Here is a 55,549-nt window from a genome sequence, read left to right as displayed (position 1 = left end):
CGTATGGGGCGCCCAGCCGCCGAAGACCGGGCGCCGGGTACTGCCCAGCTATGTCTACCCGCTGCGCAAGGCGCTCGACGCGGCGGGCGCCGGACCGGCGGCGTCGGTCATCCGCGGCGGCCGGGGCGGATACCGCTTCGTCGGCGACGAGGTGCGGCTCGATGTGGCGGAACTGGCCGAACGGCTCGGCGAGGTGCAGCGCGCGCGGGCGTCCGACGACCCGGCCACCGCGATGGCCTGCTCCGCCCAGGCGCTCGGCCTGTTCCGGGACGAGCCGCTGGCCGGGCTGCCGGGGCCGTTCGCGCAGGGCGAGCGGCGGCGGCTGGCGCAGCGCCGGCGCGCGCTGCGGCGGGAGAACCTCGAATGCCTGGTCCTGCTCGGCCGCTCCGCCGACGCCCTGGACGACCTGGCCGCGCTGTCCGCGTCCGATCCGTACGACGAGTCGCTGACCGCGCTGCGGATGCGCGCCCTGTACGGCAGCGGACGCCAGGTCGAGGCGCTGAGCGCCTATCAGGACATGCGCACGCGGCTGCGCGACGAACTCGGGGTCGATCCCGGCGAGGAACTCAGCCGGGCGCACCAGGCGGTGCTGCGCCGGGACGACGCACAGCTCCTCGGCGCGGCGGCGGGCCCGGCCGCGCCGCGCCGGACGCGCCGCGTGGTCAACGAACTGCCGGGCGGCACCGGCCGGCTCATCGGCCGGGAGCGCGAGCTGGCGCTGCTGACCGCGCCCGCGCCGTCCGCATCCGTGTCGGTCGTGGCGGTGGACGGGACCGCCGGCGTCGGCAAGACCGCGCTCGTCGTCCACGCGGCCGGTGCGCTGCGCGCCCACCACCCGGACGGCTGCCTCTTCGTGGACCTGCGGGCGCACAGCACCGGACGGCACCGGATCTCCCCGCAGCGCATGCTGCGCAGGCTGCTGCGCTCGCTCGGCGCCGCCGACAGCGAGGTGCCCGACGACCTCGACGAGCTGACCGCGGCGTGGCGGGCCGCGACCAGCCCGCTGCGGCTGCTGCTGGTGCTGGACGATGTGCCCGGCGCGCGGCAGATCCGTCCGCTGCTGCCCGCCGGGCCGGGCAGCACGGTGCTGGTGGCCGGCCGGCAGCGGCTGGCCGGGCTGGACGCCGACCGGCGGGTCACCCTGGAGCCCCTGGAGACCGGTGAGGGACTGTCCCTGCTCAGGGACATCGTGGGGGAGCCGCGCGCGGACCGGGAGCCGGCGGCGATGCGTCAACTGGTGCGGCTGTGCGACGGATTGCCGCTGGCCCTGCGCATCGCCGGGGCGCGGCTGCAGACCCGTCCGGCCTGGACGCTGGCGTACCTCGTGGAGCGGATGGCGGGCGACGAGCACCGCCTGGGCGAGCTCACTGCCGGGGACCGCAGCGTGGAGGCGGCCTTCCGCCTGTCGTACGACCAGCTCACGCCGGAGCAGCGGCTCGCCTTCCGCACCCTGGGCCTGTCGCCGACCGTCGAGTTCGACGCGCTGACCCCGGCGGCCATGCTGGACCGCGCGCCCCGGGACGCCGAGCGGATCCTGGAGAGCCTGGTCGACGCGAGCTTGGTGCAGCAGCCCCGTCCGGGCCGCTACCGCCTGCACGACCTGGTACGGGTGCACGCACGGCGGCTCGCGGAGGCCGAGCCCGACGAAGCCGGCGCGGCGCGCACCGCCGCCCTCCGCCTCTACCTGGACGCGGCCCGGACCACCAGCGACTGGGGCCCGGGCGGCTTTCCCACCGGGCCGCGACCCGGCGGGGCGCCGTTCGCGGACTGGAAGGAGGCCGAGGGCTGGCTGGACGCGGTCGGCGCGGAGCTGGCCGATGTGGTCGGGCACGCCGCGGCGCTCGGCGAAGCCGACTACGCCTGCTGGATCGCCGAGGCCCTGAGCGACTACTTCATCCGCCGGGGCCGCAACCACGAGGGCCGGACGGCCCTGGAGAGCGCGCTCGCGCACGCGGACCGGGCCTCCGACCGGCGGATGGCCCCCGCACTGCGCAACTGCCTGGGCATCGCGGACATCTACCAGGGGCGCATTGCCCCGGCGCGGGCCCGGTTCGCCGAGGCGCTGGACCTCAGCCGCCGCCGGGCCGAACGGCGTGAAGAGGCCGTGGCCTTGGGCGGGTTGGGGGCCGCCGACCTGAATCTGGGCCGGGCCGATGAGGCGATTCCCCCGCTGACCGAGGCGGTGGAGCTGGCCGGGCGGCTCGACGACGACTGGCTGGCCGCCATGGGCCTCTCCCTCCTCGGGGCCGTCCACCACACCCGGCAGCGCTCGCAGGAGGCGCTCGACTGCTTCGCCGCCGCCCGCGCCCACGCCGAGTCCAACGGCCGGCCCCGCGTGATCGGGATGGCCCTGGCCAACGCCGCCGGGGTCCATCTCGACCTCGGTCGCTACGGTGCGGCCAAGGCCCTGTACCGTCACGCGGCCGAGCAGGCGCAGCGGGGCGGGGACGTCCTCCTGCACGCGATCGTCCTGACCCGACTGGGCACCGCGGAGCAGGGCGAGGGAAACCTGGGCGCCGCCACGGCCCTGCACCACCAGGCCCTCTCCCGGCACCGGACGCTGTCCCCGCTCACCGAACCCCAGTACGACCGGCTGGAGATGGACATCCGCTCCCGGCTGGGCCGCGCCTACTCCGCGGCCGGACGCCTCGCCGAGGCGCGCGAGCAGTTCCGGACGGCGCTCGCCGTGCCCGGCGCCGGCGAGTACCCCGCCGAGCGGGCGCAGGCGATCGCGGGGCTCGACGAGTGCGACGACCGCTGAACGCGCGCCGGGCCCGCCGCCCGGAGGCAGCGGTCCGGGTGGGCCTTGCTGTCGGGTGCCCGCCGGGCCGAAGATCCTTCGCTCCGAGGCGCCCGCGGCCGGAGCATTACCGGCGATTTTGAAGCCGGCCCCCAGGCAGTGACCATGTGCTATGGCCCGGCGACCTCGGGCACCGGCACGACGAGAGACGCGCGATCCATGCACCGCAGCCCTGCCGCTCAGGACCCCGAGACCGGCTCTGACCTGCACAATCAAGCCAAGCAGCCGTTTCGGATGAGCTTGCTGACAGCCACCTGCCTGGTGATGGGCAATATCATCGGCGGCGGCATCTTTCTGCTGCCGGCCTCGGTGGCCCCGTTCGGCACCGTCAGCCTGGTCGCCTTCGGCGTCCTGACGATCGGCGCCGTCGCGCTGGCCCTGGTCTTCGGCCGGCTCGCCGAGCGCCACCCGGACACCGGCGGCCCGTATGTCTATGCGCGCGAGGCGTTCGGCGATTTCGCCGGCTTCCTCTCCGCCTGGTCGTACTGGACCATGACCTGGGTCAGCAACGCGGCCCTCGCGGTCGCCGCCGTCGGCTATGTCCACGTCCTCTTCCCCGGCCGCGCCTCGGCCGGTACCGATCTCGTGGTGGCGCTGGGCGCGCTCTGGCTGCCCGCCCTCGCCAACCTCGCCGGCACCCGCTATGTGGGCGCCGTGCAGCTGGTCTCCACCGTCCTCAAGTTCGTCCCGCTGCTCTTCATCGCCGTCGTCGGACTGTTCTTCTTCGACTCCGACAACCTCGGCTCGTTCAACGCCGGCGGCGGCAGCGCGGTCGGCGGGATGTCGGCGGCCGCCGCGATCCTCCTCTACTCGTACGTCGGTGTGGAGTCCGCCGCGATGAGCGCCGGCGAGGTCCGCGACCCGGAGCGGAACGTGGGCCGGGCCACCGTCCTCGGCACCGTCGGTGCCGCCGTGGTGTACCTCCTGGGCACCCTCGCCGTCTTCGGCACCGTCGCGCACGACAAGCTGGTGAACTCCAAGGCGCCGTTCTCGGACGCGGTCGACGCGATGTTCGGCGGCCACTGGGGCGGCACGCTCATCGCCGGCGCGGCCGTCGTCTCGATCATCGGCGCGCTCAACGGCTGGACCCTGATGAGCGCCCAGTCCCCGTACGCCGCGGCCAAGGACGGCCTCTTCCCGGCCGCGTTCCTGACCAAGCGGCGCGGTGTACCGACCTTCGGCGTGCTGGCCGCGGCCGTCCTGGCCAGTGTTCTGACGGTGATCAACTACTTCATCGGCAGCGGCGGCGTCTTCGAGATCCTGGTCCTGATCACCACCTTCTCCGCCACCGTGCCCTACCTCCTCGCGGCCGGCGCACAGGTCTACTTCCTGCTCACCGGTCGCCGCGACAAGGTCCGCCCGGCCCGCTTCGCCCGGGACCTGACCCTCGCCCTCGTGGCCTTCGGCTTCACCTTCTGGCTCGTCGCCGGGGCCGGCTACGCCGCGATCTACCAGGGTGTGCTGTTCCTCTTCGCCGGCATCCTCGTCTATGCCTGGATGGCGGCCCGCCGTGCGGGACGCCGGGAGGACCAGGCGGGCGCCGCGGCGACCCCGCCCGCCCACCGGCCGCAGCACGACGCGGTCCCCGAGAAGGTCTCCTGACGGGATCGCCGGTCTGCCCGATCCGCTGTGGCGGCTCAGGCAGACGCCGAAGGCGCCCTGATGGACGAGGAGGAAGACCAGCGCCTTGCCGGGCGACAGCACCAGGAACAGCGCACACAGATAGAGCGTGATGTGCGCCAGCAGCAGCACCGCCTCCGTCCCCCATGCCGGCAGCGTGGGGGAGCGGAGCGCCCGGACGCTCGCCATCCGCAGCCGGAACCCCTCCAGCGCCAGCCGCGGAAGGGGCAGCCGCACCACCTGAGGGCGCCCGCCGAAACCCGGCGGGGTGCCGAGGCACCGGCTCGTCCACCAGCCGTAGGACATCCCGACGCCGAGGTTGCCGAACAGCCGCCCGCCGATCTCGTCCGGCCGCCGACCGCGGCGCCCCCGCCGAACCGGGCGCCCCCGCCGAACCGCCGTCTCACGGGTGACCAGCGCGACCCGCCCGGACGCCAGCGCCAGCAGCCCGGCCACCGCCGGCTGCCACCAGCTGTCGCCCAGCGTGAAGAACACCGCCCAGCCCCCGGCGAGCGCCGCACCCGCCAGTGACCGCCGCCCAAGCCCCGTCGTCATACCGGCGAGTCTTCCGCCCCGGCCCGCGGCCCGACAGCCGGTGCGCCCCCGGACCGAACGGGGGGTTACCGCCACCAAGGGGTGGGGCTGGCTGCACCCCGGCGCCGCCGGCCCGCGGCACGGCGCCCGTTCGCCGGGCCCGCCGCGCCCTTAGGACCTGTCCGATGGGCCCTGGTCGGGCCCGACCCATCGGACAGGCCCTAGTTCTTGCTGCTCTGCATCTCCCTGATCGTCGCGATCAGCTGCGACTTCCGCATGCGGGCCGTACCCCTGATGCCGAGCGCCGAGGCCACCTGCTGGAGTTCGGCCAGAACAAGGGAGTTGAGGTTGTCCGGCTGAACCGTCCGCTCCTCGGGGAGGCGTACGGTGGTCCGCTCGTTGAGGGTGCTCAATTGCATGCGGGGGGACGTCGCGGACCAGATCGCCTCGGCCGCCTGGCCCAGGACGTATTCGATCTCGCTCTGATTCATTTCGCCGATGTTCTCGCGGAGGGTCTTCAGCTTCTTGAGGGCGTAGCGCAGCGCGAAATCCTCGCGCTCCGTTTCCTTCCGCCCCTGCGCGATACGGTTCAGATCCACCGCGAGATGGCGTTGGATCCGCGCGATCTCCTCGACACTGGTCACCATCTCGGCCACGCTCCGCTCCACGGGACTGCCCATTTGCATGGACTGCACGTCGAGGGTGGTGGAGATCGGGCTCTCCGAATTGCCGCTGGTCAATGCCTGATTCAGATGGGTGACGATCTGCTGCCGGCAGTTGTCCGCACTGCGCAGATCGGTGTGGTCGAAGAGGATGACCCGCATCTGGGCGATGTCGAACGGCAGGTCGCAGGACTTGTCCGCGATCAGCGCCACCGGCAGCTTGGCGGTGTGCCGCACCGCCAGCTCGTAGAAGACATTGGGGTTGAGTCCCGTGAGATCGGCCACCGCCACCTTCGCCCGCAGAATATGGTCCAGGACCTGAAGATTGATCTGCCCGGGCTCGGCGATCTGATCTCCTCTGACCGCCGTGAGACCTATCTCCTGTGCGGCGCGCTGCACGATGAATTCAAGGATGCCGTCGGAGCGGTTGCGGATGTCCGAACCCTCTTCCCCGATGGGGGCGATGAAGAAGCATTCCTGATCAGGTTCCGGAAGGCTGGAAGCTGCCAAGCTGATCTCCGAAGTGCCGGGTGAAGCAGAGCTGATCGGCCGTCAGCGCCGATTATATGGTCTGCGTCTCACTCCGACGGCCGGACGGGGAAGCCGCGGCACCCGGCGGAAGCGTCCGCGCCGTGACAGGCTGAAGACATGAGGCAGTCGCCCTATCGCGCGAGGAGAACACCGTGAACGCTCGGCCCGCACCGCTCGGCGCCCAGGAGATCGAGGACCGCCTCGCGGAGCTGCCCGGCTGGTCCGTCGCGGACGATCTGCTGCGCCGGAGCTACGCCTTCCAGGGGCATCTGGCGGCCGCCGTGATGGTCGTCCATATCGCCCGGATCCAGCAGGAGTTGGACCACCACGCCGAGCTGACCCTGGGCTACGACCGGCTCGCCGTCGCGGTGAACACCCACAGCGCCGGCGGACGGATCACCCAGCTGGACTTCGACCTCGCCCGGCGGATCGAGGAGATCGCCCCGGCCCACGGCGCCCGCTGACCGGCGGCCGGCGGGTCAGTCGCCCGAGCGCGGCCTGATCACCCGGCCCGCGCGCGCCAGCTCCACGTTGAACTGGGCGCCGCACAGCAGCGACAGGTGGGAGAACCACAGCCAGATCAGGAACACCACCGGCCCGGCCAGCGAGCCGTAGAGCCGGTTGAAGGTGCCGACGTACGAGGCGTAGAGCGCGAAGCCCGCGGACGACACCAGCCACAGCAGCACCGCGACCACACCACCGGGCGCCGCCCGCCGCACCCCGCGCGAACTGGGCGGCCCGGAGCGGAACAGCACCATCGCCAGCACCGTGGCCAACACCAGCAGCAGCGGCCACTTCAGCAGGTTCCAGGTGGCCTCGCCCGCCTCCCCGAACCCCAGTGCCCGGCCCAGCGCGGTCGCGATCGGCCCGCTCACCAGCAGCGCCACCGCACTGCTGATCAGCAGCGCCATCAGCAGCAGCGCCGTCACCAGGATCCGCGGCGCCTTGCGCCACGGCGGCCGGTCGTCCTTCGTCCGGTGCATGGCGTGCAGCGCCCGGCGGAACACGGCCAGATAACTGCACGACGACCACAGGGCGCTGGCCAGGGCACCGCCCACCACCACCCACGCGGCGGTGCGCTGGTGCGCCATGCTGATCAGCGCCCGGCGGACGGTCGCACCCGATTCGGCCGGGGCGATCGCGCTGATCTGGTTGATGAGTTGCTCGGTGGCCGCCGGGTCGGCGAGCCCGATCAGCGACACCGTGACGATCAGCGACGGCAGCAGCGCCAGCACCGAGTAGTACGTCAGGCTCGCCGCCCAGTCCGTCAGATCGTCGTGCCAGACGGACAGCGGCGTACGGCGCAGCGCGGTACGGCACTGGGCCCAGGTGGGCCGGGCGGCCGGCGGCTTCGGCCCGGCCGCGCCGAGCGCGCGGTCCAGCAGCGTCCGGTTCATCCCCCGGCGCGTGCCGCTGTCGCCCATGTCGTCCGTCCTCTCGTCGTCATGTCGTGCATCATCCCCCGCGCCGGGACTGTCCGGGGACGGCCGGCGGCCACCGCCCGCCCGGGGCGGCGTCGCATCCGGCGGTGGGCACTCCTCACGGTCCCGGTTCGCACCGTTCCCCGTCAGCTCTCCCCGTCCACGTCCCCCGTATGGACCACCGGCCGCGGCCCGCCCGCTCACGCGAAGGGCAGCACCTGCCACGGCGAGGACGGGTCCTGCGTGAGCACGCGGTGGAGATGCGCCGCCTCGGCGTACTGCGGGCCGAACCAGCCGTGGTCGAACGCCAGCATCCGGCCCAGCAGATAGCCCGCGGCGAACTCCGCCCACGAGCCGTAGACCTCCCTGGCCCGCGCGCCGACCCGCTGCACCGCCTGCTCGGCCTGCGGCGGCGCGCACAGCCGGGCGCCCAGGCCCCAGCGGACGAGGTTGACGGCGTGCACGAGATCCAGCGCGAGCAGGGACACCACCCGGCCGTCGCCCGGCAGCAGCCCGTCCGCGCGGAACCGCTCCTCGTACCGGGTGACGAGTTCGGGGACCTCCGGCGCCCGGTCGGCGCTCTCGTTCTCCTTCTCCGGGTCCGCCGCCGCCCGCGCGCGCAGGGCCTGTTCGGTGTCGGCCGGTACGAACTGCCCGGCCAGGAGCTGGTCCAGGCGCTGCTGCCAGCCGGCGGGGTCGGTCACCGACCACTGGTCGTTCAGCGTCCCGGCGTCCGAAGCGTGGTCGAGGAAGGCGGTACCGAGTTCGTTCCACGGCACGCTGTGGTGCACCGCGAGCGGCGCGCCGCAGGCCAGACCCTGTGCCACCGGGCCGTGCAGCGGCCCCCCGAAGTGGGTGACCAGCAGACCGCCGGGCCGCACCCCGACCTGGGCGCGCAGCCGCAGCCAGCCGGCGCGCGCCTGGGGGACGGCGGCAAGATACGCCGCGCACGGCGTCCCCGGGTTGATCGCCAGCCGCCATCTGTCGTTCGGCCAGTCCTGCGCCAGCTCCTCCAGCGAGACCCGGTCGAAGAACTGCTGCGGCTGCCAGGGCGGCAGCATGCCGCGGGTCAGGACGGGAATGCACCTGCCACCCGTCACCGGGTCGTCGTAGACGGGCAGCGGGTCCTGCCCCGGCTGCGGCGCCGCCAAATACAGGTCCTCGCCGGCGACCGCGGCGACCTGGCCGTCCACGTCACCACGCGCCGTCGCTTCGCACAGCCGCCGCTCGGTATCCGTCGGCGGCACCCATCCCGGAGTAGCCACGGGCCAAGACCCTACGATCACCTCCCGGCCCGCCGAAATCCGGGGTTGCCGGGACGTCAGGGGAGATTGCACCGGAGTCACCGGTAACGGAGGCTCGTTGTCATGACCGACCACGACCGCACCGGACCCGGGCACCAGCACGCCCGCCACGACAGCGCGCAGATCGACTGGGCGGCGCTCGGCCCGATCCTCGAACGGGGCGCCGAACTGCACACACCGCTCCACCAGCAGATCGCGGCCTGGCTGCGGGAGCTGCTCACCGGCGTGGCCGGCACCGGCCCCGACGGGGTGCGCCGGGTGCTCGACGTCGGCAGTGGGCCGGGCGTCGTCAGCTGCCTGCTGGCCCAGGCATTCCCGGCGGCCGAGGTGGTCGCGGTGGACGCGGCCGAGGCGCTGCTGGAGCGGGCCCGCGCCCGGGCCGTCCGCCTCGGGCTCGGCGACCGGATCCACACCCATCGCGCCGAGGTCCCCGACGGGCTCGACGCCCTCGGCGGCGCCGACCTGATCTGGTCGAGCAAGGCCCTGCACCACGTCGGCGACCAGCGCGCCGCGGTCGCCGCGCTCGCCGGCCATCTGCGGCCCGGCGGACTGCTCGCCGTCTGCGAGGGCGGCCTCGCCCCGCGCTACCTTCCGCGCGACATCGGCATCGGCCGCCCGGGGCTGCAGCCCCGGCTCGACGCGGCCGGCGAGGAGTGGTTCACCGCGATGCGGACGGGGCTGCCCGACGCCACCGACGACATCGAGGACTGGCCCGCCTTCCTCGCCGACGCGGGCCTGCGCACCCCGCGCACCCGCAGTTTTCTGCTGGACCTCCCGGCCCCGCTCTCCGCCGAGGCCCGCGGATACCTCCAGACCCGGCTGACCCGCTCCGTCGACCTCTACGGCGACCGCCTCGACGCGGACGACCGCACCACCCTCGCCCGCCTTGCCGACCCCGACGACCCGGCCGGCGTCACCCGCCGCCCCGACGTCTTCCTGCTGTCCGCGCAGACCGTGCACACGGCCTGCGCGCGGTAGCCCGGAGCCGTTCGTTTCGCCGCTCGGCTCCCCGGCCGGGCAGTACGCCGGCCGGGGAGCCGAGGAGGACGGACGGGCCGGGAGTCAGGGGCCCGGCGCCGAAATCCCTACTCCATCGGCTTGGGGGTGATCACGGCGAAGGTGGCGCCCTGCGGATCGGTCACCACGGCCATCCGGCCGGCCATCATGTCGAAGGGCTCCTGGAGTGCCGCGCCGCCGGCCGCGGTCACCTTGCCGACGGTCTCGTCGGCGTCCGCCACCGAGAAGTACGCCAGCCAGTGCGAGGGCGTGTCGGGCGGCATCTGCTCGGACATCGGCTGCATACCGCCGACCGGGCGGTCGCCCACCTTGAGCGCGTAGTAGTTCTCGGCGCCTTCCCTCTCCATGGCGGTGCTCTCGATGCCGAAGGCGGCCTGGTAGAAGGCCGCGGCGGCGGAGCGGTCGGTGGTGTTGAGCTCGTTCCAGATCAGCGCGCCGTGCTCGTTGACGATGCCGGCGCCGGGGAAGTCCACCGCCTGCCAGACGCCGAACACCGCGCCCGTCGGGTCGGCGGCGATACACATCCGGCCGAGCGTCATCACGTCCATGACCGGCATCAGGATCGTGCCGCCGGCGCTGCTCACGGCCTGGGAGGTGGCGTCGGCGTCCGCCGCCGCCAGATAGGTGGTCCACACCGTGGGCGGCGGGGGCTGGCCGCCCATCGCCATCGCGGCCATGATGCCGGCCACCGGCTTGCCGTTCAGCTCGCACACGGCATAGCCGCCGGTCTCGGCGGGCCCGATCGCCCCGGTCCATCCGAAGACGCTGGCGTAGAAGTCGATGGCGGCTTGCTGGTCCGGGGCCGCGAGATCGACCCAGCAGGGGGTCCCGGGCTGATAGGCGGAGGTGACTTCGGGCATCGTGGCCTCCTCGGTGGGGGCGCCTGCCGCGTCCGTGCGGCGGGGAGGGGAGCAGGGCGGGGCGCCGCGCGTCGTGGGCCCCGCCTGCGCGCCGCGGGGACACGTGGCGCTTCCCTCCACACTTCCCGCCGTCCGCCGAGCCCGCCACTCGGGTAGGCGACGGCGCCGTCCGTAAGAGCGGACGGCGCCGTGGCGCGTGGCGGCCAGGGCCCGTGTCGAGGCCGTCAGGCCATGTCGAAGGTGGCCGGGTCCGGGCCGAGGCGGTTGCCGGTGTCCAGGCCGGCGAGGTCGGCCAGATCCGCGTCGTCCAGCGCGAAGTCGAAGACGTCGATGTTCTCGGCGATGCGCGAGGGGGTGACGGACTTCGGGATGACGATGTTGCCGAGCTGGATGTGCCAGCGCAGCACCACCTGGGCGGGGGTCTTGCCGTGCTTCGCGGCGAGCCGGGCGATCGTCGGGTCCTGAAGGAGGCCCCTGCCCTGGCCCAGCGGCGACCATGCCTCGGTCGCGATGCCGTGCCGGGCGTGGACGGCGCGGGACTCGGCCTGCTGGAACTGCGGGTGCAGCTCGATCTGGTTGACCGCGGGCACGATGGAGGTCTCGCCCAGCAGCCGCTCCAGATGGGCGGGCTGGAAGTTCGAGACGCCGATGGCCTTGGCGCGGCCGTCCGCGTAGATCTTCTCCAGGGCCTTGTACGTGTCGACGTACGCGTCCTGGGACGGCAGCGGCCAGTGGATCAGATAGAGGTCCACGTACTCCAGGCCGAGCTTGGCCAGGGAGGCGTCGAAGGCGCGGAGCGTGGAGTCGTAGCCCTGCTCGGAGTTCCACAGCTTGGTCGTCACGAACAGCTCGTCGCGGGGGAGGCCGGAGGCGGCGAGCGCCTTGCCGGTGCCCTCTTCGTTGCCGTAGACCGCGGCGGTGTCGATGCTGCGGTATCCGGCGTTCAGGGCGTGGCCGACGGTGGTGGCCGCCTCGTCGTCGGGGACCTGCCAGACACCGAAGCCGAGCTGGGGCATCGCGATGCCGTTGTTGAGCGTGATGGACGGAACCTTGCTCACGGGGGGATCGATCCTTAGGTATACGTTCGTGTTCCAGGTCGTTCAACGATCATCCGCCGCTGTGCATTCCCGCGCATGTCGGCGCCGAGTTCGCCGAGCGCGAAGGCGCCGGCGCAGAGCACCGTCAGTCCGGCGCACAGCTCCAGGGCGCCGGCCAGGCCGGGAAGCCCACCGGAGACGGCGGGCGCGCCGGGGGAGAGGCCGTCGGTCACCGCCTGCACCAGCCACATGCAGCCCCCGCAGGCGAACACCGCGCCGCCGCCGGTCCAGGCCGCCGCGAGCGGCCAGCGCACCCGCATCCCGGGCAGCAGGCGGGGGAAGACCAGCAGCAGCAGTCCGGCGGCGGCGAGCAGCGAGAGCAGGCCCTGCGACCAGTTCGCAGCCGAGCTGATCACGGTCCCCGCGGCCGCCTGGGCGGCGCCCATGCCCAGCGTCGAGCCCGCGCCCCACAGCACGTCGAGGCAGCCCAGCGCCGCCAGCAGGACCGCGGCCGGTGCGAGGAAGATCCGCTGTACGGTCCGGGTGCCGGTGTCCGCGAGGTCTCTCAGCCGGCCGCGCAGCAGACCGCCCCAGCGCTGGTGCGCGTACACCGCGAAGGCGCCGAGCAGGGTGACGCCCTCGACGAGGAAGCCGCCGTAGACCACGCCGAAGACCCAGGGGGCGAGGAAGTCTCCCGAGCCCAGCGGGTTGCGGGCGCCGGTGAGCAGGCCGGCGAGGGTGCCGCCCACGACGCCGGTCAGCAGCGGGACGAGCAGCCCGGAGGCCATCCACAGCGGCAGGAGCAGCAGCCACGCCGGGGTGCGCCGGCCGGCCGGGCGGGTCAGGGTGTGGGCCACCACCGCCGCGATCGCGTCGAGCAGGAACGTGAAGACGTTGGCCGCGACCCACGCGGCGCGGCCGATGCGGTGCGGATCGACGACACCGACGTCGAAGCCCAGCACCCACAGCAGCTTGAGGGTGAGGTACGGGGCGCAGGCCAGGACGGCTGTCCGGCCCAGGAGGGTGAGGCGGCGAGCGGGCATGCACCGGAGTCTGCCGAGCCCCGGCGCGGTCGGCGTCGGGCCCGCGGACGACCCGGCTCCGCCGTACGGCGGAGGTGCGGCAGGCGGTACGGACGGGGCGTGGCGGCCCGCCGCCCCGTCACGACCCGTACAGTGCGTCCACTTCCGCCGAGTACGCCGTCTCGATCGCCTTGCGCTTGAGCTTCAGCGACGGCGTCAGCAGTCCCTGTTCCTCGCTGAACTGGTTGGCCAGTATCCGGAACGTACGGATCGACTCGGCCTGTGAGACGAGGGTGTTGGCGGCGACGACGGCGCGCCGGATCTCGGTCTCCAGGTCCGGGTCGCGCACCAGATCCGTCGGCGGCATCTCCGGCTTGCCGCGCATGGCCAGCCAGTGCGCGACCGCCTCCGGGTCCAGCGTCACCAGCGCGGCGATGAACGGCCGGTCGTTGCCGACGACGATGCACTGGGCGACCAGCGGATGCGCCCGTACCCGCTCCTCCAGGCCCACCGGCGAGACCGTCTTGCCGCCGGAGGTGACCAGGACCTCCTTCTTCCGCCCGGTGATGGTCAGATAGCCGTCCTCGTCGAGGGCGCCCAGGTCACCGGTGGAGAACCAGCCGTCGTGCAGTACCGCGTCGGTGGCCTTGGGGTCGTTGTGGTAGCCCTGGAAGACCTGGCCGCCGTAGAGCCAGATCTCGCCGTCCTCCGCGATGTGCACGGTGGTGCCGGGGATGGGGGTGCCGACGGAGCCGAAGCGGGTCCGCTCGGGCGGGTTGGCGGTGGCGGCCGCGGTGCTCTCCGTCAGGCCGTAGCCCTCGAAGATCCGCACGCCGGCGCCGCAGAAGAACAGCCCCAGTCGGCGCTCCATCGCGGAACCGCCGGACATGGCGTACCGCATCCGGCCGCCCATCGCCGTACGGACCTTGCTGTAGACGAGCTTGTCGAAGAGCTGATGCTGCATCCGCAGCGCGGCGCTGGGGCCGGAGCCGGTGCCGAACGCCTTGTTCTCCTGCGCCTCGGCATAGCGCACGGCGATGTCGACGGCTTTGTCGAAGGGGCCTTCCTTGCCGTCCGTCTCCGCCTGCCGCCGGGCCGCGGCGAAGACCTTCTCGAAGATGTACGGCACCGCGAGGATGAAGGTGGGTCGGAAGGCCCGGAGGTCGGGCAGGAGCGCCCGGGCCGCCAATTCGGGCTGGTGGCCCAGCTTGACCCGGCCGCGGACCGCGGCGACCTGCACCATCCGCCCGAAGACGTGCGCCAGCGGCAGGAACAGCAGCGTCGCGGCCTCGTCGCCCGGCTTCGAGGTGAAGACGGTCTCGTAGCGCATGACGATGTTGTCGGCCTCGGCCATGAAGTTGGCGTGGGTGATGACACAGCCCTTGGGGCGGCCGGTCGTGCCCGAGGTGTAGATGATCGTCGCGATGGCGTCCGGGGTGACGGCCATCCGGTGCCGGTGCACCACGTCGTCCTCGATGTGCGCTCCGGCCGCGGTCAGCTCGGCCACCGGGTCGGCGTCCAGCTGCCACAGCTTGCGCAGCTGCGGGAGCCGGTCGATGACCGAGCCGACGGTCATCGCGTGGTCCTCGTGCTCGACCAGGCACGCCGAGACCCCCGCGTTGTGCAGCATCCAGAAGACCTGCTCGGCCGAGGACGTCGGATACAGCGGTACGGACTGCGCGCCGATCGACCACAGCGCGAAGTCGAACAGGGTCCACTCGTAGCGGGTACGGGACATGATCCCGACGCGGTCACCGAACCGGACGCCCTGCGCGAGCAGGCCCTTGGCCAGTGCGATGACCTCGTCGCGGAACTGTCCGGAGGTGACGTCCTGCCAGTTCCCCGCGTCGTCCTTACGCCCGAGAGCGATGTGTCCGGGGTCGGCCTCGGCGTGGTCGTAGACGGCATCCGCCAGCCCGCCGACCCGGGGCGCGGTCGCCAAAGGCGGGACGGTGAACTCGCGCAATGACCCAGCTCCTCGTGGTGTTGCTCACAAGGCCGCGACCGTACCCCACGGGGACGGCATCCGGCAGTGCCGTACCACGGCGTGAACCCGTCGCTACCGGAACTGGCCAAGCGAAGAAATCGGGCTACTTCGAAGAAAAATGGACATGATCCGGGTACTTCGACGCCGGACGATCACGACGCCGGGACCATATCTGCACCAAATCTCTGCACCTGACGCCTGGTCGTACGCTTGATCATCCGACCCGCCCGGAACGGGCCCGCGGCTACGGGAGCTGCAGTCGGTCACCGCCCGCGAGGATCGCGTCCGCCAGCGCCTCCGCCGGGCCCCGCGCCGCGCGATCGCGCTCGCCGTGCAGGAGGACGAAGTCGACCCCGCCCAGTTCCGGCAGTCCGGCACGTGGCGGGATCTGGACCAGACCAGGCGGGATCATGCCTCTGGTATGTGCTATAACACCCAGACCTGCCCGGGTTGCGGCGATCAGTCCGTTCAGGCTCCCGCTGGTGCAGGCGATCCGCCACTGCCGGCCCTGTCCCTCCAGCGCCTCCAGCGCACGGGCCCGGGTCACCGCCGGCGGCGGATAGACGACCAGGGGGACCGGACGCTCCGGATCCAGCCGCAGCCGCTCGGTGCCCACCCACACCAGCCGGTCGCGCCACACCAGGCGCCCGCGCGAGTCCTCCGGGCGCCGCTTGGCGAGGACGAGATCGAGCCGCCCGGCCGCCAGCAGCTCGTGCAGGATCCCCGACAGCTCGACGGTCAGCTCCAGATCGACCTCGGGGTGCTCCCGGCGGAACCCTTCGAGCACCTCCGGCATCCGGGTCAGCACGAAGTCCTCGGAGGCGCCGAAGCGGAGCCGGCCGCGCAGCCTGGTGCCCGCGAAGAAGCCGGCCGCCCGCTCGTTGGCCTCCAGGATCGTGCGGGCGAAGCCGAGCATCGCCTCGCCGTCCTCGGTCAGCTCCACACCGTGGGTGTCGCGGGCGAACAGCCGCCGGCCGGCCGCCTCCTCCAGCTTGCGTACGTGCTGGCTGACGGTCGACTGCCGCAGCCCGAGCCGGTGCGCGGCCTGCGTGAAGCTCAGCGTCTGTGCCACGGCCAGAAAGGTGCGCAGCTGCGCGGGCTCGAACATGGACCCTCCGGTGCTCATCATGTTCTGCGATGACAGTCACCACGGTAAGAGGGGTTCCCGATCGCCGCGGCGACCGGCACGCTGGAGCGGGCACCGTCCACGCCGCCGCCCGAGAGCCGCCTGACGACCGAAGAGAGACCATGCGCCGCCCCTCCCTCAAGCCGCCCTCCTGGCTGCCCGTGGACGGATACCTCCTCGCTCTGGTGGGCACCGTGGCACTGGCCGCGCTGCTGCCCGCCCGCGGAGCGGCCGCCGGCGTCGCCGACGGCGCCTCCACCGGAGCCGTCGCGCTGCTGTTCTTCCTCTACGGCGCCCGGCTCTCCACTCGCGAGGCGCTGGACGGTCTGCGCCACTGGCGGCTCCACCTCACCGTCCTGGCCGCCACCTTCGTGATCTTCCCGGTGCTCGGCCTGGCCGCCCGCGGCCTGGTCCCGTACGTCCTACCGCCGACCCTCTACACCGGGCTGCTGTTCCTGTGCCTGGTGCCCTCCACGGTCCAGTCCTCGATCGCCTTCACCTCGCTCGCCCGCGGCAATGTCGCGGCGGCGATCTGCGCCGGCTCGTTCTCCAGCCTCGCCGGCATCGTCGTCACACCGCTGCTGGCCGGCCTCGTGCTGCACGGGGACGGCGGCGGATTCTCCGCCGACTCGCTGCTGTCGATCGTCGGCCGGCTGCTGCTCCCGTTCGCCGCCGGGCAGGTGCTGCGCCGCTGGTGGAGCCGGAGGGGCCGGGTGCGGCGCGCCGGGCAGGGCGCCGACGGGCGACCGGACGGCGACTTCCTCGCCCGCCACAAGAAGGTCCTCGGCTATGTGGACCGCGGTTCGATACTCCTGGTGGTCTACGCCGCGTTCAGCGCCGGCGTGGTCCAGGGCAGCTGGCACCAGGTCTCCTGGCTGCGGCTGCTGTGCCTGCTGGGCGTGGAGGCCGTGCTGCTCGCGCTGATGCTGACCCTCACCTCGTACGGCGCGAAGCGGCTCGGCTTCCCCCGTGCGGACCGGATCGCCATCACCTTCGCCGGCTCCAAGAAGAGCCTGGCGGCGGGGCTCCCCATGGCCAGCGTCCTCTTCGGCGCCCAGGCGGGCCTGATGGTCCTTCCGCTGATGCTGTTCCACCAGATGCAGCTGATGGTGTGCGCGGTGCTGGCCAGGCGGTATGCGGCCGGTGCGGAGCAGGGGCAGGAGCCGGAGCCGCGGCGGGAGGCCGGTCCCGCCGCGGTCGCGGTCGCGTCCTACCGGCCCGGTCCGCGTACCCGGTCCAGCGACAGCCCCAGCACCAGCGGCGCGGGCACCGAGGCGTCGTCGGTGCGTACCGCGGACAGCTCGGCGTCGGTCAGCGCCCGCCGGTAGACCCGTACGGCGTCCAGCGCACCGGTGAACTGGGCGCGGGCGTCCGGCCGCTGACCGAGGTGGACGCCGAAGACCGACCCGCGGCTGACCGAGCCCGGGACGTCGGCCACGACGGCGGTCTCGGTGCCGTCCACGGTGAGCAGCAGCCGGCCGCCGGTGCGGCGCAGCGCCAGATGGTGCCAGTCGCCGTCGTTGTAGGCCGCCGCGGTCGCGGCCTGGGCGGTGGCGGGCGGCGAGGCGCCGTCGACGGCGGTGACGCGGGCCAGCAGCCGGCCGTTGCGGGGGTCGCCGGTCAGTGCGACCTGCGGGCTCCTGGTGCCCACGCCGCCCATCCACAGCAGCGGCTGCTCGCCGGTCCGGGCGTCGTAGCGGAACCACAGGCTGCAGGTGAAGTCGTGGGTGCCCAGGGGGAGGGAGCCGCGGAACGGCAGGCGGACGGCGTCGTCCTTGCCGTCGAAGGAGAGCGCCTGGCCGAACCGGCCGCCGGTGGCGGACGCACCGCCGAGGACGAGGGCCGGCCGGGCGCCCAGGGCGGCGTCGCGGGTGGTGGGGTCCGGGGCGCGGCGCGGGCCGAGCCAGTCCTCGGTGAAGCGGACGAAGCGGATCTCGTCCCGGGCGTCGACCGCGCCGCCCTCGTACATCAGGCCGGTGACCTCGGGCGAGATGGCGACCAGATCCGAGTAGCCGGACCAGTCGGTGGTGACCCGGGCGCCCCGGTCGACGCCCTCCCAGGTGCGGCCCTCGTCCCAGGAGGAGCGCAGGGTCATGGTCCGGCGCCGGTCGGGATCGGCGGGCGCGGCGAACAGGGTGCGGCCGCGGCCGTCCTTCGGATGCGGCAGGCGCAGCGCCGAGCCCTGCACCATGGGGGAGTAGAGGTCGGGCAGGGCGCGGAACGGGGCGGTGAAGGAGTCGCCGCCGTCACGGCTGACCGCGGCGTCGCGATGGCCCAGGTCGGTGCCGTCCTGTTCGCGGCCGTTGACGTAGATCGAGCCGTCGGAGCGCTCCAGGAGGGTCATCTCCGAGGGCTTCTGGCGGAACGTTCCGTCCGCCGCGATGGGCCAGCTGTCCAGCGCGCCGACCTTCCAGGTGGCGCCGCCGTCGTCGCTGTGGATCAGCGCGGCGTGGTTGGCGGTGACCCGGTTGTCCGCGTAGCTCTCGGAGTTGATGCCGAAGACCAGCCGGCCGCTGTGCCGCCCGCGGGTGAGCTGGATGCCGTGCACGGGGCCGGTGGCGTACCAGGAGTTCCACTGCGGGGGGCGGATGCCGGGGGTCAGGTCCCGGGGCGCGGACCAGGTCGCGCCGTCGTCGTCGCTGTACTGCAGGTGCGGGGTGCGGTCGCAGGGGACATCGCAGCTGCGGCCGTCGTCGCGGCCCTTGTTGTAGGTCTCGGCGAGGACGATCCGGCCGGTGCGGCGGTCGACGATGGGGGCGGGGTTGCCGTGGGTGTCTCCGCCGCCCTGGTTGACGACCTGGAGCGGGCCCCAGGTGCGGCCGCCGTCGGTGGAGCGCTTGAGGACCAGGTCGATGTCGCCGGAGTCGCCGCAGTCGTGCCGGCGGCCCTCGGCGAAGGCGAGCAGGGTGCCGCGCGCGGACCGCACGACGGCTGGTATCCGGAAGCAGAAGTAGCCCCGTTCCTGGGCGGCCTTGAACAGGATCTGCTGCTCGAACCCGCCCTCGGGCAACGGCACCGTGGCGGACGTGCCACCGCCCGACGCCTCGTCAGGAACGGCGTGGGCGGGAGCGGTCGGCAGCAGTGCGAGGGCCGAGGCCGCCAGTACGGCGAGCGTGGCGGTGACGCGGCGGTGCCGGGGTCTGCGGCGGGGGCTGGGGTGTGCGCGGAGAACTGACGTCATGGTCCGGCCTGCCCTTCGAGGGATCGGCGGTCGGGTCATCAGGACATCCCACGTCCTATGTGCATCCCTGACGGAAGCTACTGCCGCGTGCGGACCGCGACAAGGAGCCTGCATCGGTTCTCGGCGCCGCCGCCGGAATTCACTCACCCGGCCCGCAGGCACTGCGCCGGGTGCGCCGCGCGAGCCGGGTGTGCCGGGTGTGCCGCAGGGCCGGGGCGAACGGCACACCCGGTCCGCCCCCGCGGTGCGTCACGGCCGCAGCACCACCTTGCCGAGATTGGCCCTGGCCTCGATGATCTCGTGCGCCTTGGCGGCCTCGGCCAGCGGCAGTTCGGCGTGCACGGCGGCGCGCAGCCGGCCGGACCCCGCCAGCTCCCACAGCTGCGCCCGGTGCTGCTCGTACAGTTCCCGCTGGACGGTGGTGAACCGACGCATCGTCAGGCCGGTGACCGTCTTGGAGCCGGCCAGGAGCTCATACGCCGGGACCGTGCCGCCGCCGGAGTTGAAGAAGACCAGTCGGCCGCCCTCCGCCAGCGCGGCCAGCGCTCGCGGCAGCACCTCCCCGCCGACGCCGTCCAGGACGATGTCCACCGGCTCGCCCCAGGACTCATGGTCGTAGGTCACCACCTCGTCGGCCCCGAGTCCGTAGAGGAACTCCGCCTTGGCGGCCGAGCCGACCGCGGCGACCACCCGCGGCACCCCCTGGAGCTTGGCCAGCTGGACGGCGAGGTGCCCGGTGCCGCTGGCCGCGCCGGTGATCAGTACGGATTCGGTGCCCCGCGGTGCGGCGGTGCTCAGCGCGGCGAGCGCGACATGCCCGCTGCGCACCAGCGCCACCGCCTCCACGGCGCTCGCCCCCTCCGGTATCCGGCTTGCCAGGAAGGCGGGCGCGAGGGCGAGTTCGGTGTACGAGCCGGTGAGGGTGAGCGAGGTGACGCGGTCGCCCACGGCGAACCCGGTGACGTCCGGGCCGAGCGCGACGACCTCGCCGGCGATCTCCCCGCCGGGCGTGCTGGGGAGCGGATCGCCACCGCCCTTGCCGTCGCCGCGCAGCCGCCGTACGCACGGCAGCGTCACCCCGATCGCCTCGGTGCGCACCAGGAGTTCACCGGGGCCGGGCACCGGCGCCTCGGCCTCCTCGACGCACAGGACTTCCGGGCCGCCGTAGGTATGGAATCGGACTCGGCGCATGGGCCGCCACCTCCGTGAAGGGTCGGGTGGGCCGGTGGGCGCCGGCCGCGCTTCATTGGGTCACCCAACAATAAGCGAAGCCGTTGGGGAAGCCAATGAATTTTCGCGACTTTTCATAGGGCGACCCAATGGATTCTCGATACGCTGGCCCCATGGCCGACACCTCCTACGCCCCCAGCCGCATCCGCGCGCTCCCCAGCTGGCTCCTGGGCCGTGCCGCCGCCCGCGGCCACCGCCTGGTCGCCGAGGCCCTCGCCGCCGAGGGCATGCGGATGATGCATCACGCCGTGCTGTCGGCGGTCGACGAGCTCGGCCCGGTCTCCCAGGCGGAGCTCGGCCGAACCCTGGGCATCGACCCCAAGGACGTGGTCGCGATCGTCAACGACCTCCAGAAAGACGCACTGGTCACCCGCACCCCCGACCCCACGGACCGGCGCAAGAACGCCGTCGAGATCTCCGCCGACGGCAGGCGGCGGCTGCGCCGCACCCAGCGGCTCGGCGACGAGGCCAATGCGGAGCTGACCGCGGCACTCACCCCCGCCGAGCGCGAGCAGCTGATCGCGCTGCTGACCCGGATCGCGCTGCCGGGGGAGTGAGGTGCGGGTGGGGGAGGGGGCTGCCGCCATGGGCTCAGTGGCGGACCCGCCCCCGTCGCCCCGCCGCCCGCCGCCTCAGCCGGTGGCGGCCGTGGTGCCCAGGGCGAGGCGGTGCTCACCCGCGTACACGTTCATAGAGGAGCCGCGCAGAAACCCGACCAGGGTCAGCCCGGTCTCCTGGGCCAGGTCGACGGCGAGCGAGGACGGGGCCGAGACCGCGGCCAGCACGGGTATCCCCGCCATCACCGCCTTCTGCGCCAGCTCGAACGACGCCCGCCCGGAGACCATCAGCACGCACGAGGACAGCGGCAGCAGCCCCTGTTGCAGCGCCCGGCCCACGATCTTGTCCACCGCGTTGTGCCGCCCCACGTCCTCCCGTACGTCGAGCAGTTCCCCGTCGGTGGTGAACAGCGCCGCGGCATGCAGGCCCCCGGTCCGGTCGAACACCCGCTGGGCGGCCCGCAGTTGGTCGGGGAGGGCGGCGAGGGTGGCGGGCGCGAGGCGGGCCGGGGTGTCGGGGGAGGTGTCCAGCGGCCAGCGGGCGGTGGTGCGCACCGCCTCCAGGCTGGCCTTGCCGCACATCCCGCACGACGACGTCGTATAGACGTTGCGCTCCAGGCTGATGTCCGGGAGCGGCACCCCGTCCGCGAGCCGCACGTCGACGACGTTGTAGGTGTTGGCGCCGCCCTCGCCGGTCGCCCCCGCGCAGTAGACGATGTTCGCCAGCTCCTCGGCGCGGGCCAGGACGCCCTCGCTGACGAGGAAGCCCGCGGCCAGCGCGAAGTCGTCACCGGGCGTGCGCATCGTGATCGCCAGCGGCTTGCCGCCGAGCCGGATCTCCAGCGGCTCCTCGGCGACGAGGGTGTCCGGGCGGGTGCTCACGGCACCGTCGCGGATACGGATCACCTTGCGTCGTTCCGTGACACGTCCCATGGCTTGATCAGTCCCACTCGTTCCGGTGACCTTGGCGCCCTCATTGTCCTGCATGGGGCGGCCGCGCCGGCCGCCCGCGGCGCAGCGTCCCGCCGCCCGGCCGACCGGGCTCAACCAGCGTCGATCCCCCAGGGGGTTGGCCGCCACCGGAGCGCGCTGCATACGGCGGAGCCTCGGGCCGTCCTGATCGGCGGGCCCCGGATCGTCCTGCGCGCCGGGAGGCCCGCTCGGTAGACTGTAGACGATAGCCAATCGCTGATCCGCAGGGTCTGCGCGCGTCCACGGAGGGGGACCTCGATGCTGTCCAAAGGGCTGCCGCAGGGCGCCGTGCCGAAGCTCGAACGCCCCGGTCCACTGCGCGAGCGCGTCTATGAGGCGCTGCTGGAACTGATCACCACCCGTGCGCTGCGGCCCGGCCAGCATCTGGTCGAGAGCGAGCTCGCGGGGCACCTCGGCGTCTCCCGGCAGCCGGTCCGCGAGGCGCTCCAGCGGCTCAACACCGATGGCTGGGTGGACCTGCGGCCGGCGCAGGGGGCGTTCGTCCACGAGCCCACCGAGGAGGAGGCCGACCAGCTGCTGACGGTCCGTACGCTGCTGGAGGCGGAGGCCGCCCGGCTGGCCGCGGCCAACGCCGGCGCGGCGGGGATCGCGGAGCTGGAGGGGCTGTGCGCCCAGGGCGAGCGCGCGGTGGCGGACGACGCGGTGGACGACGCGGTGGCGGCCGATGCGGCCTTCCACGCCAAGGTGATGGAGCTGGCCGGCAACGCGGTCCTGGCGGAGCTCTCCGCGCAGGTCGGGCGCCGGGTGCGCTGGTACTACACGCCGGTCGCCCGGCAGCGCGGGAGTCAGTCGTGGAGCGAGCACCGCGAGCTGATCGCGGCGATCGCCGCCCGTGACGAGGAGCGTGCCACCACCCTCATGCGCGCCCACACCGAGCACACCCGCCGTACCTACCACGAGCGGGAGCGCGAGGCGGAGTAGCGACGGTGCGGTGGACCGGAGCAGGAACGGTCGGCGGATCGGGGCAGGGACCGTCCGGTGGACCGGGCAGGCCCCGTGGCTCCTCGGCCGCCACGCGTCCGATCCGCGAGACCAGCCCCGACCGCCGACCGCCGGCCGGGTAATCTTCCCTCGACCCGGACCGAAGCACCGGACGACGTCCGACCACGAATGGCGAGAGACACATGAGCGAAGGGACAGCACCGGCGGCCGGCGAAGCGGCCTCCGTCGCCGACGAGGCGGCCCGTGAGCGGCTGGGCTACCTGCGCAGCAGCATCGACAACCTCGACGCCGCCCTGGTCCATTTGCTCGCCGAGCGCTTCAAGTGCACTCAGCAGGTCGGCGAACTCAAGGCCCGGCACAGCCTGCCGCCCGCCGACCCGGCCCGCGAGGCCGCCCAGATCGAGCGCCTGCGCCGACTGGCCGAAGACGCCCGCCTGGACCCGGCATTCGCCGAGAAGTTCCTGAACTTCATCATCGATGAAGTGGTCCGCCACCATAAAGCGATCGCGAATCAGGGTGCCGCCAGGAACGGATCTCGCGAGGGCGCAGACGCAGGACCCGAGAGCTGATCATCCGGGAGATCCGGGAGATCGACTTTGCGGCGACCGCTTCTGAGTCGTCGTACCCAGCGCACACACATCCACGGCCGGCGCGCGGGCAGTGTCCTTGAGGCCGGCCCTCGACAACCAGCCCCATCGTGTGGCGCGTTGACCATGAAGTACGTTGCGTCACGAACGGCCCGCCCGTAGCCTTCCCATCGCCAACTCGCCGACCTGCGCGTTGGTGTTCAAGTTCTCACAGGGGGAAGGCACATGAAGCGTCGCAATAAGGTGCGGATGTCGATGGTGACGGGGGCGAGTGCCGCCGCCCTCGCGATCAGTCCGGTCGGAGCGGGGACCGCGCAGGCGGCGGGGCCGCGCGACGCGGTGGCCAGCTGTTTTACGCCTGGAGCAATGGGGATCATGGACCTGTACCGCGGGGCTACGCCGTACAGCTCCTTCTACGCCCATATGCAACTCAAGGACAATTACGCCGACGGGCGCCACGTGCGGATTCGTTTCCTCAGCAAGCGTGTCGGAGGCAGCGCGACGGTGAAGTGGCGGTGGCACTCATCGTTTGCAGGCGCGGGCTCGCTCGCGGTGTTCAGGACCAACGCGAAGGACAAGTACGGCATCGCGGCCGCTGGGATCGAGGTGGCGGAGTTCAAGGGCAACACCAAGCTCAAGTCCTGCACCGGTTGGGCCAGATAGGGCGCCGAGTGCGCTCGCACCCCCTACCCCCACCGCGAACAGCGGGAGCACTAGGGCCTGTCCGATGGGTCCTGGCCGGGCCCGCGACGCCTGGCACGGCACCTCGCGGCGTTGCCGAATCATCCCGATAGCTCCGCTATCGAGACGCTCCGGCGCCTTGCGATGCACCGCACCAGACGCCGCGGCCTTTCCGACCCCGACCCATCGGACAGGCCCTAACAGGAGCAAGAGGTTCAGTGCTCGCAGAGGGAGAATTCCCCAGGCCGATTTCCCGGTTCCTGCCCACCGTCCGGTAGTCCAGGTCGATCTGGACGACGGTGGCGTCCGGCGACAGCCGCCTGCCCGGGCCGGCGGTGACCACCGCGCAGCCGGGCTTGCCGGTGATACGGCCCGCATCGGACAGTCGCTGTCCAGTGGGGCGGCGGTGGTCGGGCCAAGCCACCGGAACGGGCCTGTTCGGACGGCGGGCGCGGATCGCCGCCAAGGCAAAACCGCCGGCCGCCGGGGCGGGTGGGCGCCGTCCGGCCGGGGAGCGGGGGCGGCCCACCCACCACTCGCCTCACCCAGGTGGCTGTGCCGCCCACGAAGAGTGACACTCGCCATACCTGACGCCGGACCGCCCACCGGTGCCGCCCCGCCCACTACCGTCCGGTAACGGCTTCTCAGGGAGCCGCCCGAGCGCCACCACCCTGCCCCTCCGGCCGTGCACCGAGAGCGGAGACACACGATGGCACCCACCCCCGACACCACCCCGACCCTGGCCCTCAAGCCCGGTACGTCCTGGCAGGACGCCTGGCAGCGGAGCCTGGCGGCCGCCCCCGAGGCGTTCCGCGACGATCAGGCCCTCAACCTCTGGGCCGCCGCCTGGCACCCGGACGGCGATCCGCTGCCCGCCACCAGCCCGATCGACGGCACCCCGATCGCCGGCCCGCCCCGCCTCGACGCCGACACCGCGCGGCAGGCCGTACGCGCCTCCCTCGACCAGCACCGCGCCTGGCGCCAGGTCCCGCTCGCCGAGCGCAGGGCCCGGATCTCCGCCACCCTCGACGCCCTGACCGAACACCGCGAACTGCTCGCGCTGCTCCTGGTCTGGGAGATCGGCAAGCCCTGGAAGCTCGCCCAGGCCGATGTCGACCGCGCCATCGACGGCGTCCGCTGGTACGTCGACGAGATCGACCGGATGCTGGTCGACCGCAGCCCGCTGCCCGGCCCGGTGAGCAACATCGCCAGCTGGAACTACCCCATGTCGGTGCTGATCCACGCGATGCTCGTCCAGGCGCTGGCGGGCAACGCCGTGATCGCCAAGACGCCCACCGACGGCGGCCTGGTCTGCCTCACCCTGGCCTGTGCGCTGGCCGCCAGGGAGGGCGTTCCGGCCACCCTCGTCAGCGGCAGCGGCGGCGAGCTCTCGCCCGCCCTCGTCCGCTCACCGGAGATCGGCTGTGTCTCCTTCGTCGGCGGCCGGGACACCGGCGCCGGCGTCGCCACCGCCGTCGCCGACCTGGGCAAACGCCATATCCTCGAACAGGAGGGCCTCAACACCTGGGGCATCTGGCACTACACCGACTGGCAGTCCCTCACTCCGCTGCTGCGCAAGACCTTCGACTACGCCAAGCAGCGCTGCACCGCCTACCCCCGCTTCGTCGTCCAGCGCGACGCCTTCGCCGACTTCCTCGCCGCCTACCTCCCGGCCGTACGCAGCGTCCGCTTCGGCCACCCCCTGGCCGTCGCCGATCCCGCCGACCCGCTCCCCGAACTCGACTTCGGCCCCCTGATCAACGCGGCCAAGGCCAAGGAACTCGCCGACCTCACGGCCGAGGCTCTCTCCCGGGGCGCCGTCCCCCTGCACCGGGGCACCCTCGCCGACGGCCACTTCCTCCCCGACCAGGACACCTCCGCCTACCTCCCGCCGACCACCCTCCTGGCCCCGCCGCCCTCCTCGCCCCTCCACCACGCCGAGCCCTTCGGTCCCGTCGACACCGTCGTCCTGGTCGACACCGAGGCCGAGCTGCTCGCCGCGATGAACGCCAGCAACGGCGCGCTGGTCGCGAGCCTCTCCTGCGACGACAAGGACACCTACGACCGCCTCGCGCCCCAGATCCGCGCCTTCAAGGTCGGCCACAACAAGCCCCGCTCCCGCGGCGATCGCGATGAGCTCTTCGGCGGCTTCGGCAACTCCTGGAGCGGCGCCTTCGTCGGCGGCGAACTGCTGGTCGGCGCGGTGACCGAGGGCCCGGCCGGTGAGCGGCTGCCGGGCAACTTCCCGGACTACCACCTGATGCCGTAGCGGGGCGGCGGGCTCCCGGGCTGCGGCACGTGGATCAGGTCGGCCCTAGCCGATGCCCTGCCGGTCGGGGTGCGAGGCGAACCGCCGGTCCGCCGCCTCCGGCACCGCCTGCTCCACCGCCTGGAGCAGCAGCTCGCGGTGGCGCACCAGGGGTTCCCGCCGCTCCTCCGGGGCGAGCAGCAGCAGATCGTCGATACCGGCCAGCAGCCTGCGCGTCACCTGCGGGCTGTGTACGGAGGCGGCCCGGACCTCGGTCAGCCCCAGATCCACCAGATCCGCCCACCCCGGAACCCGCTGCGTCAGTCGCACCGCGCCTCGGCGGTCGCGGTGGTGCACCGTCCCGAGCGGCCGGTCCACCACCGCCGCCAGGATCTGCACGACCCGGTCCAGGCACTGCACGGCGGTGGTCGGATCGTTCACCGCCGGCGACAGCGCGCGCAGCGCGATATCCGACAGCTGCCGCAGCCCCAGCCCGAGATCCTGGTGGAAGGTGCGCTCGACGCCGACCGAGACCGTGTACCGCAGCAGCGCCCGCCGCGGCGGCGTCCCGCCGTGCACCGCGAGCACCGGAGTCCCGGGCATCACGAAGTCCCCGATGCGCGGGATCAGCCGCAGTACGACGCCCTGCCGCCGCGCCACCCGCACCAGCCGCGCCACATGCACATCCCGCACCACCCCCGCCCGCCCCTCATGCGCCATCCACCCGGTCTCCGGTGCTCGCACCCCCTCCTCGTCCCCGCCGTCCTCGCTGCCCGGCGCCTGCCGCGCCAGCATCCGCAGCGTCTCCCGCGCGATACGGTCCACCACCGGCCCCACCTGCATCAGCCGCAGCGTGGACGACACATACGCGATGAACAGCAGCAGGCTCAGCCCCACCAGCGCCAGCGTCAGCAGGCTCTGTACGACCGGTACGGAGGTGACCTCCCGCGCACTGCTCTCGCTCTCGTAGGAGGTGAGCACCAGCAGCGAGAACAGGAACGTCGCCAGGAAGACGCTGAGCGTGATCTTGGTGATCCGGCTCCGGACGAAGATCCGCACCACCCGGGGGGTGAGCTGGCCGCTGGCCATCTGCACCGCGACCAGCGAGATGCTGAAGACCACGCCGATGAAGGTCATCATCGCCGCGCTGATCGTCGTCACGATCGTCTTGGCGTCCTCCGCGATCGACATCAGCTCCCGGACCGCGCCGTACGCCCGCTCGCGCTGCAGCAGCGCGACGATCTCCAGGTCGACGGCCGACGCCGCCCACCACAGCAGCACCGCACCGAGCAGTCCGGCCGTCGGAGCGAACCAGAAGGTGTCCCGCAGATGCTCCCGCAGCGGCGACAGCGCCCGTGGCCTGCGCGGCCCAGTGAGATGAGCGATGTGTCCGTCATTGCCCATAAGTGGAGGCTATGTCCCGCACGGATACGCAGGTGAAAGGCACTCCGAAACCTTGGTATTGTTGTCCATGTCGCCGCGGGGAGCGCCCCGTGAAGATCACACCTAGTCCGGGTGGCGGAATGGCAGACGCGCTAGCTTGAGGTGCTAGTGCCCTTTATCGGGCGTGGGGGTTCAAGTCCCCCCTCGGACACCAGCGAAAAACCCCTGTTGATCAGGGGTTTTCTTCGTTTTGAGGGTCGGTGTCGAGCCCCCCTCGGGGAATCTGGGCAACTTATCCGATTTGCCTGTTCCATTCCCCTTGTTCGGGAGTATCCTGAAGACCGGCCTACGGGGCGAGCGAGGGAGTTCGACCGGACTGGCCTCGGGGAAGGGAGCTCTGGCTCTCGCCGAGGACGAGAAGAAAGGTCGGGCTGAGAGGCTGAAAGGTCGTGAGACCGGACGGCGACCCCCAAGCACCTGATCCGGACAATGCCGGCGAAGGGAGCCCACCTCGTAGGTCTTTGCCGTGCCCTGGTCCGCGAGGCCGCCGGCCACGAGCCGGGCCGCGCTCAGCCGCCCCGGATCAGGTCCGCACACTTCTCCCCGATCATCATCGTCGTGATGCAGGGGTTCACGGTCGTCAGGAACGGCATCACCGAGCCGTCGGCCACACGCAGGCCGGTGACGCCCTTGACTCGCAGCTCCGGGTCGAGCGGGGCGGCGTCGTCGCCGGGAGCGCCCATCTGGACCGTGCAGGCCGGGTGGTAGACGGTGTTGTGGGTGTCGCGGATGTAGGCGAGCAGGTCGTCGTCGGAGTGGGCGGCGGGGCCGGGGGCGAGTTCGACGCCGGCCCAGCTCGTCATCGGGGCCTGGGCGGCGATCTCACGGGCGAGGCGGAGGCCGTGGGTCATGACCCGGATGTCGTGTTCGTGGGTGAAGTAGCGGGGGTCGACCTTGGGCTTGTCGCGGAAGTCGCGGGTGCGCAGGCGGACGGTGCCGCGGGAGCGGGCGCGGGTGACGTTCGGGGTGAGGCAGAAGGCGTTGGACGAGGTGGGGTAGCCGCGGCGGTAGGTGTTCATGTCGAAGGGCACGGAGCCGTAGTGGAACATCAGGTCGGGGCGGTCCAGGCCGGGTTCGGTGTCGGCGAAGATGCCGATCTCCCACCACTGGGTGGAGGAGGCGGTCATGGGCTGCTTGGCCTCCCACATGATCACGCCCTCGGGGTGGTCCTGGAGGTTCTCGCCCACGCCGGTCGAGTCGACGAGCGGTTCGATGCCGACCTCGCGCAGGTGCTCGGCGGGGCCGATGCCGGAGAGCATCAGCAGCTTGGGGGTGTCGATGGCGCCGCAGGAGACGACGACCTCGCGGCGGGCGTTGACGGTACGGCTGTGGAAGAGGTCGGGGGAGAGGTACTCCACACCGGTGCAGCGCCGGGAGGGCGTGAAGTTCAGCCGCTTGGCCTGGAACCCGGTGCGTACGTCGAGATTGCGGCGGCCGTCCATGACGGGGTGGAGGTAGGAGACGGACGCGGAGGAACGGGTGCCGTCCGGGCGGCAGTTGATCTGGAACCAGTTCGCGCCGCGGACGACGGTCTTGCCGGTGTTGAACGGGGTGGTGGGGATACCGGCCGCCGCACATGCCTCCAGGAGGGCCACCCCGCACGGGTCGCGCGGCGGAATCGTGCGCAGGGTGACCGGGCCGGAGCGGCCGTGGTGGTCGCCCGGGGCGTCATTGCTCTCCAGCCGCTGGTAGAGCGGGAAGCAGTCGGCCGCGCTCCAGCCCTGGCAACCCCTCGCGGCCCACTCGTCGAGGTCCTCGGCCGGAGCCCAGAAGGCGATACAGGAGTTGTGCGAGGAGCAGCCGCCGAGCACCTTGGCGCGGGCGTGCCGCATGAAGCTGTTGCCGTTCTCCTGCGGCTCGACGGGGTAGTCCCAGTCGTAACCGGACTCCAACAGGCTCATCCAGCGGTCCAGGCGCAGCACGTTGTCGTCGCCGACGTCGGACGGACCGGCCTCCAGCAGGCAGACCGTGACCGAGGGGTCCTCGCTCAGCCGCGCCGCCACGACGGCACCGGCCGTGCCGCCGCCGACCACGACATAGTCGAACTCTTCCACGGGGGTCTCTTGGGGCATCGCGCGGTCTCCCGTCAGGGGGTGGGGGTGGTGGGGGAGCCCGGGCCGCCCGGGCCGCCGTCGTCGGGGCCGACGGCGGCGTGCATGGCCAGGACGCCGGTCCGCTTGCGCTGGACGAACCAGTAGTAGGTGAAGCCGCCGATCGCCACGACGCCGATGAACAGGAAAGCGCCCCAGCGCAGATACCAGTGCTGCGGGCCGGTCGCGTTGTAGACGGCGGCGCGCGGCCAGGCGAGGTTGAGGGACATCCCGATGCCCCAGAGGACGGCGAGGATGTTGATCGGCACGCCGAACCTGCCCAGCGAGAACTTCCCCTCCAGCGGGGTCCACCTGCCGCGCAGCCGCTGGATCAGCATCGGCAGGGTGACCGAGAGATACGCCAGATAGATCATGATGATCGCGATGCTGGTGATCACCGAGAAGATCTGCGGCTGGTTGACGTTGAGCACCAGGATGCCGATGGCCACCAGGCCGATGACGACGGCGGGCAGCACCGGCGTCTGGAAGCGCGGACTGACCTTGGCGAGCAGCGAGGCGGCCGGCAGGTTGTTGTCCCGGGCCATCGCGAACGCCAGCCGGATGCCCGCGGTGTGCACCGCCAGCTCGCACACGGTGATCGCGATGACCACGCACCAGAGCACGACCTGCCCCACCGTCGAGCCGAGGGTGGCGAGGACGACGTACTGCAGTCCGTCCACGGACAGCTCCTCGGCGTGCAGGTCGGGCGCGGAGAGCAGGGCGAAGAGCAGGATCAGCCCGCCGATGAGGAAGGACGCGACCAGCGCGCGCAGGATCGCCCGCGGCGCGTTGCGGCCGGGGTCCTTGGACTCCTCGCCGAGCGACGAGGCCGTGTCGAAGCCGTACATGACATACGCGGAGGCCAGCGACGCGGTCAGAAACGCCCCGAAGTACCCGAGGGTCTCGCCCTCGCCCAGACCGAAGGTGTTGGTGATCGCTCCCGGGCCGCGGGTGATATGCGCGGCGAGCAGCACGATCAGGACGATGGCGGCGATCAGCTCGATGGCCACGCCGGCCGAGTTGATCCGCGCCATCAGCTTGACGCCGAAGGCGTTGACCAGGGTGGTGAAGGTGACGAGTACGGTTCCCAGCACCACCGCGTTGGCGGCCGCCGACTGCCCGGTGCCGTCGCCGATGAACTGGAACCACGACGAGATCTGCGGCAGCGTCACCTGATAGGCCAGGGCCACCGCCGCCAGCGAGACCATGGTCGCGGTCAACATCATCCAGCCGCCGAGCCAGCCGAAGTGCGGGCCGCCGAGCTTCTTGGCCCAGTTGTAGATCGAGCCGGCCACCGGATAGCGGGCGGCCAGCTCGCAGAAGCACAGCGCCACCATCAGCTGCCCGACGAAGACCATCGGCCAGGACCACCAGTACGCCGGGCCGCCGTGGGCGACACCGAAGTAGAACAGCTGGAAGGTGCCGGTGAGGATCGAGATATAGCTGATGCCGGCGGCGAAGGTGTGGAAGTTGCCCAGGGTGCGCTTGAGCTCGGGCTTGTAGCCGAGTTCGGCGAGCGAGGCGTCGTCGTGCGCATGGTCGTCGCCGGGCCGGGGGTGCACGGATCCGGGATCCGTCACTCGAACCACCTCTGCGGCCGCGGCGCGGTATTGCGCCAGATGTGCTTGGCCTCCTGGTACTCCGCCAGCCCGGCGGGCCCCAGCTCCCGCCCGACGCCCGACTGCTTCATCCCGCCCCACTCCGCCTGCGGCACGTACGGGTGGAAGTCGTTGATCCACACCGTTCCGGCGCGCATCCGGGCCGCCACCCGGTGGGCGCGCTCGCTGTCCTGCGTCCACACCGCCCCGGCCAGCCCGTAGACCGTGTCGTTGGCGAGCGAGACCGCCTCGTTCTCGTCGCGGAACCGCTCGACGGTCAGCACCGGCCCGAACGACTCGTCCCGTACGACGGACATGTCCGGGGTGCACTCGTCCAGGACGGTCGGCAGATAGTAGAAGCCGTTCGCCAGCGACGGGTCGTCGGGCGCCGAGCCGCCGCAGAGCAGCACGGCCCCCTCGTCGAGCCCGGCCGCCACATACGCCTCGACCTTCGCGCGGTGCGCGGCCGAGATCAGCGGCCCGGTGCGGGCATGCTCGTCGAACGGCCCGCCCAGCCGGATCCGCTGGGCACGGGAGACCAGCTCGTCGACGAACGCATCGTGCAGCTCGTCCTGGACCAGGAGCCGGGCGCCGGCCGAGCAGACCTGCCCGGAGTGCAGAAAGACCGCCGTCAGGGCGTAGTCGACCGCGGTGTCGAAGTCGGCGTCCGCGAAGACGATGTTCGGGTTCTTCCCGCCCAGTTCCAGGGCGATCTTCTTCACCGTGGGCGCGGCCGCGGCCATGATGCGCCGGCCGGTGGCCAGCCCACCGGTGAACGACACCATGTCCACCCGCGGGTCCTCGGTCAGCGGCGCGCCCGCCTCCGGGCCGGTGCCCAGCACGAGATTGCCGGCGCCGGCCGGCAGCCCGGCCTCGTCCAGCAGCCGCATCAGGTGGATGGCGGTGTGCGGGGTCAGCTCGCTGGGCTTGAGGATGAAGGTGTTGCCCGTGACGAGCGCGGGAGCGACCTTCCAGGCGGTCTGCAGCAGCGGATAGTTCCACGGGGTGATCAGCGCGCAGACGCCGACCGGCTCGTGCCGCACCGTGCTGTCGGTCTCCGCGATGCCGGTGTCCACCACCCGGTCGGTGCCGCCGGCCGCGCCCAGGTTCCCGAAGTAGCGGAAGCACTTGGCGATGTCGTCCATGTCGTAGGCGCTCTCGATCAGCCGCTTGCCGGTGTCCAGCGACTCCGCCCGGGCCAGCGCGTCCTTGTCGCGCTCCAGCAGCTCGGCGACGCGCAGCACCAGCCGGCCGCGCTCGGCCGTCGGGGTCCGCGGCCAGGGCCCGTCGTCGAAGGCCAGCCGGGCGGCGGTGACCGCGGCCGCCGCGTCCTTCGGCCCGGCCTCGTCGACGGTCGCGACCAGCGTGCCGTCCGCCGGGCAGCGGATCTCCCGCACCTGCCCGTCGGCCGCTGCGGTCCACTGACCGCCGATGAACAGCTCCGGCATGGGGGCCTCCGGTCTCCGGGCTCGTACGAGGCGGCGGCGAGCGGGCGGGCCGCCCTGGCCGACGGCTCACGGCCACCGGACCTCGGTGACGATCACTGCACCGAGCGTAAGGCGGGCACCGCGGGTCCGCACGGTACGAGGGGCCGGGGACGGGGGAGCGTCGCGCGGGGTGGGGCCAATGGGGTGACGGGAGGGGCGGGCGGGAGAATGGGGGCATGTCGGGGAAGTCGTCGAACGGGCCGGTGCCACAGGCGGGGGCGGGGCGCGCCCACGAGGCGGTGCCGTATCCGGTCGCCGATGCCGCCGCCTACCTCGCCGGCCGCTGGCGCGTCGAGCGCACCGTGTACGACCTGCGGGCCGGCGTCGAGGGCGCCTTCCGCGGGACCGCGGAGTTCCGGCCGGCCGGGGCCGGGGAGCCGACGGAGGGCGAGGAGCTGCTGCACGTCGAGGAGGGCCGGCTGATCTGGGACGGCACGGAGTACCCCGCGAGCCGCACCCTGCGCCTGCGCCCCCGCCCCGACGGCACCGCCGAGATCCGCTTCGCCGACGGCCGGCCCTTCCACGACCTCGACCTCAGGGGTGGACGGTGGACCGCCGTCCACCCCTGCTCCGCGGACCGCTACGCGGGGACCTTCACCACCGTCGCGGCGGACGAGTGGCTCTTGTCGTGGCGGGTCACCGGGCCGGCCAAGGACCAGCTGCTGCGCTCGGTCTACCGGCGGGCGTGAGGCACCCGCGGGCGTCAGGCATGCGCGGGCGTCAGGCGCTCGCCGGACCCGGTCCCCGGGCTCAGGCCGCCGGCTTCACCGCACGCAGCGCGTACAGCAGCGGGATGATCGGCTCCGAGGGCGGCAGCCGCCACCAGCCGTTCTCGGCCGGCACCATCGAGTCGAACCGCTTCCAGGGCAGCAGCTCGGTCTCCCGCACCAGTTGGACGGTCAGTCCCGCGCCCACCACGGCGGAGACGACCTCGCCGAGACCGTGCCGCCATTCGTAGCTGGTCGTCGCCCCCTGCACCGGCGGGCCGTCGGTGTAGGTGCTGGGCGAATCGCTCCGGATGGCGCCGCGGCCCGCCAAGTAGTCGTAATGGAGCGTGAGTTGCTGCCGCCGCGGATCCGGGCTGGGCGCCGGACCGAGGGCGTCCAGCAGCGGGTGGAACTCGACCAGGTACAGCGTCCCGCCGGGCCGGAGCAGTGCGCTGACGATCTCCGCCCAGGCCGTCAGATCCGGCAGGTAGCACAGCGCCCCCTTGCCGGTGTAGACCACGTCGAAGCGGCGGCCGCCCAGCGCCTCCACGGCCCGGTGCACATCGGCCTGGACGAACTCCACCCGCCGGCCCGCCGCGTCGGCGAGCCGCCGGGCCGCCTCGACCGCCGCGGCGGAGAAGTCGAGCCCCACGGTGTGCGCGGCGCCCCGCTCGGCGAACGCGGCGGTCTCGGTGCCCAGATGGCACTGCAGATGCAGCACCTCCCGCCCGGCCAGATCGCCGAGGTCCGGCCACTCGAACGGTGCGAACCAGTCCTCGGCGGTCCGGGAGCCGTCCAGCCCGTAGAACGCGCTCGCCACATGGACCGGTGTGCGGGCGTCCCAGTTCGCCTGATTGGCCCGGATCATCTCCGCGACGCCGGGGGACGCCTCCGGTAAGGCCGCCGGCTCACTCATCTCTTCTGTCATCCCTCCCTTGTACCGGCCGGGGGGCCGGGCGGCCAGAAGGGACGGCCGGTGCCGCGCCGCGCCGGCGGGTGAGGGCCGCCACCCGCCCCCGCGAGAGCGTCGCCAGCCGCGGCGCGTGCCCGGCCAGGGCGTCGTCCTCGGTGGCCACGACGCAGGCGAGCCGCCGCTCGCTCCACAGCCGGGCGAACACCGCGACGACGTCGGCCCTGGCGCCGGCCGGCAGCCCGGCCGTCGGCTGATCCGCCAGCAGCACCGACGGCCGCTTCACCAGCGCCCGCGCCAGCGCGACCAGCCGCTGCGAACCGGCGTCCAACTCATGGGTCAGCCATGTCCGTTGCGCGTCGGGCACCCCGACCTCCGCCAGCGCCCGATCGGCCAGCTCCCGGCGGTCGGCGGGGCGCAGCCCCAGCGGCACCAGGGCCCCGGCCACGCTCTGCCGGACGGTGAGCCCCGGCGGCAGGTCGCCTCCCGTGCCGAGGACGATGCCGATCGACTCGGCCCGGATCCGGGTCAGCCGGCACTCGGTGACCGTGGCCAGATCCGTACCGTTGAGCACGACGCTGCCGCGGGTGGGCCGCTCCAGCCCGGCCAGGATCCGCAGCAGCGTCGACTTGCCCGCGCCGACCGGCCCCCGTACGACGAGGCCGTCACCGTCCTCGACGAAGAGCCCCACACCGTCCAGCGCCCGCACCACCCCGCCGTCCGGGGCGCTGCGATAGCACTTGGTCACGCCGTCCAGGTGGTACACGGTGGCCTCTCCTCAAGGCCCCGGCCGGGTGCGCGGCAAGCCTTCGGCGACCGTACGAATCGGGTGTGACCGGTCGATAAGCGCCGGGTGAGAGGGCGATGAGAATCGGCGGGGCACCACCGGCCGGTGCCGGCGACCCGTCGCCGGGTGCTCCGCCGGGAACGGGCGATTATCCCGTAGCTCTTCTGCAACAACCGCCCCGGCGTGGGTATGTTGGACGCTGCGCCGCGTGGTCGTTCCGACACGGAACGCTGCGGCGGTGCCATGACCGGGGGCTGTCGGAGCGAGGGGAAAGCGTGGAATGAGCCAGGAGACACCACCGCAGTCGGCCGCCGTCGACGTCACCATCCCGAGCGTCGCGCGGATGTACGACTACTACCTGGGCGGCAAGGACAACTACGCCGTCGACCGCGAGGCGTGCGACGAGCTGAGCAAGGTGGTGCCGAGCACGCAGGTGCTGGCGATCAACAACCGGCGCTTTCTGCAACGGGCGGTCCGCTGGCTGGCGAGCGAACACGGTATCCGGCAGTTCATCGACCACGGATCGGGCCTGCCGACGCAGGACAACGTCCACCAGGTCGCGCAGCGGATCGATCCGCAGTCGCGGGTGGTGTACGTCGACAACGACCCGATCGTGCTGGCGCACGGCCGGGCGCTGCTGGAGGAGAACGCCCACACCGCCGTCATCCAGGCCGATATGCGCGATACGGACGGCATCTTCGGCAGCCCCGAGGTCGAGCGGTTGATCGACTTCGACCAGCCGGTCGCCGCGCTGTTCGTCTCCGTGCTGCACTGCATCCCGGACTCCGACGACCCGGCCGGTCTGATCAAGCGGGTCGCCGACCGGCTGGCGCCCGGCAGCTTCCTGGTGGTGTGTCAGCTGGTGAGCGAGGACGCCGCGACGCGCGACTTCGTCACCGAGTTCATGCGGGTCAGCACCCATGGGCAGTGGGGCCGGGTGCGCCAGGCGCATGAGCTGGCCGGGTTCCTGGAGGGCCTGGAGGTGCTGGAGCCCGGCCTGGTGGAGGTCTCCACCTGGAAGCCGGACGCGGACATCGGCCCCAAGCAGCTCACCCAGGAGTGGATCGAGTACGGGGGCATCGCCCGCAAGCCGTAGGTACGCGGCGGCAGTCGACGGCGGTGACGGGAGCGGCCTGGCCTTGGGGCGGCCGCCCTCGTCGCCGTACGGAACGGACCGGACCGGCCGTCGCGGCCGGTCAGCTCTCCTTGAGCAGCCGCTCCAGCATCGCCAGCGACTCGCGCGGTGACTCCGACTGGGCGCTGAGCCGGTCCATCACCGCGAGGTAGTGGTCGACGTCATCGCGCTTGTCCAGATAGAGCGCGCTGGTCAGCTGCTCCAGATAGACGATGTCCGGCAGATCCGGCTCCAGGAACCGCAGGATCGTGATCGGACCACCGGCCGCGGCCAGTCCGCCGAGGCTGAACGGCGCGATCTGCAGAGTGACATTGGGCAGCTCGGACAGCTTCAGCAGATGTCTCAGCTGTCCGGCCATCACCTCCGGCCCGCCCAACGGGCGACGCAGCGCCGCCTCGTCGAGCACCGCCCACACCCGCGGTGCGTCGGGGACCGTCAGCAGCTCCTGGCGGTGGACGCGCAGCTGCACCCGCCGCTCGATCTCCTCGGGCGTGGAGCGCGGGTGGCCCAGCTGCGCCACCGCACGGGCGTAGTCCGCCGTCTGCAACAGGCCCGGGACGAACTGGACCTCGTATGTGCGGATCACCGAAGCGGCCTCTTCGAGGCCGAGATGCGTCTCGAACCAGCCGGGCAGTACATCGCCGTACTGATGCCACCAGCCGGGGCTGCTGGTCCGGCCGGCCAGCTTGAGGAAGTCGGAGCGGACCGCCTCGTCCGTGACGTCATAGAGCGTCAGCAGATCGGCGACGTCCCGCTCCTTGCAGCTCACCCGTCCCAGTTCCAGGCGGCTGATCTTCGCGTGGGAACCGCGGATCGCCTCCCCGGCGGCCTCGCGGGTGATGCCGGCCGCCTCACGGAGCCGGCGCAGCTGGGTGCCCAGCACGATGCGCAGAACGGTCGGCCCGCCCCGCGGGTGTTCGAGGTACCGGCGCAGGGACGTATCACTGCTCGACTGCGCGGCGCACATGCTGACTCCCCTGAGTGGTCGGGCGAACGCCCAGTGTCCCATCGCCGCGAAACTTCGTACAGCTGCGGCTACTATCCGAACGTCATATGCGCCAATCTCAGCGGCATATGCCTCAGTCGCGCGCCACGAGATCGTCGAAGTCGCCGTCCTTGGCGCCCTGGACGAAGGCCGCGATCTCGTCGCGGGTGTAGATCAGCGCCGGTCCCGAGGCGAACCGGGAGTTGCGCACCGCCACCCCGCCGTCCGAAAGGACGGCCAGTTCAACGCAGTTGCCGCTGGGGTTGCTGCGGCGGCTCTTGCGCCAGACGGCGCCCTCGATGCCGGTCGCCCGCATGCCGTTGGTCACCGACTCCATAACAGCTGCTCCCTTGCTGGAGGAGAGTCCTCCGACCGATCCCGGGCCCGCGAACACGTTGGCGTGAACGAGCCCCTGTGCCGCCGTCCTTACCGATGTACTTGCAGATGCACTTGCATCAAGGGACGGTTGACGAGGATATTAGCCGTCCCGGGCAGTTCGGCCCAGACCCGAAATCCTCGCGGAGATGTTGATGACCGCACATCCGGCAGAGACCGTGCACGACGCCCTTCGGGAGGAACCGTGTGAGGACTCCTGGTGGATGCCCGGCCCCGACGACTTCGCGGCCTGCGCGCTCAGCAGCTCCGCGCACACCGTCGCGGAGGCCCGCAGTTTCACCCGGGTGACGCTCGGCAACTGGCAGCTGTGTTCCGGCGTCACCGAGGACGCGGCGCTGGTCGTGTCCGAACTCGTCAGCAACGCGCTGCGCCACGGCGTCCGGGCCGAGGAGGCCGGCGCCCCCGCCTCCCCGGCCGCTCCCGACGGCCGTGATGCCCTCGCCCGCTGCCGCCCCGCGTGGCTGGCGCTGACCCGGCAGGACGGTTCCGTGCTGTGCGCGGTCTCCGATGCCGGCACCGGCACGCCCGTCGTCCGCCCCCCGGACCCGATGGCCGAGTCCGGGCGCGGGCTGCACCTCGTCGACCGGCTCAGCGAGGCGTGGGGATGGACCCCGCCGGACCCCTCGGGCAAGACGGTGTGGGCGACGGTGTCGCTGCGCGGCTGAGGCCGTATGTGACGATTCCCGGGTCGCCGACACCCGAACGGGAGGCCCGAGGAGCCGATGGATCTGCTGTCCCTGCGCTACTTCCGGGTGGTCGCGCGCCGTGAGCACATCAGCCGGGCCGCCGAGGAACTACGGGTCGCCCAGCCCTCGGTGAGCCGTACGATCGCCCGTCTGGAGGCCGAGCTGGGGGTGCCGCTCTTCGACCGGCAGGGGCGGGCCATCCGCCTCAACCGCTACGGCGCCGCGTTCCTGACCCGGGTCGAGCGGGCGCTGGACGAACTCGACGACGCACGGCGGGAGCTCGCCGACGCCGCCGGGCTCGACGACGGCAGCGTCTCCGTCGCCGCCGAGACCCTGCTGCCGCTCACCGGGCTGCTCACCGGATTCCGCGCCGCCTACCCCGGGGTGTCCGTCCGCTGCTTCCAGTCCACACCAGAAGTGATGCGGCATCAACTCCGCTCGCGCGAAGTCGACTTCTGCGTCGCCTCGCAGCCGCTGACCGGGCCGGGGCTCGGCTCGGTGCGGTTGCTGCACGAAGAGGTGCTGCTCGCCGTGCCGGTCGACCATCCGCTGGCCGGGCGGGAGCGGATCGCGGTGGCCGACCTCGCCCGGGAGCCCTTCATCACCACCGGGCCGGGGCACTGGCAACGCGCCCTGCTGGAGCGGCTGTTCGCGGCGATCGGGCGGCGCCCGGTCATCTCCTGCGAGGGCGAGGAGCCCGGCGCCACCCACCACCTGGTCGCGGCCGGCCTCGGCGTCGGCCTGATGCCCTCGCTCGCCGTACCCGACCTGGCCCGGGTCCCGCTCGCCTGGCTGCGGCTGGACGCCCCCGACTGCGTACGGACCCTGAACCTGGTCCGCCGCGAGGACAGCTATCTCTCCACGGCCGCCGAGCGGTTCCGCGACATGGCGGTCGCCCACTTCGCGGCACGGTCGGCGCTGCGTCCGGACGCGGACGGGTAGGCCGGCCGGTCCGGCACGTCGCTCAGGGCCGGTCCGGCGCGTCGGGCTCGGATGACCGGCCCCGTTCGTCCGCGGGCCCGCCGCTGAACGGGCCCGCGCCGTAGGGATGCAGTGTGATCGCGATCTCGTGGGCCGACGGGCAGTCCTCCGCCATCTGGCCCATGTCCCGTGCGGACGCGGCCAGTTGGGCCCGTACGCCGTGCTGGCAGACCTTGGCCAGCCGGTCGGCCTCCACGGCCGACAGCCGCACGCCGGGACGCAACTGGACGTGGATGACCGGCCGGGACTCCAGCGCACCGTCCGCGGCCGGCGCGAGACGGAAGCCCTCGATCAGCTCGGCCAGCGGATTGTCGTCGTACAGCCCGTGTGTGACGTCCTGCGGATTGATGGTGGCCCCCATGGAAGATGCGGAAATCGTCCCGCCCCTGCAGTCATCGACATACTCGGGGGCGGGCGCGGGGGCGTCATGAGTGCGGCTACTCAGGTGCGCGGATGAGTAGCACGCAATCGGTCACGGCAGCGCGGCGGAGCCCCTCCTGGCGGGGAGCGGGCTCCGCCGGTCGTCAGCCCTGTGCGCCGTCGGCCAGCCCGAATGCCGCCAGCAGCCGCTGTGCCGCCAGCGTCGCGGTGATCTCGCCCTCGCGAACCGCACGCTCGACGTCCGGGCCCAGCCGGCGGACCTCCGGGTGCTCCTGGAGGCGGTCGATGAGCTGCTCGCGGACCATCGACCAGGTCCAGTCGACCTGCTGGGTGCGGCGCCGCTCGGCCAGCGCCCCGGTCGATTCGAGGAGGGTGCGGTGCTGCTCGACGCGTTCCCAGACCCCCTTCAGACCGGTGCCCTCGCGGGCGCTGCAGGTCAGCACGGGCGGCGTCCAGACCGCGTCCGCGGGCTGCAACAGCCGTAGCGCACCGGCCAGTTCGCGGGCCGCGGAGCGGGCGTCCCGCTCGTGCGGACCGTCGGCCTTGTTGACCGAGACCAGGTCCGCGAGCTCCAGTACGCCCTTCTTGATGCCCTGGAGCTGGTCGCCGGTGCGCGCCAGGGTCAGCAGCAGGAAGGTGTCGACCATGTTGGCGACCGTGGTCTCGGACTGGCCGACACCGACGGTCTCCACCAGGACGACGTCATAGCCCGCGGCCTCCATCACGACGATGGACTCGCGGGTCGCCCGCGCCACGCCGCCCAGCGTCCCGGACGTGGGGGAGGGGCGCACGAACGCCGCGGGATCGGTCGCCAGCCGCTCCATCCGGGTCTTGTCGCCCAGGATGGAGCCGCCGGTCCGGCTGGAGGACGGGTCGACGGCGAGCACCGCCACCCGGTGCCCCATCCCCGTCAGCAGCGTGCCGAGCGCGTCGATGAACGTCGACTTGCCGACGCCCGGCACCCCGCTGATGCCCACCCTGCGCGCCGCACCGGAGTACGGCAGCAGCTCGACCAGCAGCCGCTGGGCCGCCGCCCGGTGGTCGGGCCGGGTGGACTCGACCAGGGTGACGGCGCGGGCGATCCAGGCCCGGGAGCCCGCGCGGACCCCCTCGGCATACCGTTCGACATCGATCGTCGCAGGCATGACCCCCCGCTCTACAGCTCGTGGCCGAGGACCGACGCCAGGTCCCGCACCAGGTCGTGGGCCGCGTCGGGGATGACCGTGCCGGGCAGGAAGACCGCGGCGGCGCCCATGTCGCGCAGCGGCTGGACATCCTGCGGCGGGATCACCCCGCCCACCACGATCGTGATGTCGTCGCGCTCCTCCGCGGCCAGCGCCTCGCGCAGCGCGGGCACCAGGGTGAGGTGGCCGGCGGCCAGCGACGACACCCCGACGATGTGCACATCGGCCTCGACCGCCTGGCGGGCCACCTCCGCCGGCGTCTGGAACAGCGGGCCGACGTCCACGTCGAAGCCCAGGTCGGCGAAGGCCGTGGCGATCACCTTCTGGCCGCGGTCATGGCCGTCCTGGCCCATCTTGGCCACCAGGATGCGCGGCCGGCGCCCCTCGGCGCGCTCGAACTCGGCCACCAGCGCCCGGGTGCGCTCGACACCGGAGGAGGGCCCCGCTTCGTCTCGGTACACACCGGAGATCGTACGGATCTGGCCGGAGTGCCGCCCGTAGACCTCCTCCAGTGCGTCGGAGATCTCGCCCACGGTCGCCATCGCGCGGGCCGCGTCCACGGCCAGCGCCAGCAGATTGCCCTCAAGTCCCTTGCCGGGACCGGACTTCGCCGCCCGCGTCAGCGCCCGCAGCGCGTCCTGGCAGGCGGCCTCGTCGCGCTCGGCGCGCAGCCGCCTGAGCTTCTCGATCTGCTGGGCGCGCACCGAGGTGTTGTCGACCTTGAGGACCTCGATCTCCTCGTCGGATTCCACCCTGTACTTGTTGACGCCGATCAGCGCCTGCCGCCCCGAGTCGATCCGCGCCTGCGTACGGGCCGCGGCCTCCTCCACGCGCAGCTTGGGGATGCCCGCGTCGATCGCCTTGGCCATCCCGCCGGCCGCCTCGACCTCCTCGATGTGCTGCCAGGCCCGGCGCGCCAGATCGTGGGTGAGCTTCTCGACGTACGCGCTGCCGCCCCAGGGGTCGATGACCCGGCAGGTGCCCGACTCCTGCTGGAGGAACAGCTGGGTGTTGCGGGCGATGCGGGCGGAGAAGTCGGTGGGCAGGGCCAGCGCCTCGTCCAGCGCGTTGGTGTGCAGCGACTGGGTGTGGCCCTGGGTGGCGGCCATCGCCTCCACACATGTGCGGGTGACGTTGTTGAAGACGTCCTGTGCGGTCAGCGACCAGCCGGAGGTCTGCGAATGGGTGCGCAGCGACAGCGACTTGGGGTTCTTCGGTTCGAAGCGCTGCACCAGGCGCGCCCACAGCAGCCGGGCCGCGCGCAGCTTGGCGATCTCCATGAAGAAGTTCATGCCGATCGCCCAGAAGAAGGAGAGGCGAGGGGCGAAGGAGTCCACGTCCATACCGGCCGCCATGCCCGCGCGCAGATACTCCACCCCGTCGGCGAGGGTGTACGCCAGCTCCAGGTCGGCCGTCGCGCCGGCCTCCTGGATGTGGTAGCCGGAGATCGAGATGGAGTTGTAGCGCGGCATCTTCTGCGAGGTGTACGCGAAGATATCGGAGATGATCCGCATCGAGGGCTGCGGCGGATAGATATACGTGTTGCGGACCATGAACTCCTTGAGGATGTCGTTCTGAATGGTCCCGGCGAGCTTCTCGGGCGGTACGCCCTGCTCCTCCGCGGCGACGATGTAGAGGGCGAGCACCGGCAGCACCGCGCCGTTCATCGTCATCGACACGGTCATCTTGTCCAGCGGGATGCCCTCGAAGAGCTGCCGCATGTCGTAGATCGAGTCGATGGCCACGCCCGCCATGCCGACATCGCCGGTGACGCGCGGGTGGTCGCTGTCGTAGCCGCGGTGGGTGGGCAGGTCGAAGGCGACCGACAGGCCCTTCTGGCCGGCCGCGAGGTTGCGCCGGTAGAAGGCGTTGGACTCCTCGGCGGTGGAGAAGCCGGCGTACTGCCTGATGGTCCAGGGCTGGTTGACGTACATCGTCGGATACGGGCCGCGCAGATACGGCGTGATGCCCGGGTACGTCCCCAGGAAGTCCAGGCCCGCCAGGTCCGCCTCGGTGTACAGCGGCTTGACGTCGATGCCCTCCGGCGTCTCCCAGGTCAGGGCCTCGACGTCCTTGCCGGTGGCCCGCGCCACGGCCTCGGCCCATCGCCCGGCGTCGGCCGAGGTGGCTGCTCCGGCCGGTTCCCCCAGCTCGATCCCGCTGAAGTCGGGGATGTTCCCCATCACGCCACCTCCATGACGTCCAGGGCCGAGGACAGCACCTCGACCGCGTCGCAGCCCGCGAAGACGAAGCCGTCCACCCCGGCCGCCACGAATTCCTCCCGGTGTTCGCCGGGCTTGCCGGCCAGGTGCACCCGCCGCGCACCCGCGGCCTTCAGGGCGGCCGCCACCTCCGCCGCCTGCTCGCCGTACACCGCGTCGGCGGAGCACAGGCAGGCGATGCCCGCGCCGCTGCGGGCGAACGCCTCGGCCACCGACTGCGCGTCCACGGTCTCCTGAACGGTCTCGATGCCGCCCGCCTGGAAGAGGTTGGCGGCGAAGGTCGCCCGCGCGGTGTGTGCCGCCACCGGGCCGAGCGCGGCCAGGAACGCCTTCGGGCGGTCCCCGGTCGCCTCCAGGTGCGCGTCGGAGCGCGACCGCAGCCGCTCGTACGCGTCGTCCCTGCGCACCCGCGGCAGCCCTGCCGCGGACTCCGCCCGGGGCGACCCCTCGCCGACCGGTGCGGGTGCCGGCTCGCGCCGTACGGGTGCCTCGGCGAGGTGCGGGAACTCGCTGACGCCGGTGATCGGTTCGCGGCGGTGCGCCAGGTCCTCGGTGCGGCGCCGCCAGGTGTGCGCGAGGCGTTCGCCCAGCATTCCGGAGCGCAGCGCCGCGGCCTGGCCGCCGGCGCCCTCGATCTCCTGGAAGAACGCCCAGGCCCTGCGGGCCAGTTCGTCGGTGAGCTGCTCCACGTACCAGGAGCCGCCCGCCGGGTCGATCACCTTCGACAGATGCGACTCCTCCAGCAGCACCGACTGGGTGTTGCGGGCGATCCGGCGGGCGAAGGCGTCGGACAGCCCCAGCGCCGCGTCGAACGGCAGCACCGTCACCGCGTCCGCGCCGCCCACACCGGCGGACAGCCCGGCGACGGTGGTGCGCAGCATGTTCACCCAGGGGTCCCGACGGGTCATCATCACCGTGGAGGTGACCGCGTGCTGGACCTGCGCGGACGCCTCGGGCGAGGCCCCGCACACCTCCGCGACCCGCGCCCACAGCCGGCGCGCGGCGCGCAGCTTGGCGATGGTCAGGAACTGGTCCGCGGTCGCGGCGAAGCGGAACTCCAGCTGCCGGCAGGCCGCGTCGACGCCGAGCCCGGCGTCCGTCAGCTGCCGCAGGTAGGCGACGCCGGTGGCCAGCGCCGCGCCCAGTTCCTCGGCGGCCGAGCCGCCCGCCTCGTGGTACGGCAGCGCGTCGACGGCCAGCGCGCGCAGCGCGGGCGCCTCGGTGGTGCAGCGCCGCGCCAGCCGGGCCGCCGCCTCCAGCTGGACCCGGAGCTTGCTGTCGTCGCCCGTACGGGCCAGCAGGCCCAGCGGGTCGGCGCCCAGGCAGCCGGCGGCCTCCCGCAGCGGCGCACCGGACGCGGTGTACAGCCGCAGCAACTCCTCGGCGGCCGGGGTGAAGTCGGCGCCCGCGTCCAGCACCACCGCGGCCAGGTCCAGATAGACGCCCTTGAGCGCCTCTTCGAGACCGGCTACCGGTACCCCGCCGTCCCCGACGGTCAGCCAGACCGAGGTGGCGCCGTTCTCCAGGTCGGCGAGCACCGCCTCGTTGGCGCGCCGCGGATCGGTCTGGACATGGCGCTGGCGTACGTCCCAGCCGGCCATGGCCGTGCCCTCGGGGCGGCCGCCCCGCACGAAGGGCGCGAACCCGGGGAGGCCCGGGGCGGTCGCGCCGTCCTCGGCGGTGTACAGCGGGCGGATGCGGATCCCGTCCTGGAGATCCGTGGCGAGCGCGTCCTCGGCGGCGGCGCCGGTTGCCTCTGTGACGCCCGATTTGCGCAGCACGCCTTCGACGAGGCGCTGCCACTGCGCTCGGTCGGCATCCGGGAATGCGGCAGCCAGGGGGAGTTCGGGGGACTCGGCGGTCATGGCAGCAGGCTAGGCGAACGACCGTTAGCTGGAGCAGGGGCTCCAGCTGTGACGTTGCACTCGTTGACCTCTCATTGATGTTCATATCTATGCGTCGGTGACCGGTTCGCTACGGTGGGCGCGGCACCCGATCAAGGAGCGCGATGTCCAAGGCGCCGATCCTCCGCACCACGGCCGTCGCCGCCCTGCTCCTGGCGGTCGCCGCGCTCCTGTGGGCCCTGCCGAGGGCGGCCGCCCCGGACCGTGCCGGGGGCTGCGCCGGGCGCCGGATCGCCTCCTGGTCGGTTGATTCCCGGCATACCGGAGAATTCGCCCGCTACGGCAATGACAACACCCGGGTGGACGACTGGACCGGCGGCGACGGCACCCACTCGGTGCGCCTCCCCGACGGCCGTACGCTCTGGCTCTTCTCCGACACCTTCCTCGACCGGATCCAGCCACCGCCCAACCCCCAAGGCCAGAACCGCCGTTGGCGCACCGCAGACGCCGGCGGCACCCCCTTCCTGCGGCACAACTCCGCCGTGCTGATGTCCCGTTCGGGCCGGCTGGAGCGCACCCTGACCGGCGGCACCCCGGCCGCCCCCGGGCCGCTCTTCCCGGACCTGCCCGACGGCGGCTGGCGCTGGCCGGTCCACGCGAGCGTGGAGCCCCGTACGCCAGGGGCGCGCGAGAAGGTCGTCCGCGTACTGCTGTGGAACCGCGCCCCCGGCGCCGGGCCCTGGCTCTTCGGGGTGCCGCGCGGCACCGAGGTCGCCACCCTCTCGCTGCCCGGCCTGCGCCTGGAGGGCATCGAGGAGACCGTCGGCCCCGGCGCCGTCGCGGACCCCGGGCGGCGGGTCCTCTACGGCGCCGCGGCGGTGCGGGACGGCGGCTGGACCTATGTCTTCGGCGGCGACGACCCGCCGTCCGTGCCAGGCTCCAGCGCCTTCGTCGCCCGGGTCCCGGCCGGGCGGCTCGCGGACCGGGGCGGCTGGCGGTTCTGGGACGGTGCGCGCTGGCAGCGGCGGGCCGAGCGGGCCCGGCCGGTGCTGCGCGAGGGCGGTCGGCGCGGCGTCGGCAGCGCCTTCACCGTCCTGCGCGACGGCCCCGCCACCTGGGTGCTGTTCACCATGGACACCGGGCGCGGCGGCGCGGCCGGACTGCGGACGATCACCGGCTACTGGGCCTGCTCGCCGCAGGGACCCTGGCACGGCCCGGTCGGCCGCCTCACCCCGCCCCGGCCGCCCGCGCCCGACCCGCAGTACGTCGCCGCCTACAACCCCCAGGCTCACCCGGAACTCTCCGCGCACGGCGAGCTGCTGCTCGGCTACGACATCAACTGGCTGGGGCCGCCCGGGGTGCCGGCCGACACCCGGGTCAACGGCGATGTGGAGCTGTACCGGCCGCGGTTCGTGCGCGTACGGATGGCGGACACCGGACGATGAGCCCGGCGCGCTGCCTTCAACTCCCGTGCCGCGCCCGCCACTTGGCGGCCTGCTCGTCGATGTCGAACGGGACGAGACGCAGCGGCGGGCCTTCGGGCGGGGTCCGCAGCGCCGCCTGGATCCGCTCGTTGACCGCCGCCAGGATGCGCCGCAGCGCGGCCTCTGTGGGGGCGTTCGCCGCGGCCTGAAGGGCGTCCTCGGCCTCCTTGCGCAGAGCCAGGCTCGGCGGCAGGTAGGACAGGTGCTCCCGGCCCATCTTCTCCTTGATCCACCACATCTCGTCATACGGCTGGTCGAGATGGCGCAGGGGCTTGCCGGCCCCGGGGAGGTCGGCGAAGTCGCCGCGCTCCGTCGCCTCGCGGATCTGCTTGTCGACCCAGGTCTCGAAGGTGACTCCGGGTGGCTTGCGCTCGGTCATCGCCTCTCCCCAGGATGCGGCCTGCACGTCAGCGCTGTCAGCCTACGCCGCTGCCGCCCGCGCCGCCGGTGCCGCTGTTCGCCGAGCTGCCCGGAGTGGGCTGGACCACCGGGAAGGCGTTGTTTCCGCCGCACACCATGGGGCCGACCCGGACCGCATCGCCCACCACGGTCACCGTGACCTGCCCCGGCGGCTTGTCCCCGGGGACCCGGGCATTGGCCGCGGTGCACACCAGCTGGTTCAGGGAGGCGGAGTCCAGCAGCTTGGCGTTCACCGGCAGGGTGATCACGACCTTGCCCTCGCCGCTGGAGGCGGTGAGCCGGCTGGGGAACTTCGGCAGCACACTGGACAGGCCCCGCATCCGCTCGGCGTGGTTCGGCCCCTCCATCAGCAGCTCGATGGCCTGCTCCGGATCGACCGGGGCCTTCGCCGGGCGGGTCGCCGAGCGCAGCCCGGACGGCCCGTAGAAGAACAGCTGGACATCGGCCACCTGCTGGCCCGGCGACTTCACGCCGCCGGCGGGCTCACCGGCGTCGATCACATCGGTCGGTGCGATACCGCAGCCGGCCAGCGCGACGGCGAGCGCGCCGGTGACCGCGCCGCCCAGCACCCGGCGCCGGGCCCGGACCGTACGCGGGGCGTTCGGGGTCTGCGTCGCGCTCATGCCTCGTTCTCTCTTCCGCCGCCGGCCGTCCCGGCGCCCGTCTCACCCGGCTCGTCGTGGCGCAGCGGCAGATCCACCGTGAACACCGCGCCGCCGTCGGGGGAGTTGGCGGCGCGCAGGGTGCCGCCGTGCAGTCGTACGTTCTCCATCGCGATGGCCAGGCCCAGGCCGCTGCCCTCGGAGCGGGCACGGGCGGAGTCCGCCTTGTAGAAGCGCTCGAAGACATGGGGCAGGACCTCGGGGTCGATGCCGGGGCCGCTGTCGGAGATCTCGATCAGCAGCCGGCCGGCGCCCGGCTCCGGCGCCTTGAGCGCCACCCGGACCGGCTCGCCGCCGTGGTGCAGCGCGTTGCCCACGAGGTTCGCGACGACCACATCGAGCCGCCGCGGGTCGAGCCGGGCCCGTACGTCCGCCGGCAGGTCCGCCGCCACCCGCTTCTGCCAGGCCCTGGCCTGCAGCGTCTTCTGGATGGTCTCGGCGACATCGACCTCGTCCAGATGGAGCGCGGCGGCCCCCGCGTCGAACCGCGAGACCTCCATCAGGTCCTCCACCATCCGCGCCAGCTTGCCGGTCTCCTGGCTGATCAGCCGGACCGCGGAGGCGGTGTCGGGGTCGAGGGAGTCGGCGTCCTCGTCGAGCACGTCGGTGACCGCGGTCATCGCCGCCAGCGGCGTCCGCAGCTCGTGCGAGACGTCGGCGGCGAACCGCCGGGAGTTGGACTCCAGACGGCGCAGCTCGGCCATGCTCTCCTCCAGCCGGGCCGCCATGTCGTTGAAGGTCAGGGAAAGATCGGCGAGCTCGTCGGCGCCCTTGACCTCCAGGCGGGTGTCCAGCTTGCCCTCGGCGATCCGCCCGGCGGCCTGCCGCAGGCCCCGCACCGGCCGCAGCACCCCGCGCGCGGCGAGCAGCGCCGGGATCACGGCGAGGATGAGCACCGGCAGCGCGCCCCGCTGCGCGGCGGTCACCAGCGCCTCGACGTTGGACTCCTCGGCGCTGAGCGGGAGCTGGGCGTAGACGGACAGCGCCGAGGCCGCGCCGTCGGACTGCCGGACCGGCATCCCGATCAGCAGCCACGGGTCGCCGCCGCGGTCGATGCGCTGGAAGGCCGGAACATGGCGCTTCTCCACGCTCGCCTTGAGGTCGGACGGGATCAGCACACTGCGCCGCAGACCGCCCTCGTCGCTGTCCGGGACCCCGCGGTAGTGCACGGAGATATCCCATTCGCGGGACTTTCCGGAGCGCTCCAGCTGCACCCGGAAGTTGTCCAGGTCGGCCTGGGCCGGCGGCACCGTGAGCTCCGGTGCCAGCGAGTTGACCTGTGCCCGCAGATCGTTGACGGCGATGTCCTGGGAGCGCTGGAGGATCGCGTTGCGGGCCTCGCGGTAGGTCAGCAGCGCGGTGGTCAGCGCGCTGACCGTGGCCACCACCAGGAACCCCACGACGAGCCTGGCCCGCAGACCGCGCAGCAGCGTACGGGACGGCACCAGCCGGTTCACAGCGGCCCGAAGCGGTAGCCGAAGCCGCGCACCGTCTGGACGTAGCGGGGGCTGCGCGGGGTGTCCTCTATTTTCGTCCGCAGCCGCATCACGCAGGCGTCGACCAGTCGCGCGTCGCCGTGGTAGCTGTGCTCCCACACATGCTCCAGCAGCTGCTGGCGGCTGAAGACCTGCCCGGGCGTGGCGGACAGGAACAGCAGCAGCTTCATCTCCGACGGGGCCAGCGCCAGGTCCTGGCCGCCCTTGGTGACGACCAGCCCGGCCCGGTCGATGGCCAGTTCGCCGTAGGTCTCCACGGGGGCGGGGCCCGGCTCCGCGGCGGCCGGCGCACCGTCCGCGGGCAGCGCGGTGCGGCGCAGCACGGCGCGGATGCGCGCTTCGAGGACCTCACCGCGGGCCGGTTTGACGATGTAGTCGTCGGCCCCGGCCTCCAGCCCGAGGACCACGTCCAGATCGTCGCCACGCGCCGTGAGCATGATGATCGGCAGCTGCCGCTCGGCCCGGATCAGCCGGCAGACCTGGAAGCCGTCCTTCCCCGGGAGCATCAGATCCAGCAGCACGATGTCGGGACGGAACGTCGGCAGGGTCGCCAGGCCCGCCTCGCCGCTGGCCGCGGCCGCCACTTCATGGCCGCGCCGCCGTAGCGCGAGGGTCACTCCGTCGCGTACGGCGGCGTCGTCCTCGATCAGAAGTACACGTGGCATGGGTCGAGTATCAATCAGTTTCATGATGGATCCGTAACAGGAGCAGCCTGCCCGGTCCCGGGCCCATCTGTCGTGGTGGAAGGCGGCGGGCACCGGCATCGCCCACCGCCGTTCGCTTTGGACACCAGCACGGCGTGAGGGGACGGGATCGGCATGGCACGGCGCTTCGGCATCGAAGGCGGGATCATCGGAGTGGCCGCGGCGGCAGTAGTGTCGCTGGCGGTGGCGGGGGCGCTGGCCTTCGCCCAACCGCAGGCATCCGAGGCCGAGGCGGACAGTCCGGGCTCCGCCCAGCAGCGGCCCGAGCGGGCGCCGAAGATCGCGCCCGTCGACCCGTCCATCGCCCATGCCTCGGACCGCCCGGGCCGCAGCCTGAACATCACCATCGACGACGGACCGGACCCGGTCTGGACCCCGAAGGTCCTGGAAGTGCTCAAGAAGCACGAGGTCAAGGCGGTCTTCTGCATGATCGGCCCGCAGGCCAAGGCCCACCCGGACCTGGTCAAGCAGGTGGTGGCCGCCGGGCACAAGCTCTGCGACCACACCATCAGCCACAACACCGGTATGGACCACCAGCCGCAGAACTACCAGTCCCGGCAGATCCTCGACGCGCAGAAGATGATCGAGGACGCGGCGGGCGGCGCGAGGGTGGAGTACTACCGCGCCCCCGGCGGCGCCTTCACGCCGTACAGCCGGCAGCTCGCCGCCGACCACGGCATGCGCCCGCTGGGCTGGAACGTCGACAGCAAGGACTTCGAGGGCGGCAGCGTCGCGACGATCGAGGGGACGGTCCGCGGGGAGCTGTCCAACGGGCCGACGGTCCTCTTCCACGACGGCGGCGGCAACCGCGCCCGGACCGTGGAGTCGCTGGAGCGGCTGCTGCCGTGGATGAAGCAGCAGGGCTACGGGTTCGGATTCCCGGAGCGGTAGGAGGCCGGGGAAGTCTCCCCGATACGGGAGCGGGACCACCGTGCGGGCCGTCGCACTCCGGGATACCCGGGGCGGCGGCCCGCGCGGCGTTGCGGCTCGTGCCGAGCGGGCCCGCGCGTCAGGCCGCGCCGAACAGCTCCGCCAGTCCCTGGTCCAGACCCAGGTGCGTCGCCTCGGCGCCGGCGGGCACGGCCGCGTAGGACCGGGCGAGGAACCGCAGCACCTCGGCGGTCCTCAACTGGACCATCGCGATGCCCTCGTCGGCGTGGAACTCCATCACCGTGCGGTCCGGGCCGCACGGCCGCACCCGTACGTCGCCCCGCCCGGCCGGTGCCCGCAGCCCCGCGTCCAGCAGCTCGCGGGCGAACGTCCAGTCCACCGCGGAGCCGTCCAGCGATATCTCCGGCGGGAAGGTCATCCGCACCGCCAGCGGATCGGCGGGGAGGTAGCGCAGCACGGCGGGGACCGGGTACGTGCCGGGGGTGGTGGCGATGAGGCGGACCTGGACGGCGTGGTCGATGACGGTGTTCATCGCGCTGCTCCCTCACGGCTTGTCGGTCATGGGCACGGGCTCGTCCACTAGGACGTCGTGCCCACTCCCGCCGTGCACGCGAGGGGTGTGTGAGGTGCGTCACGTTTGAGGGCTGTCGATCGACTGCCCTTACCCGCTACGGCAGTTGGCCTCAGGTCCGGTGCCGCTCCCCGGGCCGGACCAGGAACTCGTCCAGGATGCCCGGGGCCGCCGCCGCGGCGAACGCCGGGGCGGCGTCGGCCGCGAGGTCCCGGATGCGGTAGCCGTCCTCGCCCGCCGCGACCGCCGCGGTGAGCGTGACCAGGCCCGACCGGCGGGTGAACGGAGAGGTGGAGAACGTCCAGGCGGCGACCCCCTCGCGCTGCAGGGCGAAGGTGTCACGGCTGAAGGTCCCCGAGCGCCCGACCAGATACCGGCCCTCGACGGCGTGCCCCAGACTGCGGTACGCGTCCCCGGCCAGCCACAGTGTCAGCAGCGTGCCGAGCACCGCGTAGATCCACGCGCAGTGCAGCAGTACGGGCGTGAACGCCGCGCCCAGGCCCGCCAGGAGCGCGGTACCGGGCAGCACCACGCACAGCAGCCCGCGTACCCGGCGCCGGCGCAGGGCGGCGCGCGGATGCGGCGTCAGCGGTGCCGGGGCGGAGCCGCCGGGGAACGGCGCGCGCAGTGCGCCGCCCGCCACCCGCAGCGCCTGCGCGCGCGGCGCCGGCGGCAGCAGCCCGCTGCGCTTGCGGTTCTCCTCGCGGTTGCCCAGCCCGCCGGCCACCGCGCGCACCAGCGCGCCGCCGCCGGCCCGCAGCAGCAGGGGCTCGCGCAGCACCACACCGCGCAGCCGGGCCCGTTCGATGGTGACCGAGCGGGTGGTGAACAGCCCGCGGCGGAGCCGCAGGGTGCGCGCGTCGGCCCACTCCAGGCGGTAGCTCCACCAGTTCTCGACGTACAGGACGATCGCGCCGAGCGAGCCGAGGGCGAGGACGGCCAGCAGCGCCGCCGGGATCGTCAGCCAGAGCGCGCCGGCACCGAAGTCGACGAACGCCTGCCGGACGAAGCCGATCTTCCAGGGCTCGATGCCCATACCGTCCAGCGCCCGGTAGACGGATCCGGCCGCCACGAACACCCCGCCGACGACCCAGAAGGTGAGCGGTGCGTAGCGCAGCCAGCGCCAGCTGATGCGGGCCAGCACCGGATCCGTGGCGGCCCCCTCGGTGTCGGCGCGGGCGAGCAACTCCGTGCGCAGCCGGTCCGCTTCCCGGGTCGTCAGCGCCTCCAGCGACAGCTCGCCGCGACCGTCCGCCGAGCCCGCCGTGCCGGCCCGCAGCACGGTGACGCCCAGCAGCCGGTGCAGCGGCGTCGCCGTCAGATCGACGGTGCGGATGCGGTGCAGCGGCACACTGCGCAGCCGCCGGTTCAGCAGACCGGTCCGTACGTCGAGGGTGTCGGCGGTGACCCGGAAGTCCGTACGCGCCCAGCGGATCAGGCCGAGCGTGGTGACGACGGCGAAGGAGGCGGCTACGGCGGCGAGGGTGATCCATGCCTTGGTGCCGATCCGGCCGCCGGTGGCCAGTGCGGTCAGCGTCAGGGAGGCCAGCGGCGCGCCCATCCAGCCGCAGTGCACCAGCAGGGTGCGGGGATCCAGCCGCCGCCATTGGGGGGCGGCGGAGGGGGCGCCCGGCGCGAGGACGGCGTCGGGCCCGTCGGACGCGCCGGGCGCCTCGGGAGGCAGTGGTGCGCTCATGCGGCATCACCCGGTACGGCCTGCGCGGCCTCGCCGATCAGCCGGGACAGCTCCTCGGCGTCGGCGTCGGACAGGCCCGCGATCTTGATGTCGCCGGCGGTCGAGGCGGTGGTGACGGTCACCGTCGCCAGCCCGTACCGGCGCTGCAGCGGACCGCGCACCGTGTCCACCGTCTGTACGCGGGACAGCGGCGCGATCCGCCGCTTCTGCCAGAACCAGCCGCCCGCGGCGTAGACCGCGCGACCGCCCAGCTCCCAGGCGTGCACCGCATAGCGCCAGCGCGGCATCACCACGAGATAGCCGACGGCCGGCAGCACGAGCACCACCAGCAGCAGCGGCCCGAGCCAGGGCAGCGCGCCGGGGAAGAACAGCAGGGACAGCACCGCCAGGACGAGCGCGGTGAGCAGCATCGGGCCGCTGAGCGTCAGCAGGGCCTGCAGGGTCCACCAGTTGCGGGCCCGGGGATCGACGCGGTGGCGGGGCGGGCGCAGCAGCGGGGCGGCGTGCTCGGGCATCAGGGTGTCACCGGTTTCCAAGTCAAGCGTATTGAGTAGCGGTACGTTATAACGGTACAAGCGACTTGTAAAAACCGGCAGGGGTCGCGGCAGCCGGATCCATGCGGGAAGAACGGCGCGCCCCGCGAGAAGGGCGCGCGACATGAGAAGGAAGGGCTCGTCCGTGCCCAAGAAGGTGGACCACGAAGCCAGGCGGCGGGAGATCTCCGAGGCGCTCTGGCGGATCACCGGCAGCCGCGGACTGGACGCCGCGAGCCTGCGCGACGTCGCCGCTGAGGCGGGCATCTCACTCGGCCGGCTCCAGCACTACTTCCGCACCAGGGACGAGATGCTGATCTTCGCCCTCCGGCACATCAACCAGCTCGCCGCCGACCGCATCCGCGCCAGGATCGAGGCGCTCGCCGAGGAGCCGACGCCGCGCGAGGTCCTGCGCGCCTGCCTGACGGGCATGCTGCCGCTGGACGACAACAGCCGCATCGGTGTGCTCGTCGGCGCCGCTTACTACGCCCGCGCCGTCCATGACGCCACCCTGCGCGCCGAGGCCCGCAACGGCATTCCCCAGCTCGGCGCCTTCTTCGCCGACCAGCTCCGACGTGCCGCCGAACGGGGGGAGCTGCCCCCGGAGCGCGCGACCGAGGACCAGGCGATGCTGCTGATCAGCGTCGCCGACGGGCTCGCCAGCTACGTCCTGCTCGAAGTGCACGAGCCGCAGGCCGCGGTGCGGCTGCTGGACCTGCACCTGGCGAACCTCTTCGGGGACCCGGCCGAGGGGCGGGCGACGGCGGGGGAGTGAGTCGGGGCGGGGGTGCTCCGGGCCGCAGGGGGCCGAGTCGGCGTCGGCGGGAGCGGCCCGGGTGGCCGGGGTCTACGCCTCGCGCAACAGGGCGTCGAGATCGGCCTCGACGTCCAGATGCCGTGCCTCGTCGCCCCTCGGGACGACCTCGTACGACCGGGTCAGGAAGCCGCGCAGATCCTGCGCGTCGAACTGCACCACCGCCATCCCGCCGGCGGTGTGCAGCTCCACCACGACGACCTCGCGCTCACCGTCGGGGTTGCTCGGCCAGATCTGCACATCGCCCGCGCCGGCCGACCGGTACAGCCCCTCCTCCAGCAGCTCCCGACCGAACGTCCAGACCACCTCCGCACCGTCCAACGAGGCGACGGGCGGAAAGACCAGGCGCACCGCGAACGGATCGGCGCGGTCGTAACGCAGGTTCGCCGGAATCACCCGCGACCGGGGAGCGGTCGCGATGAGACGGGCCGAAACGGCTTGGTCGATGACGCTGGACATCGCCGGCTCCCTTGCAATTGGTGCGGATCTCTGGGTCTACAACCACTAGGACGGCAAGGCCATTGCCGCGGGTGCATTGGAATCCCATGTATTCCTGCGTGACCTGCATCACCAGGCGGAGGAATGTATCCCCATGCGCCGCCATATGCCCTCTTTGTTGTCCGGGAATCGGAGGCCCCGGCGCGCGACGACGCGATATGACGGTACGTCAGTTTTCGGTCGAGTGTCAGGAAGTCGCCATGAACTCGCCTTCGGTGGCCGCCGGGTGGGCCTGGACGGAGCCGCCGCGCTGGGCTAGCTTCCAGCGCACAACACGAGCGGGGTGGGGCGAATGCGGCGCATGGTGCACAGCGGGTCGTTCTTCGGCAGAGGCGGGAGCGGGGCTCCGCTCGCACGCCGGGTGGCGCGCCGCATGGCGGCAGCGGCGCTGGCGGTGACGGGCATGGTCGCCGCCGCGCCCGGCTCGTCGGCCGCGGCGGTCACCGCCAGCCATGAACCGGCGGCGGCAGCGCAGCGCACCACCCCGCTCGCCGGAGCCGGCTGGCGGCTCAAGGACAGCGGCAGCACGGCCCGCTTCCGCGGTCTGGCGGCCGTCAGCCGCAGCACCGCCTGGGTCGCCGGCACGGGCGGCACCGTGCTGCGC

Annotated in this window: 49 protein-coding genes and 1 tRNA gene (2 of these 50 only partly in view); 19 read left to right on the top strand and 31 right to left on the bottom strand. The window is 72.7% G+C overall.

Annotated features, from left to right (window positions below; genetic code table 11):
• Positions 1-2,761: the 3' portion of an AfsR/SARP family transcriptional regulator gene (locus ACZ4NB_RS21855; protein ID WP_467663850.1), read on the top strand. It extends 167 nt beyond the left edge of the window; only the last 2,761 of its 2,928 coding nucleotides appear in the window; its start codon lies off the left edge, out of view; its stop codon occupies positions 2,759-2,761.
• A 273-nt stretch (positions 2,762-3,034) separates the two neighbouring features.
• Positions 3,035-4,402, top strand: coding sequence for an amino acid permease (locus ACZ4NB_RS21850; protein WP_467663848.1), 1,368 nt, complete (start codon positions 3,035-3,037; stop codon positions 4,400-4,402).
• Between the two features lie 773 nt (positions 4,403-5,175).
• Here ACZ4NB_RS21850 and ACZ4NB_RS21845 read toward each other — a convergent pair.
• The gene (locus ACZ4NB_RS21845; RefSeq protein ID WP_467663846.1) at positions 5,176-6,126 is read right to left on the bottom strand and encodes a Rho termination factor N-terminal domain-containing protein; all 951 of its coding nucleotides are present in this window, start codon (positions 6,124-6,126) and stop codon (positions 5,176-5,178) included.
• Between the two features lie 173 nt (positions 6,127-6,299).
• Here ACZ4NB_RS21845 and ACZ4NB_RS21840 point away from each other — a divergent pair, with 173 nt between their 5' ends.
• Positions 6,300-6,611 (top strand): 4a-hydroxytetrahydrobiopterin dehydratase, encoded by a 312-nt coding sequence (locus tag ACZ4NB_RS21840; RefSeq protein WP_467663844.1) that lies wholly within the window; start codon positions 6,300-6,302, stop codon positions 6,609-6,611.
• Positions 6,612-6,626: 15 nt separating this feature from the next.
• Here ACZ4NB_RS21840 and ACZ4NB_RS21835 read toward each other — a convergent pair whose 3' ends face one another.
• Together ACZ4NB_RS21835 and ACZ4NB_RS21830 are read right to left on the bottom strand one after the other, a co-directional pair.
• Positions 6,627-7,571 (bottom strand): YihY/virulence factor BrkB family protein, encoded by a 945-nt coding sequence (locus tag ACZ4NB_RS21835; RefSeq protein WP_467663843.1) that lies wholly within the window; start codon positions 7,569-7,571, stop codon positions 6,627-6,629.
• A 197-nt stretch (positions 7,572-7,768) separates the two neighbouring features.
• Positions 7,769-8,833 carry a DUF1266 domain-containing protein gene (locus ACZ4NB_RS21830; RefSeq protein WP_467663842.1) on the bottom strand — a complete coding sequence of 355 codons (1,065 nt, stop codon included), beginning with the start codon at positions 8,831-8,833 and terminating at the stop codon, positions 7,769-7,771.
• 102 nt (positions 8,834-8,935) lie between these two features.
• Between ACZ4NB_RS21830 and ACZ4NB_RS21825 the strand changes: the two genes are divergently transcribed.
• Positions 8,936-9,850 (top strand): class I SAM-dependent methyltransferase, encoded by a 915-nt coding sequence (locus ACZ4NB_RS21825; protein ID WP_467663840.1) that lies wholly within the window; start codon positions 8,936-8,938, stop codon positions 9,848-9,850.
• 107 nt (positions 9,851-9,957) lie between these two features.
• Here ACZ4NB_RS21825 and ACZ4NB_RS21820 read toward each other — a convergent pair whose 3' ends face one another.
• From ACZ4NB_RS21820 to ACZ4NB_RS21800, 5 genes are all read right to left on the bottom strand, one after another.
• Entirely contained in the window at positions 9,958-10,749 is a 792-nt protein-coding gene (locus ACZ4NB_RS21820; protein ID WP_467663838.1) for a VOC family protein, read from the bottom strand.
• A gap of 224 nt (positions 10,750-10,973) precedes the next feature.
• Positions 10,974-11,807 carry an aldo/keto reductase gene (locus ACZ4NB_RS21815; protein ID WP_467663836.1) on the bottom strand — a complete coding sequence of 278 codons (834 nt, stop codon included), beginning with the start codon at positions 11,805-11,807 and terminating at the stop codon, positions 10,974-10,976.
• A 14-nt stretch (positions 11,808-11,821) separates the two neighbouring features.
• Entirely contained in the window at positions 11,822-12,829 is a 1,008-nt protein-coding gene (locus ACZ4NB_RS21810; protein WP_467663835.1) for a hypothetical protein, read from the bottom strand.
• 118 nt (positions 12,830-12,947) lie between these two features.
• Positions 12,948-14,774, bottom strand: coding sequence for an AMP-dependent synthetase/ligase (locus ACZ4NB_RS21805; protein ID WP_467663833.1), 1,827 nt, complete (start codon positions 14,772-14,774; stop codon positions 12,948-12,950).
• Between the two features lie 265 nt (positions 14,775-15,039).
• Positions 15,040-15,903: a LysR family transcriptional regulator gene (locus ACZ4NB_RS21800; RefSeq protein ID WP_467663831.1), complete on the bottom strand. Its 864-nt coding sequence runs from the start codon at positions 15,901-15,903 to the stop codon at positions 15,040-15,042.
• A 140-nt stretch (positions 15,904-16,043) separates the two neighbouring features.
• Here ACZ4NB_RS21800 and ACZ4NB_RS21795 point away from each other — a divergent pair, with 140 nt between their 5' ends.
• Positions 16,044-17,249: a bile acid:sodium symporter family protein gene (locus ACZ4NB_RS21795; RefSeq protein ID WP_467663829.1), complete on the top strand. Its 1,206-nt coding sequence runs from the start codon at positions 16,044-16,046 to the stop codon at positions 17,247-17,249.
• Here the strand turns inward: ACZ4NB_RS21795 and ACZ4NB_RS21790 are convergent.
• Together ACZ4NB_RS21790 and ACZ4NB_RS21785 are read right to left on the bottom strand one after the other, a co-directional pair.
• Positions 17,132-19,102: an exo-alpha-sialidase gene (locus ACZ4NB_RS21790; RefSeq protein WP_467663828.1), complete on the bottom strand. Its 1,971-nt coding sequence runs from the start codon at positions 19,100-19,102 to the stop codon at positions 17,132-17,134. The two genes, ACZ4NB_RS21795 and ACZ4NB_RS21790, sit on opposite strands and share 118 nt — an antisense overlap.
• 249 nt (positions 19,103-19,351) lie before the next feature.
• Positions 19,352-20,293, bottom strand: coding sequence for a quinone oxidoreductase family protein (locus tag ACZ4NB_RS21785; protein WP_467663826.1), 942 nt, complete (start codon positions 20,291-20,293; stop codon positions 19,352-19,354).
• A 152-nt stretch (positions 20,294-20,445) separates the two neighbouring features.
• Between ACZ4NB_RS21785 and ACZ4NB_RS21780 the strand changes: the two genes are divergently transcribed.
• Complete coding sequence (locus ACZ4NB_RS21780; protein WP_467663824.1) at positions 20,446-20,889, top strand: MarR family winged helix-turn-helix transcriptional regulator; 444 nt, start codon at positions 20,446-20,448, stop codon at positions 20,887-20,889.
• A gap of 75 nt (positions 20,890-20,964) precedes the next feature.
• Here the strand turns inward: ACZ4NB_RS21780 and fdhD are convergent, their stop codons facing one another.
• On the bottom strand, positions 20,965-21,822 hold the full coding sequence (gene fdhD, locus ACZ4NB_RS21775; RefSeq protein ID WP_467663822.1) for a formate dehydrogenase accessory sulfurtransferase FdhD: 858 nt from the start codon (positions 21,820-21,822) through the stop codon (positions 20,965-20,967).
• 297 nt (positions 21,823-22,119) lie between these two features.
• On the opposite strand from fdhD, the gene ACZ4NB_RS21770 reads away from it, so the two are divergent.
• The 4 genes from ACZ4NB_RS21770 (at position 22,120) to ACZ4NB_RS21755 (ending at position 26,361) form a co-directional block, all read left to right on the top strand.
• Positions 22,120-22,803: a GntR family transcriptional regulator gene (locus tag ACZ4NB_RS21770; protein WP_467663820.1), complete on the top strand. Its 684-nt coding sequence runs from the start codon at positions 22,120-22,122 to the stop codon at positions 22,801-22,803.
• 203 nt (positions 22,804-23,006) lie between these two features.
• The gene (locus ACZ4NB_RS21765; RefSeq protein WP_467663818.1) at positions 23,007-23,393 is read left to right on the top strand and encodes a chorismate mutase; all 387 of its coding nucleotides are present in this window, start codon (positions 23,007-23,009) and stop codon (positions 23,391-23,393) included.
• 243 nt (positions 23,394-23,636) lie between these two features.
• The gene (locus ACZ4NB_RS21760) at positions 23,637-24,074 is read left to right on the top strand and encodes a hypothetical protein (RefSeq protein ID WP_467663816.1); all 438 of its coding nucleotides are present in this window, start codon (positions 23,637-23,639) and stop codon (positions 24,072-24,074) included.
• A 727-nt stretch (positions 24,075-24,801) separates the two neighbouring features.
• Positions 24,802-26,361, top strand: a complete 1,560-nt coding sequence (locus ACZ4NB_RS21755; RefSeq protein ID WP_467663815.1) for an aldehyde dehydrogenase family protein — start codon at positions 24,802-24,804, stop codon at positions 26,359-26,361.
• A 45-nt stretch (positions 26,362-26,406) separates the two neighbouring features.
• Here the strand turns inward: ACZ4NB_RS21755 and ACZ4NB_RS21750 are convergent, their stop codons facing one another.
• Complete coding sequence (locus ACZ4NB_RS21750; protein ID WP_467663813.1) at positions 26,407-27,744, bottom strand: DUF2254 domain-containing protein; 1,338 nt, start codon at positions 27,742-27,744, stop codon at positions 26,407-26,409.
• Positions 27,745-27,849: 105 nt separating this feature from the next.
• Here ACZ4NB_RS21750 and ACZ4NB_RS21745 point away from each other — a divergent pair.
• Positions 27,850-27,937, top strand: a tRNA-Leu gene (locus ACZ4NB_RS21745).
• Between the two features lie 355 nt (positions 27,938-28,292).
• Here ACZ4NB_RS21745 and ACZ4NB_RS21740 read toward each other — a convergent pair.
• Genes ACZ4NB_RS21740 through ACZ4NB_RS21730 form a run of 3 tightly spaced genes read right to left on the bottom strand, consistent with a single transcriptional unit; the run spans position 28,293 to position 32,919 of the window.
• On the bottom strand, positions 28,293-29,855 hold the full coding sequence (locus ACZ4NB_RS21740) for a GMC family oxidoreductase (RefSeq protein WP_467663811.1): 1,563 nt from the start codon (positions 29,853-29,855) through the stop codon (positions 28,293-28,295).
• A 14-nt stretch (positions 29,856-29,869) separates the two neighbouring features.
• On the bottom strand, positions 29,870-31,453 hold the full coding sequence (locus ACZ4NB_RS21735; protein WP_467663809.1) for an APC family permease: 1,584 nt from the start codon (positions 31,451-31,453) through the stop codon (positions 29,870-29,872).
• Positions 31,450-32,919 carry an aldehyde dehydrogenase family protein gene (locus tag ACZ4NB_RS21730; RefSeq protein ID WP_467663807.1) on the bottom strand — a complete coding sequence of 490 codons (1,470 nt, stop codon included), beginning with the start codon at positions 32,917-32,919 and terminating at the stop codon, positions 31,450-31,452. The genes ACZ4NB_RS21735 and ACZ4NB_RS21730 overlap by 4 nt, the downstream gene beginning before the upstream one ends.
• A 215-nt stretch (positions 32,920-33,134) precedes the next feature.
• Here ACZ4NB_RS21730 and ACZ4NB_RS21725 point away from each other — a divergent pair, with 215 nt between their 5' ends.
• Positions 33,135-33,647, top strand: coding sequence for a DUF6314 family protein (locus tag ACZ4NB_RS21725; RefSeq protein ID WP_467663805.1), 513 nt, complete (start codon positions 33,135-33,137; stop codon positions 33,645-33,647).
• A 61-nt stretch (positions 33,648-33,708) separates the two neighbouring features.
• Here ACZ4NB_RS21725 and ACZ4NB_RS21720 read toward each other — a convergent pair whose 3' ends face one another.
• Together ACZ4NB_RS21720 and ACZ4NB_RS21715 are read right to left on the bottom strand one after the other, a co-directional pair.
• On the bottom strand, positions 33,709-34,593 hold the full coding sequence (locus ACZ4NB_RS21720; protein ID WP_467663803.1) for a class I SAM-dependent methyltransferase: 885 nt from the start codon (positions 34,591-34,593) through the stop codon (positions 33,709-33,711).
• Entirely contained in the window at positions 34,574-35,341 is a 768-nt protein-coding gene (locus ACZ4NB_RS21715; RefSeq protein WP_467663801.1) for an ABC transporter ATP-binding protein, read from the bottom strand. The genes ACZ4NB_RS21720 and ACZ4NB_RS21715 overlap by 20 nt, the downstream gene beginning before the upstream one ends.
• Positions 35,342-35,642: 301 nt before the next feature.
• Here ACZ4NB_RS21715 and ACZ4NB_RS21710 point away from each other — a divergent pair, with 301 nt between their 5' ends.
• Entirely contained in the window at positions 35,643-36,458 is an 816-nt protein-coding gene (locus tag ACZ4NB_RS21710) for an SAM-dependent methyltransferase (RefSeq protein ID WP_467663799.1), read from the top strand.
• Between the two features lie 100 nt (positions 36,459-36,558).
• On the opposite strand, the gene ACZ4NB_RS21705 is transcribed toward ACZ4NB_RS21710, so the two are convergent.
• Both ACZ4NB_RS21705 and ACZ4NB_RS21700 read right to left on the bottom strand, forming a co-directional pair.
• Positions 36,559-37,464, bottom strand: coding sequence for a helix-turn-helix domain-containing protein (locus ACZ4NB_RS21705; protein WP_467663797.1), 906 nt, complete (start codon positions 37,462-37,464; stop codon positions 36,559-36,561).
• A gap of 112 nt (positions 37,465-37,576) precedes the next feature.
• The gene (locus ACZ4NB_RS21700) at positions 37,577-37,819 is read right to left on the bottom strand and encodes a DUF397 domain-containing protein (RefSeq protein ID WP_467663795.1); all 243 of its coding nucleotides are present in this window, start codon (positions 37,817-37,819) and stop codon (positions 37,577-37,579) included.
• 193 nt (positions 37,820-38,012) lie between these two features.
• On the opposite strand from ACZ4NB_RS21700, the gene ACZ4NB_RS21695 reads away from it, so the two are divergent.
• A complete protein-coding gene (locus ACZ4NB_RS21695; RefSeq protein WP_467663793.1) occupies positions 38,013-38,543 on the top strand; it encodes an ATP-binding protein in 531 nt (176 codons plus the stop codon).
• Positions 38,544-38,600: 57 nt separating this feature from the next.
• Positions 38,601-39,506: a LysR family transcriptional regulator gene (locus ACZ4NB_RS21690; protein ID WP_467663791.1), complete on the top strand. Its 906-nt coding sequence runs from the start codon at positions 38,601-38,603 to the stop codon at positions 39,504-39,506.
• Between the two features lie 22 nt (positions 39,507-39,528).
• Here ACZ4NB_RS21690 and ACZ4NB_RS21685 read toward each other — a convergent pair whose 3' ends face one another.
• The 4 genes from ACZ4NB_RS21685 to mutA form a co-directional block, all read right to left on the bottom strand.
• Positions 39,529-39,906 carry a coenzyme f390 synthetase gene (locus ACZ4NB_RS21685; protein WP_467663790.1) on the bottom strand — a complete coding sequence of 126 codons (378 nt, stop codon included), beginning with the start codon at positions 39,904-39,906 and terminating at the stop codon, positions 39,529-39,531.
• 163 nt (positions 39,907-40,069) lie between these two features.
• Positions 40,070-41,071 (bottom strand): methylmalonyl Co-A mutase-associated GTPase MeaB, encoded by a 1,002-nt coding sequence (gene meaB, locus ACZ4NB_RS21680; protein WP_467663788.1) that lies wholly within the window; start codon positions 41,069-41,071, stop codon positions 40,070-40,072.
• Between the two features lie 11 nt (positions 41,072-41,082).
• On the bottom strand, positions 41,083-43,293 hold the full coding sequence (gene scpA / locus ACZ4NB_RS21675) for a methylmalonyl-CoA mutase (protein ID WP_467663786.1): 2,211 nt from the start codon (positions 43,291-43,293) through the stop codon (positions 41,083-41,085).
• Entirely contained in the window at positions 43,293-45,197 is a 1,905-nt protein-coding gene (mutA, locus tag ACZ4NB_RS21670) for a methylmalonyl-CoA mutase small subunit (RefSeq protein ID WP_467663784.1), read from the bottom strand. The genes scpA and mutA overlap by 1 nt, the downstream gene beginning before the upstream one ends.
• 143 nt (positions 45,198-45,340) lie before the next feature.
• Here mutA and ACZ4NB_RS21665 point away from each other — a divergent pair, with 143 nt between their 5' ends.
• The gene (locus ACZ4NB_RS21665) at positions 45,341-46,621 is read left to right on the top strand and encodes a DUF4185 domain-containing protein (RefSeq protein ID WP_467663783.1); all 1,281 of its coding nucleotides are present in this window, start codon (positions 45,341-45,343) and stop codon (positions 46,619-46,621) included.
• A gap of 16 nt (positions 46,622-46,637) precedes the next feature.
• Here ACZ4NB_RS21665 and ACZ4NB_RS21660 read toward each other — a convergent pair whose 3' ends face one another.
• Genes ACZ4NB_RS21660 through ACZ4NB_RS21645 form a run of 4 tightly spaced genes read right to left on the bottom strand, consistent with a single transcriptional unit; the run spans position 46,638 to position 49,903 of the window.
• Complete coding sequence (locus ACZ4NB_RS21660; protein WP_467663781.1) at positions 46,638-47,039, bottom strand: DnaJ family domain-containing protein; 402 nt, start codon at positions 47,037-47,039, stop codon at positions 46,638-46,640.
• Between the two features lie 37 nt (positions 47,040-47,076).
• Entirely contained in the window at positions 47,077-47,703 is a 627-nt protein-coding gene (locus ACZ4NB_RS21655) for a hypothetical protein (RefSeq protein ID WP_467663779.1), read from the bottom strand.
• On the bottom strand, positions 47,700-49,187 hold the full coding sequence (locus tag ACZ4NB_RS21650) for an ATP-binding protein (RefSeq protein WP_467663777.1): 1,488 nt from the start codon (positions 49,185-49,187) through the stop codon (positions 47,700-47,702). Before ACZ4NB_RS21650 ends, ACZ4NB_RS21655 begins: the two co-directional genes overlap by 4 nt.
• Before the next feature lie 8 nt (positions 49,188-49,195).
• Complete coding sequence (locus tag ACZ4NB_RS21645; protein WP_467663775.1) at positions 49,196-49,903, bottom strand: response regulator; 708 nt, start codon at positions 49,901-49,903, stop codon at positions 49,196-49,198.
• A 153-nt stretch (positions 49,904-50,056) separates the two neighbouring features.
• Between ACZ4NB_RS21645 and ACZ4NB_RS21640 the strand changes: the two genes are divergently transcribed.
• A complete protein-coding gene (locus tag ACZ4NB_RS21640; RefSeq protein WP_467663773.1) occupies positions 50,057-50,833 on the top strand; it encodes a polysaccharide deacetylase family protein in 777 nt (258 codons plus the stop codon).
• 118 nt (positions 50,834-50,951) lie between these two features.
• Here ACZ4NB_RS21640 and ssgD (ACZ4NB_RS21635) read toward each other — a convergent pair whose 3' ends face one another.
• The 3 genes from ssgD (ACZ4NB_RS21635) to ACZ4NB_RS21625 all read right to left on the bottom strand — a co-directional run bounded on the left by ssgD (ACZ4NB_RS21635) (position 50,952) and on the right by ACZ4NB_RS21625 (position 53,615).
• Complete coding sequence (gene ssgD, locus ACZ4NB_RS21635; protein WP_467663771.1) at positions 50,952-51,365, bottom strand: spore wall synthesis regulator SsgD; 414 nt, start codon at positions 51,363-51,365, stop codon at positions 50,952-50,954.
• A 151-nt stretch (positions 51,366-51,516) separates the two neighbouring features.
• A complete protein-coding gene (locus ACZ4NB_RS21630) occupies positions 51,517-53,100 on the bottom strand; it encodes a PH domain-containing protein (protein ID WP_467663769.1) in 1,584 nt (527 codons plus the stop codon).
• Positions 53,097-53,615: a PH domain-containing protein gene (locus ACZ4NB_RS21625; protein WP_467664027.1), complete on the bottom strand. Its 519-nt coding sequence runs from the start codon at positions 53,613-53,615 to the stop codon at positions 53,097-53,099. The genes ACZ4NB_RS21630 and ACZ4NB_RS21625 overlap by 4 nt, the downstream gene beginning before the upstream one ends.
• 163 nt (positions 53,616-53,778) lie before the next feature.
• On the opposite strand from ACZ4NB_RS21625, the gene ACZ4NB_RS21620 reads away from it, so the two are divergent.
• Positions 53,779-54,408, top strand: a complete 630-nt coding sequence (locus ACZ4NB_RS21620; protein ID WP_467663768.1) for a TetR/AcrR family transcriptional regulator — start codon at positions 53,779-53,781, stop codon at positions 54,406-54,408.
• A 72-nt stretch (positions 54,409-54,480) separates the two neighbouring features.
• Here the strand turns inward: ACZ4NB_RS21620 and ssgD (ACZ4NB_RS21615) are convergent, their stop codons facing one another.
• Positions 54,481-54,906 (bottom strand): spore wall synthesis regulator SsgD, encoded by a 426-nt coding sequence (gene ssgD / locus ACZ4NB_RS21615; RefSeq protein WP_467663766.1) that lies wholly within the window; start codon positions 54,904-54,906, stop codon positions 54,481-54,483.
• Positions 54,907-55,318: 412 nt separating this feature from the next.
• On the opposite strand from ssgD (ACZ4NB_RS21615), the gene ACZ4NB_RS21610 reads away from it, so the two are divergent.
• Positions 55,319-55,549, top strand: partial view of a WD40/YVTN/BNR-like repeat-containing protein gene (locus ACZ4NB_RS21610; protein ID WP_467663765.1) — the start only. 861 nt of this gene lie beyond the right edge of the window; the window shows 231 of its 1,092 coding nt (coding positions 1-231); its start codon is at positions 55,319-55,321; its stop codon lies beyond the right edge, outside the window.

This window comes from Streptomyces sp. NPDC026575 (assembly GCF_055567415.1).
Note: the sequence above shows the minus strand (reverse complement) of the source record. Positions and strands in the feature narration are given on the sequence as shown.

Bases quoted from the DNA above. Each gene is read 5' to 3' on its own strand.
- ACZ4NB_RS21850 (WP_467663848.1), top strand. From the start codon at position 3,035: ATGAGCTTGCTGACAGCCACCTGCCTGGTGATGGGCAATATCATCGGC.
- ACZ4NB_RS21835 (WP_467663843.1), bottom strand. From the start codon at position 7,571: ATGGGCGACAGCGGCACGCGCCGGGGGATGAACCGGACGCTGCTGGAC.
- ACZ4NB_RS21825 (WP_467663840.1), top strand. From the start codon at position 8,936: ATGACCGACCACGACCGCACCGGACCCGGGCACCAGCACGCCCGCCAC.
- ACZ4NB_RS21820 (WP_467663838.1), bottom strand. From the start codon at position 10,749: ATGCCCGAAGTCACCTCCGCCTATCAGCCCGGGACCCCCTGCTGGGTC.
- ACZ4NB_RS21810 (WP_467663835.1), bottom strand. From the start codon at position 12,829: ATGCCCGCTCGCCGCCTCACCCTCCTGGGCCGGACAGCCGTCCTGGCC.
- ACZ4NB_RS21800 (WP_467663831.1), bottom strand. From the start codon at position 15,903: ATGTTCGAGCCCGCGCAGCTGCGCACCTTTCTGGCCGTGGCACAGACG.
- ACZ4NB_RS21795 (WP_467663829.1), top strand. From the start codon at position 16,044: ATGCGCCGCCCCTCCCTCAAGCCGCCCTCCTGGCTGCCCGTGGACGGA.
- ACZ4NB_RS21790 (WP_467663828.1), bottom strand. From the start codon at position 19,102: ATGACGTCAGTTCTCCGCGCACACCCCAGCCCCCGCCGCAGACCCCGG.
- ACZ4NB_RS21785 (WP_467663826.1), bottom strand. From the start codon at position 20,293: ATGCGCCGAGTCCGATTCCATACCTACGGCGGCCCGGAAGTCCTGTGC.
- ACZ4NB_RS21780 (WP_467663824.1), top strand. From the start codon at position 20,446: ATGGCCGACACCTCCTACGCCCCCAGCCGCATCCGCGCGCTCCCCAGC.
- fdhD (WP_467663822.1), bottom strand. From the start codon at position 21,822: ATGGGACGTGTCACGGAACGACGCAAGGTGATCCGTATCCGCGACGGT.
- ACZ4NB_RS21770 (WP_467663820.1), top strand. From the start codon at position 22,120: ATGCTGTCCAAAGGGCTGCCGCAGGGCGCCGTGCCGAAGCTCGAACGC.
- ACZ4NB_RS21765 (WP_467663818.1), top strand. From the start codon at position 23,007: ATGAGCGAAGGGACAGCACCGGCGGCCGGCGAAGCGGCCTCCGTCGCC.
- ACZ4NB_RS21760 (WP_467663816.1), top strand. From the start codon at position 23,637: ATGAAGCGTCGCAATAAGGTGCGGATGTCGATGGTGACGGGGGCGAGT.
- ACZ4NB_RS21755 (WP_467663815.1), top strand. From the start codon at position 24,802: ATGGCACCCACCCCCGACACCACCCCGACCCTGGCCCTCAAGCCCGGT.
- ACZ4NB_RS21750 (WP_467663813.1), bottom strand. From the start codon at position 27,744: ATGGGCAATGACGGACACATCGCTCATCTCACTGGGCCGCGCAGGCCA.
- ACZ4NB_RS21740 (WP_467663811.1), bottom strand. From the start codon at position 29,855: ATGCCCCAAGAGACCCCCGTGGAAGAGTTCGACTATGTCGTGGTCGGC.
- ACZ4NB_RS21730 (WP_467663807.1), bottom strand. From the start codon at position 32,919: ATGCCGGAGCTGTTCATCGGCGGTCAGTGGACCGCAGCGGCCGACGGG.
- ACZ4NB_RS21725 (WP_467663805.1), top strand. From the start codon at position 33,135: ATGTCGGGGAAGTCGTCGAACGGGCCGGTGCCACAGGCGGGGGCGGGG.
- ACZ4NB_RS21720 (WP_467663803.1), bottom strand. From the start codon at position 34,593: ATGACAGAAGAGATGAGTGAGCCGGCGGCCTTACCGGAGGCGTCCCCC.
- ACZ4NB_RS21710 (WP_467663799.1), top strand. From the start codon at position 35,643: ATGAGCCAGGAGACACCACCGCAGTCGGCCGCCGTCGACGTCACCATC.
- ACZ4NB_RS21705 (WP_467663797.1), bottom strand. From the start codon at position 37,464: ATGTGCGCCGCGCAGTCGAGCAGTGATACGTCCCTGCGCCGGTACCTC.
- ACZ4NB_RS21700 (WP_467663795.1), bottom strand. From the start codon at position 37,819: ATGGAGTCGGTGACCAACGGCATGCGGGCGACCGGCATCGAGGGCGCC.
- ACZ4NB_RS21695 (WP_467663793.1), top strand. From the start codon at position 38,013: ATGACCGCACATCCGGCAGAGACCGTGCACGACGCCCTTCGGGAGGAA.
- ACZ4NB_RS21690 (WP_467663791.1), top strand. From the start codon at position 38,601: ATGGATCTGCTGTCCCTGCGCTACTTCCGGGTGGTCGCGCGCCGTGAG.
- ACZ4NB_RS21685 (WP_467663790.1), bottom strand. From the start codon at position 39,906: ATGGGGGCCACCATCAATCCGCAGGACGTCACACACGGGCTGTACGAC.
- meaB (WP_467663788.1), bottom strand. From the start codon at position 41,071: ATGCCTGCGACGATCGATGTCGAACGGTATGCCGAGGGGGTCCGCGCG.
- scpA (WP_467663786.1), bottom strand. From the start codon at position 43,293: ATGGGGAACATCCCCGACTTCAGCGGGATCGAGCTGGGGGAACCGGCC.
- mutA (WP_467663784.1), bottom strand. From the start codon at position 45,197: ATGACCGCCGAGTCCCCCGAACTCCCCCTGGCTGCCGCATTCCCGGAT.
- ACZ4NB_RS21665 (WP_467663783.1), top strand. From the start codon at position 45,341: ATGTCCAAGGCGCCGATCCTCCGCACCACGGCCGTCGCCGCCCTGCTC.
- ACZ4NB_RS21660 (WP_467663781.1), bottom strand. From the start codon at position 47,039: ATGACCGAGCGCAAGCCACCCGGAGTCACCTTCGAGACCTGGGTCGAC.
- ACZ4NB_RS21655 (WP_467663779.1), bottom strand. From the start codon at position 47,703: ATGAGCGCGACGCAGACCCCGAACGCCCCGCGTACGGTCCGGGCCCGG.
- ACZ4NB_RS21645 (WP_467663775.1), bottom strand. From the start codon at position 49,903: ATGCCACGTGTACTTCTGATCGAGGACGACGCCGCCGTACGCGACGGA.
- ACZ4NB_RS21640 (WP_467663773.1), top strand. From the start codon at position 50,057: ATGGCACGGCGCTTCGGCATCGAAGGCGGGATCATCGGAGTGGCCGCG.
- ssgD (WP_467663771.1), bottom strand. From the start codon at position 51,365: ATGAACACCGTCATCGACCACGCCGTCCAGGTCCGCCTCATCGCCACC.
- ACZ4NB_RS21630 (WP_467663769.1), bottom strand. From the start codon at position 53,100: ATGAGCGCACCACTGCCTCCCGAGGCGCCCGGCGCGTCCGACGGGCCC.
- ACZ4NB_RS21625 (WP_467664027.1), bottom strand. From the start codon at position 53,615: ATGCCCGAGCACGCCGCCCCGCTGCTGCGCCCGCCCCGCCACCGCGTC.
- ssgD (WP_467663766.1), bottom strand. From the start codon at position 54,906: ATGTCCAGCGTCATCGACCAAGCCGTTTCGGCCCGTCTCATCGCGACC.